The organism is Anaerovirgula multivorans (assembly GCF_900188145.1).
GTDB lineage: Bacteria > Bacillota > Clostridia > Peptostreptococcales > Natronincolaceae > Anaerovirgula > Anaerovirgula multivorans.
This window is the reverse complement of record NZ_FZOJ01000003.1, coordinates 57,672-115,342: the sequence shown is the minus strand read 5'-3', so window position 1 is coordinate 115,342 and position 57,671 is coordinate 57,672. Positions and strand designations below refer to the sequence as shown.

The following is a 57,671-nucleotide window of genomic DNA, read 5'->3' as shown; positions in this document are numbered from 1 at the left end:
GCGGCTACTACCCTAGTAGGACAAAATTTAGGGGATAAAAATATAGAAGATGCCAATGAGAGCGCGAAAAAATCTACCCTCTTTGCATCTATTCTGATGGGGTTGGTAGCCATAGTCTTCTTTAGTATACCCTACTCTATTATGAGGCTGTTTAGTACAAATCAAGAGACGGTATCTATAGCTGCTGTCTGTTTAAGGGTAGGAGCTTTTGAACAAATCCCCATTGCCATAGCCATCGTTTTATCAGGGGCTCTAAAGGGAGCAGGAGATACAAAGGGACCCTTCAAAATTTCTCTTGTGACCAATCTCCTTGTGAGAATGCCTTTGATTTATTTAATCGTATTTGTACTTCAATTACATGTCGCTTATGTGTGGGCAGCCACAGCCCTGCAGTTTATGGTGGAGGCTTTATTGATGTTAGTTCGTTATAAGCGGGGCAGATGGAAGACTGTTGAGGTTCAATGGGAAGGATAACAAAGTTATTGACGATAATTTCCGTATGTTATATTATAATAAGAGAAAATAGTATAGAAAGTAATAGGTGCCTCTTTTTGAGGAGAATAGGGAATGAAGTGTAAATCTTCAGCGGACCCGCCACTGTGAGGGGGAGCTTCACTGCGAATACCACTAGATATTTTGTCTGGGAAGGTGCAGGGGAGCGAAGAACCTTAGTCAGGAGACCTGCCTAGATACTTTATGAAACGTGGATGATGGAAAAGTCTACAGTTTATTGGTAATCACTAATAAACTGTAGACTTTTATTTTTTTCAATAATATGATAAGGAGAGGATAGTGTGAAACTATTACAGAAAACCATTGATATGATTAGCGGGCTAGACAATGAGGTGATGGAAAAAGCTAGGGTGAGGGTGGACAACCTGATAAAGCCACCAAAGAGCTTAGGACGATTGGAGGATATAGCTGTACAATTAGCGGGAATCACTAGAAATATTCACCCTGTGGTGGATAACAAAGCCATCATTGTCATGGCAGCAGATCATGGGGTCTATGAAGAGGGGGTAGCTGGTAATCCTCAAGCGGTGACAGTTATGCAAACCATGAATTTTCCAAGGGGAGTTACAGGGGTATGCACCTTAGCAAAGGCTTCAGGAGCTAAGATTGTTACTGTAGATATAGGAGTAAAGGCAGACTTAGAGGCTGGTTGTGGCGTACTTATGAGAAAGATTAAATATGGAACTGATAATATGGCAAAGGGACCTGCCATGACAAGAGAAGAAGCTATAAAAGCCCTAGAAGTAGGAATTGAAGTGGCTACAGATGAAATTAAAAAGGGCGTTAACTTACTGGGAACAGGTGAAATGGGAATAGGAAATACCACAGCTAGCACAGCAATTATAGCAGTTTTAGGGGGTTTTGATCCTAAGGAGATAACTGGCAGAGGCGCAGGACTTTCTCCAGAAGAGATTCAGCACAAGGCCAAGGTAATAGAAAAGGCTATCATTGCGAATATGCCTAACGCTTCTGATGCTATTGATGTACTGTCTAAGGTTGGTGGTCTTGAGATAGGTGGAATGGCAGGCGTGATGCTGGCAGCAGCTGCTAATAGAATACCCGTTGTAGTGGACGGCTATATTTCTACAGCTGCTGCATTAATAGCTGTAGAAATCGCCCCAAATGTGAAAAACTATTTAATACCTTCCCATGCATCAGCAGAAGTAGGAGGTAAAAAAGCATCGGAATTATTAGGTGTCCAGCCTATGATTTATATGGATTTATGTCTTGGAGAGGGCTCTGGAGCAGCTTTAGTATTCCCAATCATTGAAGCTGCATGTCACATGATCAATAGTATGATTACATTTGAAGAGGCAGGTATCTCTATTTAACTTCTTAACTCCGAAATTGAATTCGGAGTTCTCTTTCCATTTCACCAGTTTTGTGTCCTCATGTCTACGTAGCAGATTTAATGTGGAGTCTTTTCTATTATTCGTATATAATAGTATGTAGAGTCACAAGATGAAATAGGGGTTGAAAAAAATGAAGATATTAGAATTTCAAGATGTTGAATATGGATACAAAACGAATAAAGTAATAGAAGCCATAAGTTTTACTTTAGGAAAAGGAGAAATTGTGGGATTGTTAGGGCCAAACGGTGCAGGGAAGTCTACAATACTTTCTATCGCTGCTACGCTTCTAAAACCTACAAAAGGATCTGTGCTTTATTATGAGAAAAGGCTTCAAGAACACAAGGAGATAAGAAGATTGATGGGCTTTGTACCTCAGGAGATTGCCCTTTACGGCAATATGACTGCAAAAGAAAATCTATATTTTTTCGGAGAGCTGTATGGATTAAAGGGAGAAGAACTAAGAATAAAAAGTGAAGAAGCAGGAGAAATGGTGGCTATATCCTTAAAAGAAACCCAAAAAATCAAAGAATTATCAGGGGGTATGAAGAGACGAATCAATATAGCGGTGGCTTTATTAAATAGTCCTGAGATTTTGGTTATGGATGAACCAACTGTAGGAATAGACTTACAGTCAAAGCAATATATATTAAAGGCCATGGAGGATTTAAAAAACAAAGGTACCTCGATCTTATATGCTTCTCATCATACGGATGAAATACTTAATCTTTGTACCCGAATTCTTCTTTTAAATGAGGGAAAAATCATAGCTGATCAATCGATAAAGGAATTAAAAAAATACGGACTTGATACTGTTAAAACTTTTGAAGAGGAAGTTATGAAATTTTTCTTTCAACAGAAAACTACTGTATAGACAAGAATATAAGGATATGTTAATATAGGCTAGAGTCAAAAAATAGAGGGGGTAGAAGTATGATTAAGAGAAAACGGGGACTGATATTTTTACTGATTGCAATAATGATGATAACAATGCTTACAGCCTGCAGCAAACCAAAGACAGCTAGGGAAGCATTGTCAGAGGCGATATTGAATGAAGAAGAGATCAATACATCTCAATTTAAAATGGCACTTTCCTTAAATGTAAACACATCAAATATTTATGATCCAGAATTAGCTATGTATGCCAACATGTTGAATAATGCTAAACTCATTATAGAAGGAAAAACCGATCTTAATGAAGAAAAAACAGCAGCAGAGCTTAAACTAGATTTAGGAGGTATGTCATTTAGTGCCAGCTTATATCAATATGACAACACAATTGCTATACATATGCCTTTCCTAGCTCAGCTTTTCGGAGATCCAAGTTTTGCTGATAAATACATAGTGATGGATCTAGATGCATTGATGGAGGAATTTGCGCCCGAACAACAGGATTTGAAAGACTTTGATGAAGAAGAATTAATGGCATTATATAGAAAAATAGCAGCTTCTAGTATAGATGCCTTAAGTGAAAGTGCGTTAGTAGATAAGGGAGAACAAAGTGTTACTGCTGGAACTGAAAATGTTAAGGCAAGAGAGATAGAGATCATCATTAATGAAGAAGAGCTTATCAATATAGTAAAAAATCTTATAACTATGTTAAAGGATGAAGAGTTTAGAAATCAGATATTTAAGATTTTATCCTCTGTAGACCCATATTCATCTGAAGAGGACTTTAAACGTGATCTGGAAGAAATCTTAGAAGCTTCTGACGAAGATATAGATGCGTTGTTTGATGAAATCCGTCAGAATGTGAACTTTGAGAATTTCAAGATACAAAATAATGTGTTTATTGATAATAAATCAAATGTTGTAAAAGCCATTACCGAAGCAACCATTAGTTTTAAGGAGGATGACCAGTCCATAGGGCTTGCTGTAAAGGCTGAGGCGGATACTTGGGATATTAACAAACAAATAGCTATTGAAATACCTGATATTCATGCTGAAAATAGTATAGACTTTTACGAACTATTATTTATGACAATGTTTGCTCCATTTTATTAAGAAAACTTAGGGCTGGTATATACACCAGTCCTTTTCCCTTACAATGGATTATCTTGAAAAGATAGGGGGTGGCTGCTTGAGAAGCATATTTATAATCCTCCTTCGAGAAATAGCAGTAATCTTGAAGGATTATAAACGAATTTTTATTATGATGTTATTGCCAGTAATTATAATTTCTTTCATGTCGATAGGGTTTAAATATCTATTTCAGCAGGGTGTATATATAGATAAATTTAATATTGTTGTTGTTAATGAAGATCAACATCCATTGGCTAGTTTTTTAATGCAACAGATTCAAGAGGATAAAAACTTAGAAGCATTATTAGATATTGAAATAATGCAGGATGCGATTCAAGCTGAGAATCAGGTTAGGAATAATCTAGCTGTTGCAGCAGTTGTCATTCCAGAAGGATTTGTCCATAGCTTAGAGACGGGTACCAATCACTCTGTAAAGCTAATTACCAATCGAGCGCATCCTCTGAAATCTCATATGATTCAATCTATAATGAATAGCTATATGAAAAGCGTTTCCGGGGGTCAAAGTGCAGTGAATGCAGTATGGGACTATTATAAAAATACAGATATGACCTACGAAGAAAGAAGTAAGAAGATAGATTGGGTGATTAACGATATTACCTTGAGTGTTTATTTTGCCCGCAATAATGTATTTGAAAAAAATACGATTAAAGGCGTAAATAGTTTATCTTCCTTTGAGTTTTATTTAGCGTCAGGTATTATCATTTTTATCATGTTCTCTTCCCTTTCAGGAGCGAAGACTTTACTAGAAGAAAAAGACTCTAAAATTATACATAGAATAAAGATGACAGGAATCAGCGGATTTGACTATATAGTTGGGAAATTTGCAGCTATTTATATCATTGGAATGATGCAGTCGTTTTTGATTTTTACGATAGGAGCTTATTTTCTGTTAGGAGGGTTGCAAAGGGAGTATTTCTATATTCTACTACTATATTTAACAATTATTTTTTCAATCTCCTCTTTAAGCCTGTTGACTGCAGTCATGATAAAATCCAGAGAAAGGCTAGAATCGATAGGCAGTATAACGGTGTTGCTTATGACTTTTATAGGAGGCGGGATTATTCCCTACATTTATTTACCTAACTTCCTTCAAATCTTATCAAAGCTCACTATTAACTATTGGTCTTTAAAGGGGTTATTAGGATTTTTAGAAGGCGTACCTATAAAAGGGATCACCTCCATTCTATTGCTAGCAGCAGTAGGCACCATTTCTCTTCTATTGACATGCCATATCTTTAATAAGAGAGAAGGGTGGGGGAATCAGTGAAAACAATAACGATTGCAAAAGTAAAGATAAAAGAGCTATTATCTTCTAAAGGTTTTATAATCATCATGGTTATTTTACCAATCATTTTTGTCTATGCTATTGGTTCTATTTATAGCCCAGACTATTTAGCAGAGGGCATCCCCATAGCTATAGTGGATGAAGATAATAGTGAATATTCTAGGTTTTTAATAGATTTACTTAAAGAAGAAGAGATCGTAAAGATTATTGAAGTAGATGAAAAGAGGGCTTATGAGATGGTTGCTAATAATGAGGTGGAGGGAGCTTACCTTATAAAAAGCGACTTTGAAATGCTCATCAAAAACAACGATTATCCTAAAATAGAGGTTATGAAATCCTCTGCCTCCTATGGAGCAGAGGCTATTAGCGAAATCATTTCCAGTAGTGTTGTTCGGCTTATTAGTAATGCAAGGGCAGCCAATACGGTAGTAGGTGAATACAAAAATAGAGGGTTAATAGCTGAAGAGGATAAAGAGAAATTGTGGCAAGCAGTTTTTGATACATCAGAGTCCTACTGGTATCCACAGCAATTGATGCAGTTAGACTATACTTCTGTATATTATGGTACAGAGTCAGAAAGCAGAGGTATGATAGCGGGTTTTACAGAGGGACCTATAGGGATTCTCATGACTTTTTTAGCACTGTTTCTAGGATATGGTTTAATCTCTATTGTAAAGGAACGGGAAGAAGGAACATTAAGACGTTTATATATTATTTCCTCGTCTTCTACGGCGATTATTATGGGGAATGCTATTGCGATGTTTCTTGTAGCTATTTTTCATATAGTAATTTTATTAAGCATTTTTTACTATGTACTTAATATACCCTTTGATATATCTTTAAGTCAAATTACATATATGCTTGCTATCTATAGTCTACTATGGATCAGCGTGATCATCTATTTGGCAACTATGATGAATTATAGTGGTGGTATTCAGAGCATATATGCTATAGGTATTATGATTACCTCTATAATAGGCGGATGTTTTTGGTCATTAGATCTGTTGCCAAAGCCAATGCGGGCTTTAGCCATGTTGACGCCTCAAGGAATAACTATGGCCTCCATGAGGTTGATTGAATTTGGGGAAGTTACTAAGGTGTTGAAATATACAAGTATGATGATTTTAGCTTCCCTTTTGTTTTTAATCTTAGCCCGAAGGAGATTGAAGCATCACATATAGTACTTATACTTCTATTTATTTTCATGGTATAATATGAATACAATAATATATTATATTGACCTAGGAAGGAAGGATCTGTATGTTTGTAAGCTCTGTAAAAGAAGGTGTAAAAAAAGGTATGGAAACAACCTGGATGCTGGCCAAGGTTATTATTCCAGTATACTTCGTTGTAACCTTTCTACAGTACACACCAGCAATTGACTGGATTGCTGAAATCTTTAAACCAGTAATGGCAATCTTTAATTTACCAGGAGAAGCTGCCATTATTTTAGTTATAGGTAATTTCTTGAACTTGTTTGCGGCGATTGCAGCTATTAAGGCCATTGCCCTTACACCGGCAGAAATCACCATTATCTCAGTGATGCTTTCTTTTTCTCATGCACTTTTGGTAGAAACAGCAGTAACTAAAAAGCTAGGAATGAGTGTATCGAAGGTAATTGCTATTAGAGTTGGGTTGGCAATAATAGCAGGATTTGTTTTAGGAAGGGTAGGTGCAATCCTATGATAGAAATAGTAAAGGAGGCCACTTTTGGCAGTTTAAAATCTATTTATTCTATAGCAATCATTGTAATACCTATCATGATTACTTTACAGCTTTTAAAGAATTATAAAATATTAGATAAGATTACTAAACCCTTTGGATTCTTCTCAAGGTTATTTAATACTTCTAATGAATCTGTGCTGCCTCTCCTCGTAGGACTGATCTTTGGCCTTGCCTATGGGGCAGGAGTAATTATTCAGACAGCTAAGGAAGGAAATCTTTCTAAAAGAGACCTGTTTCTAATTACGGCTTTTCTAGCTGCTTGTCATGCTGTTTTTGAAGATACATTGATCTTTGTAGCGGTAGGGGCTAATGGTTTCATAGTACTAGGATTTAGAATAGTGGCAGCCTTTATATTAACCTACATATTATCAAAAAAGATTTCAATAAGTGAGATTGATAGTTTGAAAAGTGTTGATTTGGAGAAAATTTCGTAGCTTTTGCATGCTAATGATGGGGGTTATAAAGATGCGTAATAAAGATATATTTCGTAGTCTGCACCAACGAATCACACAGGATATGGGAAATAGAGGTATAAGTAAAATTGCAGATGAAAAAGATTTTCAAGAGGCAGTTGTCACATTGTACGGCGCTTCAACAGTAATGATTGTCACTGGTTTCTGTATAAAGGACACCATGACAGGGGAAACCGATGGTCCGATGGGGGCAGTTGCTTTAGCAGCTGGATTGCAAAAACTAGGCAAAGAAGTTGTTTTGATATCAGATCAGTATTCAGAAGAATTATTAATGGGGTGTTGCAAAGTACTAGAAACAAAAGTACCTATAGAAATCGTACCTTATGATGGTGCTGAGGCGTTTTGTGTACAATTGTTAAATCAATATAAGCCTTCTCATGTGGTTGCGTTAGAACGTCCCGGTAGAGCAGCAGATGGCGGCTGTTATTCCATGAGGGGAGAAGATTTAGGAACTATTATTCCAGATACGGATATATTATTGAAAGAATCTAAACATAGAGGCATAACAACAGTAGCAGTAGGAGATGGTGGAAACGAAATGGGCATGGGAAAGGTAAAGTCCGTGATTGCTCAATTAGTTCCTGAAGGAGAGCGGATCACAGCTGTTACCGAAGCGGATTATTTGATTATTGCCGATATATCCAACTGGGGAGGGTATGCTATCGTGGCGGGCTTATCCATATTGACATTCCAACAATTACTTCATAATGAGGAATCCGAAAAAAATATGCTGAAAGCTATTATTGATGTAGGCGGCGTTGACGGCTGTACAAAAATGAGAGAATTAACGGTAGATGGATTGAGTTTAGAGGTGAACCTAAATATATTGAAGGGTTTACAAGAGATAGTTCAAGAACACCTTGGAAATAAAGAAGAAATAATAAGGCTAAAAACCCTGCAATATAGCTAATCCTATTAGCTCTGCTAAATTAGAACCTAACCAAGCCTACGGCACCTTAGCATCAGGAGCCCATCTATTAAAAGAAAAAGGACAATCTAAGAAAGCCAATAGCTTATTGCAAAAAGCCAATGGAACTTGATCCTGCTAATAGTATGATATATATAAGTTTAATGGATTAACAAGCATATAAATGAACCTCTACTGGGATCAAACGGGGGAGATTGACACCAGTAGAGGTTCTTATTATTATAAAAGATGCACTTAATTAAACATGAATATATTTATTTGCCAGCTGCGTGCTTCCCAGCTCTCTTACCAAATACGATGTTTTCTGTTGTATTGTTACCAGCTACACGACCTGAACCATATAATCCACCAACAATTTCTCCAGCTGCATATAATCCTTCTATTGCTTCACCATTTTCATCAGTCACTTGAGTATCAGCATTGATGGTGATACCAGCCATTGTGTAGTGAGAAGATGGTGCTACTTGTACTCCATAGAAAGGAGCCTTTGTTACTTTACCCATTGTTTCTCTACCAAACTCATCTTGACCTTCATTGTATGCTGCTACTGTAGCCCCTACAGCCTCAGCATTTAAACCTAGTGCTTCTGCTAATTCTTCAATGGTATCTGTTTGGATCATTTTACCTTTACCTACTGCCGCAGTACCATTCTTAGTTTCAAATACATCAGCATCAAAGATTACATAACCTACTCTATCTTTTTGTGCAAGTATTTCTGGTACTAAATCTAATGGTTTTAAAGTTTCATTAGCAAATCTAGCACCATCTTTGTTTACAAGGATACCACCAATACCTTCTTCACTGATTACTGATTCTCTGATCCAGTATCCAGGAGTTGCTAATGGTCTCATCTGATGGAATTCCATATCTCTCATTCCTGCTCCAACTTCAACTGCCATTCTAAAGCCATCTCCAGTTGGACCTGCTGTACTCATTATACTGTGAGCTCCTGCATAGTTTGGATTGTATTCTCCAATTAAGTCTCCTGCGTTACCGAATCCACCAGTTGCTAGGATGACAGCATTTGCTTTAATGTCTAACTCCTTACCATCCTTGTCAACTACTTTTGCACCTACAACTTTTCCATCTTCTGTAACCAATTCAGTTGCTTTTGTCTCTAATCGAACATCTACCCCTTGTTTCGTTGCTTCTGAAACATAGGCATTTACTAATTGAGATCCATAGTGACCTTCTGTTGGGATAATCCACCATGGTTCTTCTTCATTTAACTTGTAGCTTAAACCTAAAGAAACTAACCATTCATAAGCGGTGTTACTTTCTTCAGCTAAGATTGTTACTAGTTCTAAATCCGGTAAATCTTTACCCATATCCATTGTTCTTGCGATATGATCTTCAACAGTAAAAGGAATGCCTGCTTCTTCATGCAATGCAGTGTCAGAAGCTGTTAATCCAGTTGCTGAAATAATTGTATTTCCACCTAACATTGGCATTTTCTCTACTAAAATAACGTTTGCACCATTTTCAGCTGCAGTTATAGCTGATACTAAACCTGCTCCACCGCCACCGATTACTAGTACATCAGTAACGATATCATTTGACTCATTTCCTACCTCTTTTTGTGGTTCTACTGCTTGCTTAGCGCAACCAACAAAGATTGATGCTATAAGTATAATTGCTAAAACTAATGCGATTCTTTTCTTCATGATTAATTTTCCTCCCCTATACTGATTTTTTAACAAAAAACCTTAAATAAAGCTTGTTATGAAAGTAACATACTTGTTACATTATTATCATACACTGAAATGAGGTTGTAGAATATTTGTCAAATGTCCCTTTAAAAGGACAAAAGTCCCTTATCTAAGGGACTTTTGTCTAGACCAATATATGGCGGCTTCTGTACGATTGTTCACATTTATTTTTCGAAGAATCTTGCTTACATTATTTCTCACTGTTTTTTCAGAGATAAAGAGTTCTTGTCCTATTTCTTTATTGGTTTTTCCTTGACTAATGAGTTCAAGAATATTCCTTTCCTGTGGAGTTAATGAATCATCTACTGGATGCTTACCCTTTACTACGTCTAACACTTTACTAATAATAGAAGCATCTAATGCAGGTTTGCCTGCTGCCACATCTCGAATAGCGGTAATAATACTTTTACTGTCGATGTTCTTTAGCAAATATCCTTCAGCCCCTGCCTGCACAGCCTCTAGGACGATAGCATCTTCTGCGAAGGCAGTTAGAATAATTACCTTTGTCTCAGGAGATATCTTTTTGATTTCTCTACAGCCTGCTGCTCCATCCCCATCAGGTAATTTGATATCCAATAGAACGATATCGGGCTTCCACTCTGACACCTGATGATAAGCCTCCTGGAGATTTTCAGCTTCTCCGCAGACTTCTAATCCAGAATTGCGTTCTATTAATGATCGTATACCACATCGTACTATGGCATGGTCATCTACCAGCAAAACACTAATATTTTTCTTAGACATTTTCAGATTCCTCCCATGGAATAGTAACTGATATCATAGTTCCTTTTTCATTACTTTCAATACCCAGCAATCCGTTTATTCTTGATGCTCGCTCCTTCATAGAAATTAATCCATAATGATTACGATTAGGCACTTTTTCTTCATTAAATCCTGTGCCATTGTCCTTAACTACTGCAACCACTGTGTTAAGAGTTGTTCTAATATCAACAGTTATTTGATTAGCATTTGCATGTTTAATAGCATTAGATAAGGCCTCTTGAATGATATAGTACATTTCTGTTATCTTTTCATGAGACAATGAGCCTAAGGTGATTTCGGGCACATTATAACGGAGTTCAATGGGAATGTTACAAGTGTTCTCGAAGTTATTAATCAACTTTGTAAGTTTGAGCTTTAAATCTTCAATTTCAACTGCATGACTTGATACTTTACCAATGAATTGGCGAATTTGCGTAATCGCTTCATTTAGGTTAGTTTTTATATAATCCAAATTTTCACGATGTTCAGGCCTTGTTTCTATTTCAATCAGATTTTCCACATGTAACCCGGTTGCAAAAAGGTTTTGGATAATCACATCATGAAGCTCTTGGCCTAGCTTTCTACGCTCTTGACTGACAATTTGCTGTTTGCTTAATCTCTCAATCTTTTTATCAATTTCCCATTTGAATATTTTAATGACTCCAACAAACAAGATCGTTATGCCTACTGCAGCAAATGCACGGCCTAATTCTACAGGAAAACCAAAGGTTCTTAAAAAGAAGATTTTATTCAGAATAGTAGATGGAAAAAAGCTTTTATTATCAACGATAGCTCCAGCAAAAAAAGCATACAGGCCAAAGAGGAAGGCCATGCCGTTCAATTTCATAGCTACGCTATTAAGGTTTAAATTTTCCATGGCTTTAGCATTTTTATTGAGGGCAAAGGCAGAAATAAGGGCTGCAGGAAGTCCGATAAAATATCTACTCATAATGTCTTCTACAAAAATCCAGTGGAGGGAGGTTGTTTGATAGATAGAATAGGAAACAAAAAAACCAACAAACCACATTCCAAAGAGAAACCATGGCAATCCTTTTATTAATATCTTTACTTTTCCCTTTTTCTGAAGTAGCTTTGCACCAAAAATCCATAGGAAGACGAAGGAAAGGCCGTTAGTAAAGGTGCCTAGCACTAATAGATTATTATTATACTGAGAATAAATTCTAGTAAATCTAACCATAATAATCCATTCAGTGATACCATGGATAATTCCAAAATACCCCAGGTAATGGATTGATTTCAAAAGGGGAAAACTACTTTCCTCCGATGTGTTTTGAAGAAGGGCAGCAATCCCCATAGAGAAAAAAGCTAGTCCATAGACAAAGAATAGAAGAATATACTGATTTTGAGTATACAAGGGATCATCACCGTTCCTTAATCAATAATTAGGACTATTATATCATAAAAAAGTATTTATTATTTTAAAACTATGTTGAAAGGTAGGTTCCAACTATTTCATGTAAAATATCATTTAACATATCAACTATTAATATAAAAGAAAACATAGTAATTAAGCTATAAATATTGAGTAGCTTCCATGACAAAAACTTCTAAAGGATTTACATCAAGGAATAGCAAAAAAGCTTCCATTGCATATAATATAATAAGTATACATTGAAGGGGTGAGGGGTCATGTTAGATATAGAAAAAAGCACTATAATAGGTTATGACAATAAAGGAAAACCAGTTAGTGAAGGGACAGAAGAAATAATGACAATGTGCTGTGTGATGTGCAAAAAATGTGGAAAGATGTTGGATGTAAAAGGTGGACCTCGAGATATAATATGTAAAGAATGCATGTCTAAAGAAGAGAAAGCAATTTAGGTTTGTTAGTATAATAAAAAAACTATACTTTCTAGTATATTTACTTAGTAACACTACCACAATTATTATAGGTAGTGTTTCTTTAGCGTAAAAATACCCAAAATATTTATTAAAACATCTTAATTTCGTTGAAAGATTAAGAAAATTCAATTAATTAACATTACTGAAGAAAAAATTTCTCAACCTACTGTACATGTAGTTGAGGGAAGAACTATGAGTAATTATATTTACTAAAGTACAGTAGACTAGATCATTTTCTAGTCAATTACTAGTTTATTACTTGGTACTATCCTGACTGTATTTTACTAATAATTGATCTAGCTGTTTACTTAATTTTATTACTTCGCTATGAAGTAAATTATCTTGCTTTTCCTGGATCAGCTTTAATAATCTAAATCTAGTGTCTTCAATTTCTAATTTTAAGCTTTGCTTATAATGATTTATAATCTTCACCTCCTTTCTGAAAAAATCTCGTATATCATCGTACCAGATGACCTAGCCTACTGTACCATTCAATTTTAACAGCTTTCGAAGAAGATTGAAAAAAATAGTATTATGGCATATTATAGGGGAAAACAATAATAATTTGGAGAAATGACTGGCAATTTGATGACATTTAGTATTTTTGTAATGTTAGTAATAGAAGAAAAAAGTATTGAAAATAAAGTTTTGCATATAATAATAACTGAAGGATGAATCTAAAATAAGAGGTGAATCGCTTTGGCTAGAAAGCAACCATTGGACCCTAATGCATCAAAGGCGTTAATTGAAATGAAAGAAGAGATATCACGTGAATTAGGTGTAACAAATAATATTACTAATGATAAAAACCATACTCTAGTGAATGAAAAAGTTGAAATTGGTGGTAGAGTTGGCGGTAATATGACAAAGAAATTAGTTGAAATGGGAGAAAAAGATCTAATTGAAAAAGAGTAGCAAGGTAGTACTTGCTACTCTTTTTCATTTTTCCATACAAAAGTTATCTAAATATGTAACACTATGACAAAACGCAAAGGAAATTTGTTTTATATGTAGAAGTATATGTAGAAGTATATGTATAGCTAAAAGAGAATGGAAAACACAGGTATCTATTTGAGTAATAATCAAATTATGTTGAAAATATTTAGAAACTATTATCGGAGTATAAAATCATCTATTAGCTTTATTAATAGGGATAGTATCAGCGTGAAATTACAAAGGACTAAGGGGGTAATTATGAGGAAAAATTACATGAGTTTTCTTGTTATTAGTACCTTTACAATAATGATTACTATACAACATATGATGCAAACTAAGGATATTATCTTCCAATATAGAGAAGGATTTTTTGCGTTATATTAACTTATGTTTATTTTACAAAAATTCAAATTGAGGAGTCTTATGGATTTTAGCAAATGAATCGATCTAGTTTTTAGCGGACAACTTAGTTCGGAAGCCTTGGCATTATGTTCAATAATTGGTTCTAAAAGATAGAACTTTTATATAAGATGTCACTTTCCATTACTGAAATCTATTAAGTAAGTTATTTTCTGTATTACTAAATTCTATAAAGATAAGATAGTAGATAGAAAATTTAAAACAGTTAACCTGTTGAAAATTTTTCCTGATATGTATATAATTAATCCATAGTTATTTGTTACAAGTAAATATAATCCAAATGAGAATAACGAGAGATATCTTTTGATAGATAGCCGAAGAAGCAATATAAAAAGAGGCATCTTTTTATAGAAACTTTCAGGCAAAAGGATCGTTATTTAATGGAACTCTGGAGAGTCCGAGGAATCGGCGCCGTAGGAGAAATACATGATTTGTGTAGAAACTCTCAGGCTAAAAAAACAGAGGAGTGTAATGGCATATTCTACTGATATGTCATTATGCTCCTCTTTTTATATAAAAAATATAGAGAATACTTTCAATAATAAGGAGGGAGAAGGGACGAATGGATAGTCTTAAAAGAACAGCACTATTTGAACTGCATAAGAAACAAGGGGGTAAAATCATTGATTATGCCGGCTGGGCATTGCCAGTAGAATTTTCGGGAATAACAGCAGAGCATACGGCAGTTAGAAGTGCTGGAGGTATATTTGATGTATCCCATATGGGGGAAGTTGAAGTAAAAGGAAATCAAGCATTGGAATATATTCAAAACTTGATTACCAATGATGTATCGGTACTGGTGGAAGATCAGATTCTGTATACCCCTATGTGTTACCTTCATGGTGGAATCGTAGATGATCTGCTGGTTTATAAGTTTAGCAATCATCACTTTCTACTTGTTATTAATGCTAGTAATACTGAGAAAGATCTGCAATGGATGAAGGGAAATGCAATAAACTATGATGTTGAAATAACAAATATTTCTCAAAATGTAGCACAGATTGCTGTGCAAGGACCAAAGGCTGAGGAGGTATTACAGGAGCTGACGGAAACCAAGCTTTCGGCTATAGACTTTTTCTACTGTAAGAGGGATGTAAATATAGCTGGTACAAACTGTTTGATTTCTAGGACTGGGTATACGGGTGAGGATGGTTTTGAAATCTATTTAGATCCTAGGGATGCAGAGTTTTTCTGGGAGGAAGTGATTGAGCTAGGTAAAGAAAAGGGCATAAAGCCTATAGGTTTGGGAGCTAGGGACACCTTGAGATTTGAAGCAGCTTTGCCTCTCTATGGCAATGAGCTTTGCGAATATATCACTCCACTGGAGGCGGGGCTAGATATGTTTGTAAAATTCAATAAACCACATTTTATTGGAAAACAAGCCCTTTTAAAGCAAAAAGAAGAGGGTCTAAAAAGAAAAATTGTAGGATTTGTTATGGAGGAAAATGGTATACCTAGACATGGATATAGAGTGATAGTGGAGGAGCGGGATATTGGTTTTGTAACTACTGGTTATCACGCTCCTACACTAAAGAAAAATATTGGTTTAGCAATGGTTGACATAGCATATACAGTCATAGGAACACCCATTAAAATTCAGATTAGAAAAAAGGTTTTAGAAGCCACAGTTGTTTCGAAAAAATTTTACCGTAGGGGGAATCAACATGCATAGATATATACCTACTACAAAAGATGATATAAAGCTGATGTTGGATAGGATTGGAGTAAAGAAAATTGAAGATTTATTTAAAGATATACCTAAAGAAATTTGCTTAGAAAGAGAACTAAATTTAGGAGAACCTCTTTCTGAAATAGAGCTTGCTAAACATATGAAGGACCTCAGTAATAGAAATACAGGTGTAGAGAATTTGACTTGTTTTTTAGGGGCAGGGGCCTATGATCATTACATTCCTTCTGTTATAAAGCATTTGGCAATGCGACAGGAATTTTATACCGCTTATACCCCCTATCAGGCTGAAATTAGCCAGGGTACCCTACAGGCAATTTTTGAGTATCAAACTATGATTTCTAATCTAACAGGTATGGAGGTAACAAATGCTTCTATGTATGATGGTGCTACTGCCTGTGTTGAAGCTGCCATGATGGCGGTTGAAAATAAAAAAAGAAAGTCCTTACTCGTTTCGAAAACTGTTCATCCAGAGGTAAGAAAAGTTCTCCAGACCTATATGAAATTTAGAAAGATTCAAGTTGTAGAAATTAATATGACGGAAGGTGTTACTGATATTGACCACTTAAAATCTATCATGGATACAGATGTAGCTGGGATCATCCTACAAAATCCAAACTTTTTTGGTGTTATAGAAGAACTAACAGACATTGAAAAGATTGTCCATGAAAACAAAGCACTCCTTATCAATTATGTAGATCCTATTTCCTTAGGAATACTAAAAAACCCTGGAGAGCTAGGTGCTGATATTGTGGTAGGGGAAGGTCAATCCTTGGGAATTCCTTTGAACTTTGGAGGACCTTATCTAGGTTTCTTAGCCACAACCTTAAAATTGGTAAGAAAAATGCCAGGAAGAATCGTAGGTCAATCTGAAGATGTGGAGGGAAAAAGGGCCTTTGTCCTCACCCTACAGGCAAGAGAACAGCATATCCGTAGATTTAAAGCCACCTCAAATATTTGCTCAAATCAAGGATTAAATGCCTTGATGGCCACCATTTACTTAGCCACTATGGGTAAAAAGGGACTTAAAGAAGTAGCTATGCAAAGCACACAAAAATCCCACTATGCATTAGAGAATATAATAAAAAGCGGCAAGTATAAACCTGTGTTTAACAAGCCCTTCTTCAAAGAGTTTGTAATCAGTAGGGATATAAAGACTAGGCAAATCAACCAAGAGCTTATGAATCATAGGATTCTTGGAGGATATGAGCTTGAAGGAGATTATCCTGAAATACAAAATGGATTATTGTTCTGTGTAACTGAGAAAAGAAGCAAAAAACAAATAGACAAATTAGTTGAAATAATGGAGGGGATATAATGCAGGGGTATAATAAACTAATCTTTGAGATTTCAAAGAAAAATAGAGTTGCTTACAATCTCCCAAAATGTGATGTTGATGAGATGGAATTGGAGGAAATGATTCCTTCAGAATTTTTAAGGGAGAAAGACGTTGATTTGCCAGAAGTAAGTGAATTAGATGTGGTAAGGCATTTTACACAATTATCCACTAAGAATTATGGAGTAGATACAGGTTTTTATCCCTTGGGTTCTTGTACTATGAAGTATAACCCTAAAATCAATGAAGATATGGCTGCCCACAGCGGATTTGCTGGAATTCACCCCTATCAACCACAAGAAACAGTTCAGGGAGCCCTTGCTATAATGTATGATTTGGATAGAATGCTATGTGAGATATCCGGTATGGACAAAGTTACATTACAGCCAGCAGCTGGTGCTCATGGGGAACTCACTGGGTTGATGATGATCAAAGCTTATCATGAAGATAGGGGAGATAGCAAAAGAAAAATCATGATCGTTCCTGATTCAGCCCATGGAACAAACCCCGCCACCACAGCTACAGCAGGCTTTGAAATTCTTGAGATTAAGTCAGACCAAAATGGTGCAGTTGATATCCAGGAGCTAAAATTAGTATTAAATGATGAAATTGCAGGCTTAATGCTAACCAACCCTAGTACCCTTGGACTTTTTGAAGAGAATATAAGAGAGATTTCGAATTTAGTTCATGAAGCCGGTGGATTACTCTATTATGATGGCGCCAATATGAACGCTATTATGGGAATTACACGACCTGGAGATATGGGCTTTGATGTGATGCATTTTAATTTACACAAAACCTTTGCTACACCTCACGGAGGTGGTGGTCCAGGAAGTGGTCCTGTGGGTGTGAAGGATAAACTGATCAAGTATCTTCCAGTACCTGTGGTAGAGAAAAAAGAGGATACTTATATACTAGATTATAATCGGTCTCATACCATTGGTAAGATGAAGAGCTTCTATGGGCATTTTGGAGTTGTGATTAAAGCCTATGCCTATATACTAACGATGGGGGCAGCTGGCTTGAGGGAGGTCAGTGAAAAGGCTGTTCTTAATGCAAACTATATGATGAATAAACTTAAAAATCATTATTATTTACCTATAGATCGAGTATGTAAGCACGAGTTTGTTTTAGGAGGCATTACCAAGTATAAAGGTGAGATATCAACCATGGATATAGCAAAACGCCTGTTGGACTATGGATATCATCCTCCCACAATTTATTTCCCCTTGATTATAAAAGAAGCTATCATGATAGAACCTACAGAGACCGAAGGTTTAGAAACCATAGATCGGTTTATAGATGCAATGATTAGAATTGCTGAAGAGGCAGAAGAAAATCCTGAAGTATTGAAAAATGCACCTTATACTACACATGTAAGAAGAGTTGATGAGGCTAAGGCGGTTAAGAATCTTACATTGAAATGGGAAAAAAATAAAGAGCAGTAAAGGAATCAATAATAAGTGTCTTAGATTGTGATATAATATGGATAAGAAAAAAAGACATGAGACAAAGATGAAGGATTCTTAAGGATGCGGAATATAAAAAGCTTTGGTTCTTCTGAGAAGTGAAGATACGGAAAGATCAAATAGAATTAATAAAGTGACTTTGAGGGGATACACTGTAAAGTTGTTACTTCTTAAAATATTTAACAAAGGGGAGAGAGCAGTATGTTAAAGGAAAAGGTAGAAAAGTACTATAATTCTGGATACGATTTAAACTGTGCAGAAAGCATTTTATATGCGGCTAATGAAGCTTACGATTTGCATCTTACAAAGGATACCTTAAAGACGATGGCAGGCTTTGGGGGCGGTATGGCGATAGAAGAAACCTGTGGTGCTGTCACTGGAGCTATTGCGGCACTGAGTATTATGTTTGTAGAGGATAGAGCTCATGAGGGAGAAAAAATCAAAAACCTCGTAGTAAAGCTATTCGATAGGGTTGAAAAAAGGCTAGGAACCAACAACTGCAAACTGTTAAAAGAAAAGTATCGTCATAATGAAGAGGAAAAATGCAAATCCATTGTTCTGGCAGTAGCACAAGTGCTGGGAGAAATAATTGAGGATGAGGCCTAAAAAATTACATAAGACTTGCATCTACGAAAGAGATGGAAAAAAGTGTTGCTTTTGTGGAAAGTCATTGGACTTTCATCAAATCAGCTTACGCTGCTTTAATCTTTTCCTCTAAAGATTTTACTTGGAACTGGATTAGTTGAGGACAACCTATGAAATTTAACATTAAATGAGGTCAAATCACAATGTTTATGTAGGAGTTGATGGATTAAACATGAAAAAGGATATACTATTTGTTTCACCTTTTGAAGATCTTTATAAAACTGCTAAGCATTTAATTAAAATCCATGGATTTGAAGAAATTGACGTAGAGATGGGTGACCTTGAAGAAGGTGTGGAAAAGGCAAGATTAGCTGTAGATAATGGAACCAGAGTGTTGATTTCTAGGGGTGGAACATATAATCTTATACTAAAGGAAGTGGATGTTCCTGTTGTAGAAGTTGGATTAACAGCCTTTGATATATTAAAAAGTTTCAAACTGACTCGTCAAATTAAAGAGCCTTTAGCCATTATTGGATATCGAAATGTAATTAAAGGATATGATATTATTGAAGAACTTTTTTCTGATATGGATGTTATTAAGATAACTCTAGACAATACTGATTCCGTAGAGGCACGGATCAGGGAATGTGTAGAACAAGGGGTCAAGGTTGTAGTTGGTGACACCGTTGTTAATCGTATTGCTCCAAAGTGTGGGTGTAAGAGTTTACTTATAGAATCTGGAGAAGAAGCTGTTCTTAGTGCTATGAAGGAGGCTATTCGTGTACTAAAAGCAGCCCAGGCAGAAAGTGATCGTATGCAGCGGTTTATGGCAGTAATTGACTATACTAGCGATGGAGTTATCGCCACGGACAAGGATGGACGTATTACTGTGTTTAATCGAAATGCAGAAAATATGTTGGGGAAAACAAAGGAAAAGGCTAAAGGGCAGCTGATCTCTCAAGTCATTAAGGATAATGAAATAAGTAAATTAGTAGGTTCTCGTTCTATTAAGGTAGATTCAATATATGATCTAGGTAATACTAAACTAGCTCTAAACCATGTACCTATATTTGTAGATGGTGATGATACCGGGAGTATTATAACCTTTCAGGATATAACAAAGATTCAGAGTTTGGAGAAAAAAATTCGTTTGGAATTAAGTAAAAAGGGGTTTGTAGCTAAATATACCTTTCAAGATATTATTCATAAAAGTAGTATTATGCAAAGATGCATAAAAAGAGCCCGTACTTATGGTGAGTATGATTCTTCGGTGCTTATAAGTGGACCCAGTGGAGTTGGGAAAGAAATTTTTGCACAGTCTATTCATAATACAAGCAAAAGGAGGACAGGTCCCTTTGTGCCTATAAACTGTGCTGCACTACCTGTTAATTTAATTGAGAGTGAATTATTTGGATATGTAGAGGGAGCATTTACTGGTGCAAAAAAAGGTGGAAAGCCAGGTATATTTGAAATGGCTCATAAGGGAACCATTTTTTTAGACGAAATCAGTGAGTTACCCCTTGATCTACAGGCCAGACTTCTTCGTGTTATACAGGAAAGAGAGGTAATGCGTGTAGGGGATGATAAAGTAATTCCAGTAGATGTAAGAATAATATGCGCTACCAACAGAGACTTAAAGACAATGGTATTGGATGGAGGGTTTAGACGAGATCTTTTGTTTAGAATCAATATATTATCCTTGAATATTCCCTCATTGAATGAACGTAAAGAAGATATTAAAGTACTAACCAGTTATTTCATTGATTTATATTGTGGTGAATATGGAAAGGATACAATTGGCATTTCATCTGATGCTCTAGAATATTTAGAATGTTTTAATTATGAAGGCAATGTTAGGGAGCTTCAAGGTATGATTGAGAGAGCGGTTATAACCTGTGATGGAAATGAGATGAGATTGGAGAACATTTTAGAATCTGATTCAGAGGGTGCAGACATACTAACTGCAAATAGAAGCAACATATTTGACGAGGAACACACTTTAAAAGAGCTGGAAAGCAAATATATCGATTATATTTCAAGTAAATATAACAATTCAAAACAAGAAATCTGTAATGTTTTAGGGATTGATCGAACTACTTTATGGAGGAAAAAGAAAAAAACGTGATGCATATTGCAACTTTGTTTTAATTTGCATTACAAATTTGCAACATTGAAATTTGATTTTGTATTACACCATTTAATATTTTATGAAAAGTCTGTAAAAGTGTAAAAATTTTATGAACTTGGTTTCATTAAAAAACCTCAATAATCGTACTTTTATGAGGTTTTTTATTTTTTTTTTGCAAAAAATCAAAAAGTTGGAACGGTTATTGCTTTTATAATAGACATCAAAAGATGATAAAAATTATAACACAAAAGGAGTTTGAAAAATGATCTACATTATATCGGATGATTTAACTGGTGCTAGCGACACTGGTATTCAATATACTAAACAAGGCTTTCGAACTTTGGTTACTGTAAGGACCGATGTAGAATTTTTAGAGACAGCAGCGAAAAACTATGATGTGATCTCAATAAATGCAGATACTCGTGCTAAACTTCCTGATGATGCATACCAAACAGTTTATGATCTAGTAAAAAAGTTCCAAAATACCAAGGTTAATTATATTTATAAAAAAATTGATTCCATTGTACGAGGAAATCCTGGCGTTGAGTTAGATGCAGTGATGGATGCAAGGAAAGCTAAAATAGCTTTAGTAGCCACAAGCTTTCCTGAGGTTGGACGAAAGCTTATAAATGGAAAGCTTGAGATTCTTGATTGGGAAGGAAATAAAACATTAATTGATGTAGTACAGCTATTTGCAAACGATATGAAGCGTAAGGTAAGCAGCATAAAACTTTCTACAGTAAAAGAAGGGGTAAAGAGTATTGTTAAAGCAGTTGAACGGGGAGATGGGGAAGAAATTGAAGTTTTTGTAATTGATGCTGAGAATGATGAAGATCTTGATGCTATCAAAAAAGCAGCAGTAACCCTTAAAACGCCTCCAGTCTTATGTGGATCTGCGGGATTAGCCAAACAGTTGAGTTTAAGCGGTAGAGAGGTATTTAATAAGAAAAACAAAGAAGATGCCTTCGAAGAAGATAAAACCACGCTAATTTTAATAGGATCACGAAATAATATTACATCACAGCAGATGAAAGTACTAGAGAAAGAAACAGGAATACCTATAGTGACTGTATTGACAGGAGAAATACTTAATGGGAACAGAGAGAAGGTAATTGAAAATACCATGTCTCAGGTGAACGGTCTAATAGATAGCGGATGCAGGCTTGTGGCCATAGTAGTAGACACACTCTTTGATGGATTTACAGTACAATTAAAGGACTCTGAAGAAGCTTTAATTGAATCTAATCATGTAGCTCATGCTATTGGAGATTTAGCAAAGCGAATATATGAAAACAAACCTGTAGATACCATGATTTCTTCTGGGGGAGATACATCCCAAAAAATTCTTGACGCATTAGGCGCAAAGGCAATACACTTAGAAAGTGAAATTCTTTCTGGGATTCCCGTAGGGCACATTATCGATGGAATTGCAGATGGAATGACTATTGTAACTAAGTCTGGTGGGTTTGGTGATAAGAATTCTCTGATTAAAGTTGTTGAGTATCTTGAAAATCGCAAGAAAAAGCTAGTCTATACATCATAAAACTACAGGGACTAGCTAATAAAATAAAGTAATAAATAATTTGAGGATTGAGGTGTTAATATCATGATGAAACAGTATCAATTAACGATGCCAAGATTTGTCTACTCTGGCGAGAACAGTTTAGAAAAGCTTACTGATATTATTGCACGGGAAAGAGCTAAAAAGATCATTGTTTTTACTGACAAAGGTATACTGGAAACCGGCATTTGTCAAAAGATATTTGGAATCATTGGAAATTCAGGCGTTAGCTATGATATTATAAGTGATCTTCATCCTGAGCCTGGAACAGCTGACGTAGAAAGGGTAGTCAAACAGGTGAAGGAATCAAATGGAGAACTGGTAGTGGCAGTTGGTGGTGGTAGCGTCATGGATATGGCAAAGCTATGTGCATCAATGAAAGAAGCATCCTACACGATTCATGATCTATTAGAGGACAATAGTCTTTTGGAAGCTGGCCTTCCTACTGTTATGGTCCCAACCACATGTGGTACAGGAAGTGAATCTACATTTAACTCAATTGTCGCAGTGGAAGAAAAACAGCTTAAGGTAGGTATTGTTAATATAAATATGTTGGCAGACTATGTAATTTTAGATAGTTCAATGATTGCTGGATTACCAAAATCAATTATTGCTTCTACTGGGGTAGATGCATTGGCTCATGCTGTAGAATGCTTTACTTCTAACAAGGCGAATTGTTTCAGTGACTTAGTTGCAAAGGAGTCAGCAAAGCTTATTTTTGAAAACCTTGTCAAAGCCTATAATGAGCCATCTAATATGGAAGCAAAGACGAATATGCTAATGGCAGCTTTTCTAGCTGGAGTGGCAATTGCTTCCTCTGGAACAACTGCTGTACATGCTCTTTCCTATCCATTAGGCGGGCAATATCACATTCCCCATGGCATATCCAATGCTATATTGTTGGCACCTGTAATGCGCTACAATATGACTGCATGTCAAGAAAGGCTGGCAACGTTAGCGGATATAGTAAACCCAGAGGGGATAAGAAGGTCAAACAGAGAAAAAGCGGAGGAAATCGTTAAGCGGATCGAAGATATAGTAAAGGAAACAAATATTCCTACAAGCTTAAGTCAATATAATGTTGGCAAGAAAGATTTAGACCTACTTGTGGAGTCTGCCTTCCAAGTAAAAAGATTATTAGATAATAACAGAAAAGAGCTTACTAAAGAAGATATTAAGAATATTTATCTTGAAATACTATAGGAGGTGAGGCAATGAATAAACTTCCAATTTTAGGAATAACCATGGGTGACCCTTGTGGAATAGGCCCTGAGATAACTGTAAAGGCTCTATCGCATGAAAAAATTTATGATGCATGTCACCCTCTAGTGATAGGGAGTGCTAAAGTAGTAAAAGAAGCTATAGCTATTTGTGAAAAAAAGTTAGAAATTAATGCTATTACAAGTGTAAAAGATGCAAAATTTATATTTGGCATCATAGATGTATTAGATCAAGATAATGTAGATATATTATCCCTTGTTAGGGGAGAGGTAAGCAAAACAGGCGGTCAGGCTGCATACGAAGCAATAGCAAAAGCAATTGATCTTGCAATGAAAGAGGAAATAGATGGAACGATTACTGGTCCCTTAAATAAAGAAGCACTAAATTTAGCAGGATATCATTATAGTGGACATACAGAAATTTATGCCAAGCTGACAAATACAAAAGATTACTCTATGATGCTTGCAGATGGTAATCTTAGGGTTGTACATGTAAGCACCCATGTTTCCTTAAGGGAAGCCTGTGATCGTTGTACTAAGGAGAGAATTGGCAGTGTTATAAAGCTAGCAGAAGAGGCTTGTAAAAGTTTAGGAATTAATAATCCGAAGATAGCCGTTGCTGGCCTTAATCCCCATTCAGGTGAAAATGGATTATTTGGTAGAGAAGAAATTGACGAGATCATACCTGCAATTGAAAAAGCCCAGTTAGAGGGAGTTAATGTGGAGGGCCCAATACCACCTGATACACTGTTTTCAAAAGCATTAGGAGGTCAATATGATATTGTTGTGGCAATGTATCATGACCAAGGGCATATCCCAGTAAAGGTGGTGGGCTTTCAATATAACCATGAATTAAAACAGTGGAATGCTGTAAGTGGTGTTAATATTACATTAGGTCTTCCAATCATTCGCAGCTCAGTAGACCATGGAACAGCATTTGATCAAGCTGGAAAGGGTACAGCTAATGAAGAAAGTCTTGTTAATGCTATAGATTATGGAGCACGTCTAGCCATTACAAGATTACAAAATAAATAAAATTATAGAATCTAAGGGGGAAAAATTATGAACAAAAAATATTTTGGAGTTGTTCCACCAATCATTACACCAGTAGATGAGAAAGAGAATGTTGACAAAGAAGGATTTTGTAAAATTTTGGATCATTGTATTGATGGGGGTCTTCATGGTATTTTTGTTGCAGGAAGTAATGGAGAAACCATGGCACTTACCCAGAATGAACGTGATAATGCTATTAAGATTGCAATTGATCACGTAAATGCTAGAGTTCCTGTTATGTCTGGGGTATTGGACTCGAGTACAAGAAGAGTGATTGACAATATCAAGAAGCTCGAGCAACTGGGAGGAACTTGTGCTGTAATTACATCAATTTTTTATGCTAGACATACATCTCAGAATGAAACAATTCGACATTTTGAGCAAATTGCTAAGGAAACAGATATTGATTTAATGATTTACAATATTCCAATGTTTACTGGTATCAAACTTAATGCAGAAACAGTTATGAAAATTGCCGAAATAGACAATGTTGTAGGCTACAAAGACAGTTCAGGTTCATTCCCTGAGTTTATGAGATGCTTAACACATTTTGAGAATACAGATTTTTCATTACTACAGGGTACAACAGCATTTCAACTACCAAGTATGCTTCTTGGAGCAGATGGATTTGTACCTTCAATAGCGCCACTATTTCCAGAGCTGTTTGTAAAAGCATATGAAGCCGGTGTAAGAAAGGATATAGAGTTAGCTACAAAGTACGATATCTTAATTAGAGAGACATCAAAGATTCTTGGCATGAGTAAGAATGCTACTGCAGCGAACAAATTTGCTCTATCTCAAATAGGATATACTCACAAACGTATTATAGAGCCACAGGATCAAATTCTTCCTGAAGAAGAGCAAAAAATAATCGCAAAAATAGCAGAAATAAATGAACAATATGAACAATTAAAGGCTAGTCTATAATTTCAGAGGAGGAAACTTACATGGATAAGATTATCTTATCACATCCATTATATAAGCCAGGAATGGATGCTTTGGAAGGAAAGGCGGATGTAGTAGTAACCAGCAATGGTGATAGTGATGATATTATGAATGAACTTTCGGTTGCAGATGGATTTATTCTGCGGATTGGAAAAATAGACAGAAAGGCAATAGAAGCTTGTCCAAACCTAAAGGTAATTACTCGCCCAGGGGTAGGAGTAGATAACGTAGATGTGGCTGCAGCCACAGAAAAAGGTATTCCAGTTGTAATTTGTCCTTCTGCGAACTCCAGAGCAGTTGCAGAGCATGCATTAGCCCTAATATTTTCCATAAGTAAAAGTATTGTTGATTATGATAACGAAACCCGCAAAGGTAATTTTGCAATTCGTAATAAATATACTGCTGTTGAATTACAAAACAAAACTGTTTCAATATTAGGATTTGGAAACATTGGAAAAGAGCTTGCAAAAATGTGTTCAGGTATTGGTATGAAGGTATGTGTATATGATCCCTATGTTGACAAATCCACTATAGCGGGAATGGGATATGGATATGCCGCTGATCAAATGGAGGCCATTTCACAGGGAGACTTTGTTTCATTGCATATGCCATCTCTTCCCACTACTAGGGGTATGTTCGGTAAGGCACAATTTGAAGCTATGAAGGAAACAGCATTCTTAATAAATTGTGCAAGGGGAGATGTCATTAATGAAGAGGAAATGATAGTGGCTCTTTCAAATAATGTAATTGCAGGAGCCGGCTTAGATGTACTTGTTGAGGAGCCTATGAGAGCTGATAGTCCCCTGATGAAGCTATCTAATGCAATTATAACTCCCCACTCTGCTGCTCAGACCCAAGAAACCACAGCCAAAACTGTACTAATGGCGGTAGAAGGAACATTAGCTGTGCTAAGGGGAGAAAAATGGCAGAATGTATGTAATCCTGAAGTATATGAGCATCCGATATGGAAGGATAGGTGATTAAATGAATTTGAAAGGTATTGTGAAATATAAAGAATTGTTAATAGGCATGGTGGTTGGGCTGTGTGCCATCGCTTATCTAATAGGTTCAATGTTTATAAGAAGGACTACTATTGTGGCTCTTGGGGCAGAATTTATGCCACAGGTTTATGGATTTATTTTACTAGGTCTTTCAGCTTTGCAGGTTATAGTTGGGATTAATGCTGCAAAAAAATATGAACCTAAGAAAGAGCCTACTGATTCAACAGAAAAACCAGATAACAAGAGTGTATTTATTACATTTGGGTTAATTCTTTTATATGTTGCTTCAATGAAAATTTTAGGATACACTATTTCTTCGATATTATTTTTATTCTCGCTTACTTATGTTCTTACACCAGTAGGCAAGAAGAAAAACTATAGAACAATGATAATTTTTTCAGTAGTATTACCTCTAATTACTAGCTATTTATTTAGAAATGTTATGCATCTTGGATTACCAATTGGTTTCTTAGGAATATAGGAAAGGTGGGAAATTATGTTAGAATCTTTTATAATTGGTGCTCAAGCAGTAATAACTCCAATGGGCATTGGCATGATTATTTTTGGAGTTACCCTAGGTATTATATTTGGTTCGATCCCAGGACTTAGTGCTACTATGGCTTTAGCTTTGTTTCTTCCCATAACCTACTCGATGAATCCTATAGCTGGTATAACTCTCCTTGTATCACTATATATTGGAGGTATTTCTGGGGGGTTAATCTCTGCTATTCTAACTAGAATACCTGGAACTCCCTCATCGATTGCCACATGCTTTGACGGTTATCCTATGACCGAAAAGGGGGAGGGTGCTAAAGCATTAGGTGTGGGTATTGTGTTTTCTTTTATAGGAACATTACTTTCAACAATTGCATTGATATTTATTTCTCCATGGTTAGCTAATATTGCGATTCAGTTTGGGTCTTATGAATACTTTGCTGTAGCTATATTCTCTATGACTATGATGGCTGGGCTATCGGGTAAGTCAATAGTGAAAGGCTTAATGTCAGGTATGTTTGGCGCTATGTTTGCTACAGTTGGGATGGACAGCATTGGCAGTGTTAGACGATATACTTTTGGTAGTTCAGAAATGATGTCAGGCTTCAGTATTTTACCTGTTCTTATTGGATTGTTTGCCATAGCTGAAATTCTTATCACAGCTGAACGTGCTAAACATTTAAAGGACGTAAAGCCTATAGAGGTAGATATTAAAAATATTAAAGGCTTTGGTTTTTCTTTGAAAGAGTTCTTTGAGCAAAAATGGAACTGTCTTATTTCTACCTTTGTTGGACTAGGCATCGGCATTTTACCTGGAATTGGTGGAGGTGTAGCAAACGTTCTCAACTATGGTGTTATAAAAAATAAATCTAAGCATCCAGAAAAATTTGGTACTGGTATTATAGATGGACTTGTTGCTTCTGAGGCATCTAACAATGCAGCTATCGGAGGGGCATTGGTTCCCCTGCTAGCTTTAGGAATACCAGGAGATACAGTAACTGCTATGCTACTAGGTGGACTTACCATTCAAGGTATTTCGCCAGGACCCCTAATGTTTATTCAAAATGTTGATGTTGTGTACTCAATCTTCATTACAATGATATTAGGATCGATAGCAATGCTACTAATAGAATTCTATGGACTTCGTGGCTTTGTAGCATTACTGAAAATACCTAAGTACTATTTACTTCCTGCAATATTTGTGTTCTGTGTAATTGGTGCTTTTGGTATCAATAACCGTATTTTTGATGTATGGACTGTACTCTTGTTTGGTACAATGGGGTATTTCTTTAATAAAATGGAAATACCCGCTTCCCCCTTTATCCTTGGCTTCATAATTGGGCCTATGGCAGAGATAAATTTAAGGAGAGGTCTTATGTTCTCTCAAGGAAGCTTTATGCCTTTTATTACATCTCCTGTAGCCGTTTTTTTCTTAGTTGGAGCTGTAATATCCTTAACCTTTAGTATAGTTTCTCAATATAAACGCAATAAAAGGGAAGAATTAAGCTGTAGTAATTAGTTTTTACATTGTAAAATTTAGGTTTAATAAGTTTTACAATATAAAATAAATAATTAAAAAGGGGAATGATTATGAAAAAGAGAAATCAAATTAAGAAGTTTATGTCATTAATTCTTTTGGTTGCTATGATAACAGCAATATTTGTTGGTTGTTCAAGTGATCAAGGTGTACAGGAAACAAGTGAAAATGACGATACTTCGTCTGCAAATGGCAGTGAATGGCCTACTAAACCAATTCAATTAATAGTTCCGTTTAATGCTGGTGGAGACACTGATTTCCATGCAAGAACCTATGCAAAGTATCTTGAACCAATTCTTGGTCAACCTGTAGTTGTTATGAATGTAGCTGGTGCAAATGGGAGTGCTGGTACTATTCAGGTAAGAGATTCTAAAGCCGATGGATATACTGCTCTATTTTTCCATGATTCAATGCTTATGAATAAGGTAGTAGGAGTAACTGATTTTGCCCATGAAGCCTTAGATGTTGCAGCAGCTGGTATAATGGATAACTCTTATATTTTAGCAGTTAACGCAAGTAGTCCATATCACACATTAGACGATTTAATAGAAGCTGCAAAAGAGAATCCAGGCCAACTTAAATACGCCTCCTCTATTGGTGGGTATACCTACTATGTTGGTGCTTTATTAGAAGAAATAGCTGGAGTATCCTTTAATAAAGTAGATGCAGGTGGGGGTTCGGATAGAAATGCTGCCCTATTAGCTAATCAAATTGACACAAATGTAAACCCATATGGAGTAATGAAGCCTTACATCGATTCAGGGGATTTCCGAGTGTTAGCATTATTTTCTGCAAACCGTAGTGGATTATTCCCAGATGTTCCTACTGCAATTGAGCAAGGATATAATTTAGTTGCTAGACGTGCTTATTTCCTTTCATTCCCTAAGGGAATTGATCCAAGCATAATTGAAAAAATGAGCAATGCTATGGAAGAGGTTTCTCAAATGTCTGAATATGCTGACGATGTATCTACTGCCTATGGATTAGAGCCAGATTTCTTGAACACTGAAGAAGTGAATGAATACCTTGATAATGCTATGGAAGAATTTATGGCAGATCAAGAGCTAATTTTAGGGAACTAATATAGACATACGCTTTTAAAACTAAATTTTAATATACACGGGCTACGGTTTCGCCCAAAACCGTGGGCTGCAAATGTAGCCCTTAGTATATTAAAATTTAGAGGCGTATGTCTATAGAATGTATAAGGTTAGTTAAAGATAGATATTGATATTTTAGGAGAATAAAGGAATGGATATATTGCTGATATTTCTAGCATATATAACCATTCCTTTGAACCTCTTCCTTACCAAAACAGGTATTTTGCCAGTTTTGGCTATTTTCCAACGTTTTATATTGTTTTATAGTTTTTAGACAAATGTTAATATTTCAACGTTTCAAAGTGTTTTTTGTTTCTTAACATTTTACACCGTTTTTTAGTTTCGTTAGAAGAATGTTAGAAGTGATTTTTCTAAAAATCCACTAATCCTTCCATGCGATCTGCAGCTGATTTTTGCATTGATGGTATCAAATGAGAGTATGTGTCGAGAATTATTTTTATACTAGAATGACCTAATCGCTCCTGGACTACTTTAGGGTTCTCCCCAGCAAGTAAAAGCATAGACGCATGTGTATGACGGTTATGTAGAGCTCTACATAACCGTCATAGTTTTGCAACGGATTTACTTAGAAGTGGAGATTTTTCAATTAGGGAAGTGCAGGAGCTTCTAGGGCATAGCGATATATCAACCACGCAGATCTACACCCATGTGACAATAGATGAAATGGCGAAAAAGTTTAAGAATAGGGGTAGTATAAGAAAATAGAGTTTATCTTTCTCAAAATAACAAGGGAAAGGTTTATGTAGTAATTCAGAGATGGGATAAAACTGGGTTAATCTCCATCTTTTTTGTTTTTTTGGAGGATTTACCATTATATTGTAGAAATAGATAGAAGATGTTTAATAGAATAGTTGATGCTTAGGTTAAATTAATAAAAAAGCCTAGAGCACTTAAATAGAATATCTGCATATTAAAGATAAAAGGAGGAAAAAAATTGTTAAGCCTAGAAAGTATAAACAAAAAAGTACAAAGAGCCCAAGCAGCAGTACCTAAAGTAGTAAATGCAAGAACAAACCAAGCCAAACAAATCACCCTAATAGCAGTAGCATCCACCCCTAAAGTTATAAACCCTAGCGGTGTAAGCTCTGCAAAGAAAGCTGTGAACAAAAGGGAAAATGCAGTAAAAGGTAAAGGGAAACAAGCAAAACAAATCATAGATAAAAAAGTAAAAGATGGGAAAGAGAAAAAAGCGAAAAAAGAAAGGATACTAGACAAACTAAAAAAAGAAAGAGAAGATACTTGTACAACAGTAAAAAGAGGGACAGTAACAACAGGGGCAGTTACAGCAGTAGGAGTTGCAGATGCAGGTAGAAACTGGTCAGAGTTTCAAGACAAGCTTTTAGGTAGAGGAAAGTATGCTAAAGCTGATGCAACTACTAAAACAGCGAGAGGTAAAGTGAATATTAAACCTGGAGTGTCGAATGAAGTAATTGGCAAAGTGGGGGATGATAAGGGTACGGGTAATGATAATCAACTATCCACAAAAGATATTAAGGCAATAGTTGCTTCCAGTGTTCAAAGAATAAACAACGAAGCATTAGTTACCACTTGGGAGTTTGGAGTAGGTCTAGGGGGAGCTATTAAGGTTAAATCAGCTGCTGAAGTAAATCTTACTGGTAAGTTTATTACTTTTAATGGAGATTTTCAAGGTGGAGAAAATTATGCTGTATTGGGTGAAGGTAACGCATATGGCAAACTTTCAATACCTGGAACTGATGTAGGATTACAAACGGGGGGATATATTAAAAATAAATTACCAAATCATGTAAGTGATGGTAAGATTGATGGAGGCTTTGACATAATTAAAATAACTGCATTTGAGAAAAGTGGATTTTCTGCCGACTTAGTATCTTCTCTTACAGATTTAGAACAGGATATATTAGCCTCTGTATTAGAAGAATTGGAACTTGGAATGGGTTTCGAGTTGTATTTAGCTGTTGGGGGGGGAATATCTGCTGAACTGCAGCCAGTTAAGGTGTTGCAAATAATTAAGGAAGAAACCCAAAAACATATAAATAAATAATGGGAGGGTTCAAGTTGAGTAGTAATAAAATACAAAGAATTATAAAGCGTTTCATAGCAATGTCTATAGATATGATGCTTGCTTCTATATTATGTATAGCCTTCTTTTTTGCATTACTTAGATTCGGATATAATTATGAGATAGTGTTAAATTTTATTACTATGTCAGATAGAGGTTTAAGTTATTTCTACTTATTTTTCATAGTATTCTATTATACTGTTCTAGAAGCTATATTAGGGACAACTATAGGAAAAAAAATATTTGGCTTAATTATAGTAACCTCCTGTATGAGTAAGCCTAAAGTACATCAAATAATTATTAGAAATTTATTCAGAATATCTGACCAAATATTATGGTTAGGTAGTTTAACAGTTATTTTCGATAAGCAAGGTAGGAGATTAGGAGATATTATTGCGAAGACAATGGTTATAAGTAAAAAGGAAGCAAAAGAACGGCAGAATGTGTGACAATATCTTTGAGGTAGCGTATGAAATATCAAAGAGTGTGTCAAAGGGATAGAGTTGTTGACAATCTCTGAACAGAAACAATTAAGCGACAGTGAATACGGTAAATGCGAATAATAATATTAATAGATTTGTTTAAACCATAGCAAAATAATTGTCGGAATTTTTGTAAAGGAATTTTCTCTTCAATGGCTAATATTTATTTAAAACCAATGAGGGGGAGACCATGAAAGTTAAAAATAAGTTTTTAGAAATTCGGTTGCAGATGGGATATAAATTTCAAAAAGATTTTGCAGAATTTTTAGGATTAAGCCAGTATCAATACAACCGCTATGAGAGGAATGAAAGACAACCATCCCTAGAAGTAACATTAGATATTTGCGGAACTAATAAATTAAATATGGATCCAAGGGACATATTTTACCTAGATTAATTTCTAGGTATTTTTTATAATTATTTTTATAGAACAGGCAATATTTAAACCATTTCGGCATATATTGTATTAAGAAAAGGAGATGGTCACATGTGTAAAATATTTGAGTATCCTACAAAAGAAGATAAAATCTATATTCATAGCTTGATACAATACTTTGCTAAAGGGCAGATATCTAGACAAACGTACATGGACCTAGTGGCAAACGTCCTTGAAAAATACAACGTGAAAAAAATTCATATGAATGGCTACCGAATTAAACTTGAGAAATACGAAGGAATAAATATTATAATCCTGGAGGGAAATGAGATATACGACTACTGCCCCAGCTGCAGGTCTACTTTGTATCGGTATATGATACCTTCGGGTACAAAACTTTAGAAAACCTGAAAGGAGGGATATAGGATGAAATTTATCGAGGATAAGTGTAGAGAATCAAATTTATTTTCTTGGCTAGTGGCCATAGCAGGTTGCGGGTTGATGATTTGGATATATTTTTTATAAACTGGATTTAAATCCAGTTTTTTTCTTGTTTTCAAATGGTAAAATATGGTTTATTAGAAAAACGTTAGAAGTTTTCCAAAAAATGTAAAAACCCACCCCTCGAACCAATTCAAGAAGTGAGTAATTTCAATAAGTAAATGGAGCTGATGAGCGGACTCGAACCGCCGAACCTCTTCCTTACCAAGGAAGTGCTCTACCTGCTGAGCTACATCAGCATATTTAAGTTTAAAGGGCTTGTTTAACCCTGCGAAGAATATTATATAATATAATTTCCTTCATGTAAAGGGGGAAATGCATAAAAACTTGCATTTATTTTTTACCAATTATATTGGTTCAATGCTATATTTAGATTGATATTTTCAAACAAGCTAAAAGACTAGAAAAAATCGCAAATACCTACTTATGATACAAGAAACCACTTTAAACGTAATAACGTTAGCGTGGTTTCTTGTATATACATATATCTATTACCATTTTAACTAAGCAACATCAGGCGCTAACCCGGTAAACTGAGCCTTATAAAGCCTTTTATATATTCCATTCTTCTTTAATAAATCCTCATGGTTCCCTTCTTCAACGATTCCTTCATCCGTCAACACCATAATTCTATCAGCATTTTTGATAGTGGCCAAACGATGAGCAATAATTAAGGTGGTTCTATTTTCAGAAAGCTGTTGTAAGGATTCTTGGATTACCTTTTCAGTCTCATTATCTAAGGCAGAGGTGGCTTCGTCTAGGATGAGTATAGGAGGGTTCTTTAAAAAGATCCTTGCGATAGATAATCGTTGCTTTTGTCCTCCTGACAGCTTTACGCCCCTCTCTCCAATATAGGTGTCATAGCCTTTTTCTAGGTTCGTAATAAATTCATGAGCATTGGCTCTTCTGGCTGCCGCTATGATTTCTTCATCAGTAGCATCTATTTTTCCGTAAGTAATATTCTCCTTTACGGTGCCAGAAAACAAGAAAACATCCTGTTGAACAATCCCGATATTTTGACGTAGCGATTTTTGAGTAAAGGATCTAATACTTCTGCCATCAATATTGATAGCGCCCTTTTCAATTTCATAAAACCTCGGAATCAAATTACATAGAGTTGTTTTACCTCCACCAGAGGGACCTACAATAGCAACAGTTTCACCAGGTTCAATGGCAAAACTAATATTTTTCAAAACATTTTCCTTATTATTATAGCTGAAGGTAACATCTTGGAAGGTAATTCTACCATCAACAGTAGGGATATCTTCTGCGTCTGGTTCATCGAGAATCTCAGGCTGTAATTCAAGTGTTTCAAGGAAACGATGAAAGCCTGCCATACCTTTTTGATAGTTTTCTACTAAGATAGTTAGCTTTCTCAAAGGTTGTAAAAACATGGATACATAAAGTAGAAAGCCCATCAACTCTCCAGTTTTCATATTTCCCTGATAGATAAAGTATCCACCTACAATCAGCACCAATAGATGGATGAAGTTTGAAAAGAAAGTAACGCCTGAAAAAAATTCTGCCATAACCTTAAAGGCACTTTCTTTTGACTTTTTAAAATCTTCATTTCCAGTTTCAAACTTTTCTTCTTCATATACCTCGTTAGTAAAGGATTTAACCACTCTCACTCCAGAGATACTATCCTCCACTTGAGCATTGATATCCCCCAGCTTCACTCGCATATTCCTAAAGGCATCCTGCATCCGCCTATTTTTCATAATTGTAAATATCAATACAATAGGAATCAGAGAAAAAGTGATTAAGGTCAGTTGCCAGTGCATAGACAGCATGATGATAAAGGAGCCGGAGAGGGTAACAAATGCTATAAATAAATCCTCTGGCCCATGATGAGCAAGCTCTGATATTTCATTTAAATCATTCACCAATCTAGACATTACTTGGCCAGTTTTGGTGTTATCATAATAGTTAAAGGATAGCTTATGGAGATGCTGGAATAAATCCTTACGCATTTGGTACTCCATCCTAACACCTAAAACATGTCCCCAGTAATCTACAATGTATTGTAAAATACTTCGTAGGATGTAGAGCAGCAGCATACCTGCACCTACCCATAGAATCGTCTGAAGGTTTCTAGTATCAAAAACATCATCAATCATTCTCACAACCACATAAGGAAATACCAAGTCCATAATTGCCATAATAAAAGCACAGGTAAAGTCCAAAGTAAACAATGGTAGATGAGACTTATAATAACGGACAAATTTTTGTAGCATAACATAACACCTTTCTTTTCTATATAGAATCTTCATTAAAGCAATAACATTTCCTTCAAATATTATACCATAATACAAGCATGAGAAAAAAATAGAATGACTTAAAAATAATAATAAAGTTTCCCAGAAATAGGTTCAAAAGACTTTTATTGCTTAGCAACTACATGGATGCTATAATTAATTAACGATTAAGACAAGTTTGGAGGTGCTTTCACATGACAGATGTTACCTTTATATTATGGCTACAGCAGTTTGCTAATGGCTTTTTAGACTGGTTTTTCACAACGATTACCAAGATAGGAAATCCGGAGTATTATATAATTGTGATTCCTTTGTTTTATTGGTGCGGAAGAAAAAAAGATGCTTTTCGTCTTGCTCTGTTCTTTTTAATATCATCCTATGTAAACTCTGCTATTAAGGGTTTAACTGATATGACAAGGCCATCGGCAGATCAGGTGAGGATTCTGTATCAGGAATCGACCCTAGGTTCTTCCTCCTTTCCAAGCGCGCATACGCAAGGAGCAGCAGCGTTTTGGGGCTATATTGCTTGGTATTTTAGGAAAAAGTCAGTAATGGCTTTCTGCATAATCATTATTTTTTTAGTGGGTTTATCAAGGCTTTATTTAGGGTTGCATTACCCTATTGATATTTTAGTTGGATTAGTTTTGGGAATATTTATACTCTTATGCTATAATGGTCTATTAAATAGAACGGCAGGACAAATTGCTGATTTTCCCTTGGTAATTAGACTGCTTGTGTCTATAATCATACCAATATTTTTATTGATGATTCCCGGACATGATATAGGTATGCTAGTGGGTTTTGCCATCGGATTATTGACAGGATATCAATTGGAAGCTGAATATTTAAACTTTAATGAATCTGGATCTACAATAAAGCAAGTAATTAAATTCCTAATTGGAATGAGTGGACTCTTTGGTATCAGAATTCTTCTAAAGGATTTATTTATCCTAATAGCCTTTAATGGATGGAATGTTATTACTGCTGATGTTGTTCGTTATGGAATCATAGGATTTTGGGCAACTTATCTAGCTCCTTGGCTATTTATTAAGTTAGGTTTATCAAGAAAAAAGAGCAAGTTCTTTGGCAACGCAGTTAAATATTTTTAAAATAAATACATATAGGCATACGCCCCTAAATTTTAATATACTAAGGGCGAAACCGTAGACCGTGTATATTAAAATTTAAGTCTAAAGGCGTATATCTATAAGAATATGAAAAGCTAAAAAGAGGTTTTCTCAAAATAGAAAATAATTTCTATAGGTGGAACCTCTTTTTTTGCAAAAAGATAAAAGATAAACTCCTAAGAATCTATCTTTTAATTATAATGTAATCATTAAAGCAACATTGATTTTAGCTCTTAGGAAGGAAATTTTTCGATATAGCAGGTATTTCTGGTGGTGGAGAAGGTGGACCGGCTAGTGGATGTCTAGGTGCATGCACTACTGTGATACTAGATAAGATAACTTCTCTTTCCACTAAATTTTTATCTGAATCATATTTTTCGCGAATCTCAGCACGAGGAATCACAACGGTTACCTCATGAGGGATTTCTGGGTCTGTTATTCTCGACATCTTTATTGTCAATCCATTAAGCTTGACATCAATATAATCAGTTTGAGGTTTCTTATTAGGGATTATTTTTTCAACCAACTTTTTAATTAACATAACACTCCCTCCTGTACTACAAAATATTCAGTAATACGATGAAGGGTGAGGGAGACTTTTGCTTGTAAACGCAATCTTTCTATAGCAGGAGTATGCTTCTTTTCCTATTTAACTTTTAAATATCTATATCTATTTAAAGCAGCTGCAACTTCTTGTTTTCTGGGTAAAACTAGATTGCCAGGATGTCCCGTATAAGGTGAAATTGCCTCTAATCCTTCCTGAGAGATAATATTGTATAATATATCAAGTGTTTCGCTTAGACTAGTTCTATCATCTACTAGGTTTTCCATGATGTATCTTAACATAAAGGCGATACTATTGGTTTGATTCACGTCCACCAACTGTTCCAGGTAATCTAAATTTCCCTATACTTAATAATCCGCTTTTACTGGAACCTCCGATTTTTTTGTAGTATAGATCAGTGTTATTAACAAAGAGTCTAGTTAAAAAATCAATAACAGTTATTTTTTTATGAGGTTCATCAAACAGATTACAAGGAAATTGAGCTTTTTCTTGAGATAGGATTACTCTTACCCTAGAGGGTGGAGCAAAGGGATCTGATTGTACATAGTCAACGGATAATACATAATCATGATAAAGATATTCTCCAGTAATATCTTTATAGGCTTTATAGCCTCTGCCATCTATTCTTTGTAATTCTTTCTCTAAATCCTTATTATTTTTCATGATCTTTCCTCCAATAACACTGTAAAGTCTGTTAACCCTATTGTACCCATTTTTTGCTTGAATTTCAAAAAACAAAAAAAGAAAGAGTCTATTCCTTCCTTTTGTAAGCCAGCTATAATAAAAGGTTCTATCTCAACCAAGGATAGAACCTTTCCAGTTTCTGGAGCTGGGAAAGGGACTCGAACCCTCGACCTGCGCATTACGAATGCGCTGCTCTACCAGCTGAGCTATTCCAGCATAGATGATTATGTAATTATTATAGTGGAAAAAGAACTTATTGGCAAGGCGAAAAAATAAGTACTAATAAAAATGTTAAAGCTTAGAAAAAACAATTGCTTTCTTAGAAAAAATGTGTTATTTTATTAACAAGGAACAAATAACAAATACATATTATAATGAAAAGAAAACCACGAAGGTTTTAAAAGACAGAAGTCTTATACCTCGGTGGTTTATTTTTTGTAAAGGGAGGAATTATCATGCAAACAAGAAAAATGGTTACAGCAGGATTTTTCATAGCTTTAGGTGTTATATTCCCTATATTATTTCATATGGTAAATATGGGAGGAGCAGTGTTTTTACCTATGCATATCCCTGTACTGTTGGCAGGGTTTATATTAGGAGGAAAATATGGTTTTATTGTAGGATTACTAACGCCTGCACTTAGTTCTCTATTAACAGGTATGCCACCTCTTATGCCAATATTACCTATAATGACGATAGAGCTTTCACTCTATGGCTTAGTGGCAGGCATCTTATCTGAAAAGACTAATATTAATAATATATTTAGTTTGTTAGCAGCTATGATTTGCGGTAGAGTTGGAGGCCTTATTACCGTATATTGTATGGCCAATTTACTGGATATTGTAAAGCTACAACCAATGATCTGGATAAAAGGTGCAATAACAACAGGGTTGCCAGGGATGGTTATTCAAATCATATTCATACCGGGGTTATTGCATATGTTGAAGCATGCCATGAAGCGGGATATATCCTATAGCTTTAAATAATAGAGAGTATGGAGGTATATATGAGTTCACAAGTAAACTTTTTTAATTCAGTGGCGCATAAATGGGATAGTATGATTGTTGTAAATGAAGAAAAGATTAATTATGCTTTAGATAGAACAGGTTTAAGCGAAGAAAGCAGCATATTAGATGTAGGGACAGGAACAGGAGTGATGATACCCTTTCTATTAAATCGAATAGGTCTAAAGGGTAAAATAACAGCTGTTGATATAGCTGAAAACATGCTTGATGTAGCAAAAGAAAAATTTCAAGGAGAAGATAGAATAGAGTTTCTAAATATAAACATAGAAGAGGAAAAAGTAGAAGAAACCTTTGATTTAATTATTTGTTACAGTGTATTTCCTCATTTTACAAATAAAACGGAAAGTATTAAGAAGCTAATAGATAATAATTTGAAGAAGGATGGAAAACTGTTAATATTTCATTCTCAAAGCAAGGAAAAAATTAATAGTATTCATCAAAAAACAGATGCTGTTGTAGCTGAAGACAAATTGATTGATCTTGATAGACAAAGAAAGTTATTTGAAAATGAAGGTATGAAGGTCTCTATGGGAATAGATAATGAGGAGATGTACTTAATTATTATTGAAAAATAGTTTACTCATCAGAAAGATAGTAAAAGCTCTAAGGTGAAGAATAACGTACCTTTAGAGCTTTTTATTATAGTAATATCCAGTCAGCTTTGTAACGGGATAAAAAAGGAGAAATATCAAGGTGTGTCGAAGTTACAACAATTAATAAAGGATTGAATGCTGAATTTATACTTTAGAATAGAGGAACGAAGATGAAAAAACTTGAAAAGATTAAAACATGGATAGGATTATTCGTGAATCGACCCTATATTCCGGAAAAACTGCAAAAAGCGAAGGGACCTCTTCTCCTACACATAAGTGATACTCCACAAGAAATATATAGCTATATTCTTCTACTAGTCAAGGCTGTAAATCCTTCTTACATTATTCATACAGGGGATTTAGTAGATAATATTAAGCTGGAAATATGTCCTCAGGAAATAGAAGGATACAGAAGCTCCTTGAAGCGGTTTGTTTCACAATTGGAGGGGTGTAGTAAGGCTAGCATCTATTATGTCATGGGAAATCATGATAAGGCTGAAATAGTACAAGGAGTAAGTGAAAGAGGCATAGTAATGTTGGAAGGGCATATAATGATTGAGGGAATTCAATTTTATGTCAGTCACTATCATTTAGAGGAGGAGGTTAAAAGTCAATACTATTTATTTGGTCATAGCTTTAAGCCTAGCAGCTATAAAATCCATCAGCAGATTGGTTTAAATGGAGTAGAAGGGATAAATGTAATCGATTTAGGAACACAACAGATACACAGGTTACCCTATCCTTTTGGAACCAATCAATTTAGGAAGATGGAGCAAAGGAAAATAGGCCTATAGAGGAGGAGAAAAAAATGCTGTTTTTAAGAATGGGTCCACGCCTCTTATTTATCAGAACCAATGCAATCCTAGAAGTGAGTGATTATTTTATGAAATCATTAGAGGGGAAAGAGGTAGATTTCTTTCCTGGTATGGAAGAAGCGACAGAAGATAGTAGTCTCATTTTCATCACAGATGTGCATCCTGTGAAAACAGAGATTAAGGATGCAAAGGCAATTATGATTGTCAATGAACCGGCTTCCATCTGTCTCTCCGCCATGATCAATAGTCACGTATCTCATTTAATAGAGCGGGTAGATATGGGACCATCTTCTATGGTGATGAGAATCGCAGGAAATGAAAAAATTGTTGAGGAGCAAATGTTGGAATTATATGGTGGAAAAGCATTATCAATTGAAGAGGCGGTTAATGAAGGGGAAAAGGGAGATACGATTTTATTTTTAACGCATCAACAGCTTTCAAGATCTTTATCAAGGGAAGATTTAGTGGATACGCCATTATTATTGCCTCATCCTGGATCACAGATTTTTAAGAAGTTGAGAAATGAAGGAATTTTATTTATTACCCGTAGCCTAGAGGATAGAAAATGGTATGAGCTAAGAATCAATATTTACGATGTACAAGGGAAATATCAAGAGCATTATGATCGGTTAAATTTTGTGCTGAATCAGCTGGAACTAGGAATGGTATTGGAGGAGGGATGGACCAAGGATCATGCTTTGACGCTTTTTACTGTCTTAGCTTACCAAATACGACTCTTCACCTTTTATAAACCAGAGGAAATAAAACGAATCCTATTAGGGCTTGAATATGATGGAGACGGAAATCGATGGGTGGATTTAGATTTATATTACCGAAATAGAAAAATTTCCTGGGTGGATATTGATAAAAAAAAGGGAAAACGCATAAAAACACAAGAATGTTTACAGCATAGGGAAGCAATTTTCAAAAAAATATCTGAGGATAGCAAAAAAATTTTACTAGAGGCAGAAAGTAAAATTTCTGTGTAATGAAAAAATAAAAAAAAGTATGGAAGCGAAGGAACTTTTATCCATGCCTTTCGTCTATATAGGTAAAGAAATTTATATAGCATGAATAAAAAAGGAGGTTAGTAAGATGAAAAGGTTTATTAGTATGTTAATCATCATCATATTGATTTTTTCTGTCATGAATAGTGTAGCTTTGGCAGAGACAACATCATCCATTTATTCCAACGATGAGATAGAAGCCTTGGTTCGGACGAAGCTAAGCATAGACAATGAAATAAAGCTAAACTATTCCAATCTCTATACCCAGGATACAAGAGAAAAGAAGCTTTGGAACTTAGAATTTGCTGGTGAAAAAGCAAATATGCATGTGACGGTTGATGCTGAAACTGGAGAAGTTATTAACTTTAACAGCTGGGGAAATCATTTGTATGGAAAACCAGTAGCGATCCTTTCAGATGCAGCAAAGGAAAATGCCGTAAAATTTATTCAATCCTTAGAACCAGAAAAGTTTAAAGAAACTGAGGCAGTAACAGTAGAGGCACCTTCTATGATTCTTTTCCAGTTAAAAATAGACTACTATGAACCTGATAATTATCATTTCTTATTTGTACGAAAAATGAAGGGAGAGTATTTTCCTAACAACTATTTCAAGGTACAGGTATCTGGAACAACAGGAAATATTGTTCAATATGAGATGAGATGGGATGAGGCTGCCTATGATAACGACAAAGCGCTGATATCTGAAGAACAGGCAAGAAAAATTTTCGAAAAAGAAGATCGTCTTCAATTAAAATATGTACGTTTATATAACAATAACAAGGATGAAACAACAAAGGCAGTACTAACACCAGTATATGTGTATGCTCCAAAGGAATCTGATAAAATTAATGCTATTGATGGAAGATTATATAAAATGGAGGACGTGTATTATCAATGGCCTGATTATAGGCCCATGTATGGTACAAGTATGGATAGGGAAGAAGCTAAGGAAGCCATGGCTTCTGGCGGAGGAGAAGTGATTCCAGAAAAAGGCGTGATCTCTAAGGAAAAAGCAGAAAGGATCGTAATAGATACACTGGGAAAAGAACTAGATCTTACGGGCTTAAAGGTACAGAACAGTCAATACACCAATTACTATTTTGGACTTGAAGGTAAATACTGGAATATCTATTGGTGGGATGAGGAAAATGGAAAATACTTGCATGCTGGAGTAGATGCTGAAAGTGGAGATATTATTTCAGCTAGCTTCAGTAAGTCACTAGAGCATGAAGAGCCTGTAGCCATAGAAAGAATAAGTCTAATAAAGCAAGATGTTGCAGCAGAACCTATAGCTATGGAGGTTGATGAAGAGGAATTGGAGGGGACCTATAGAAAACCTGAAATAAGTAATAAAGATGATATTGACGAAACCAAGATAAAAAGCGAAATTCTTGATAAAATGAGAGCAATTTTTCCACATATTAAAGAAGGAGAAATAGATTTTGAGGCCCATTCAAATATAGCAGAAGAGTCACAGATTTATGTAGTTTCACCAAGGTTGATTGACGGTATCCCCTATGATGAAAATTACTTGAATGTAACCTATCAATATACTACTGGGGAAATAGTAAAGTTCGATTACCAGTGGAACAAAGTAGAAGCTCAACCAGCTTCTAAAGTGATAGATAAAAAGGTTATCGAAAAGCAGTTTTATGATACAGTAGGGTTTGAAAAGTATTTGATTCAATTAAAGAACCAGACCGCTGCTACGAAAGAGGGAAAAAATATACCTTTAAAGCAGTTAGTTCCCGTATACGCATTAAAAACCTTTAACTTTAGTTTTATTGACGCTACTAGCGGCAAATTCTTAAATCATGATGGCAAAGAATATGTAGAGGAATCATTAATCAGCGGATTTAAGGATGTTAACAATCACCCCTATGAAAAGGAAATATTGTTAATGGACAAAATGGGGGTACTAAAAGAAGACAGCCAATCTTTTCGACCCGATGAATCGCTGGCTCGAAAGGATGCTATGAAATGGATTGTAGAAATGGGCTGGAAGGGCAGGTTCTATTCTCTAGATGGGTATTATGACTATTATCAAAAGGCGATGGAGTTGCCATTTAAAGACATAGATAGAAACGACCCTTACTATGTATATGTCGTAGCAGCTGTAGAAAATGGTATTATTGATGGAAAAGAAGATTACTTCAATCCTGAGGAAAAGATGACGAAGATGGAGGTAACAAAGTGGCTTTTAAATGCTATGAAGCAGAAACAGCTGGCACAGTTTACAGAAATTTTTCAGGTCTCCTATACAGACAAGGATAAAATTCAAAGTGAAGATATAGGTTATGTAGCATTAGCTAAATACTATAATATTTACGGTGATAAAGAGGGGGAAGAGGCCTTCAAACCAGAACAAGTATTTACAAGAGGAGAATTCATCAAAGCCCTATATAATATGTTAAACAATCAATAACAAAAAGCTTGAGCATACCATCTATAAAAATGGTATGCTCAAGCTTTTTTAATCCTTAGATACCTACATATTAATTTTAATTCTCTAGACTATGCTAGATGAAAAATATCCTATGCAGGGGGAGATGGTATCTAAGTTTACGAAGGAAGGAATTTTATTAATTTAAGGTTAATCTTCAGAGCTCATAATTACTTTAACGATAGCATTGTTATCTAAAGCCAATTGTACTAGATGACTATCAATAATCGTATCACTATTGAAGGCTTTACCAGCAACAGTGATGTTTTCTAATAATTTTTTCCCTAATAAATAGCTATATCGAGGATCTACGTCACTATCTCTATTTATATCATGATTGGATATAGATTCCTTTTCTATTACTTCTTCTTTTGTTGCTTCATCTTCAGATACTTCTTCTACTTCTACTATTTCCATTACGCTTTCTTCAGTTTCTAGGATATCTGAAGAATTCTCTATACTCGGTTCATCTACAGCTAAGGAGAGATCGGTGTTAATAAAGGCCAACTCACTATTTTCCTGTAGAATAGCATTAGATATTTTGGGAGCGATTTCTTTCTCTATATTTATAACTTCGTTAGTTGTGTTTTCTAAAGGCTGTACAATGATAATATGATCCATGTATACGATATCACTTTTCTTTATCCATTGATCGGTCGCCTTGATAGCAGTGATTTGAAAGCTTGCATCAAATTCTATTGTAGAGAGTTCACCTATTTTTTCTCCCTCAAGAGTATAAACTTCTGGTTTTAATGAAGCTGAAAGCAGTGTTTCATTATAGTTACTCTTCAACATCACCGCATCTTGTCCTAAAACAACTTGGTCTATTGGAATATATACATACTTCTCCTGATGTTTACAGTAGAGAAAGGTTAATTTGCTTTGGTGAAATACAAAACCCTTTAAAATGCCGAAGGTTTTTCCGCTTTTCATATAAAAAATTGGTTTTTCAGATATATTCATTAACAAATTGAACACCTACCTTCTAGAGGTTACTAGCTACATCTTTGTAAATTCTATAGAACATACTACCTATGACATTTTGATATTCGCCGGTATCGTTTTTGATACAAGTAAAGTCACTACTAAGATAATGGTTCAAATAAGGGAAAAGGATTTCGCTGCCGCCACCGCAGAAAAGAGCTACATCACAGTTTCCCATGAATTTTGTCTTTACAAATTCTCTAAAGTCCTTACTGAGTTCATAGGCAAAACTATCAAAAACATTTTCTACAATATCGGTAGTGTCAATACCTTCACCTTTTTTTACTTTAAGCACTTTATTATGATAACGAATCATATTATCGATATCATAGGTATACGGCTTTCTATCAAGTTTTTCTCGAAAATTGTTATAGATAATCATAGAGATTTTTTCATAACAATCCATCATGCCCTTCTCAAAAGTATTTACACCCACAGTTCTTAGGCCATCAAAGGCAGCAATATTAATTTGTCCGGAGCCAATATCAAAGACAACTGTCTTTTTGTCTTGGGTATAATCCTCTTTAACAGCGCCATTTTCATTAACTGCATAATGAAAAAATGGTGCGATACCTTCTGGACAAAGGCTAACACTTTCAATATCATAGACTACTTCCTTAATAACCTCGGAGGTATTGGAGGTGTTGTAGTATAGCACCTTTACATTGCCTTTTAGTTTATTTCCATTTAGGTTTGAGGAGATCTTCTGATTAGCAACATATTCTACTAAGGGCTGATTGATAGTAATATCGATAGCCTGTTGATCTTTTTCATACTTAACCAAGTTAGAAGCAATTCCAGTCAACATGCAAAACATAATGACTTCATCATTGAATTTTTTGGCATATCTATTTCTATCTCTTATTAAGACACCTTTGTTTTCAGCAGCCTTTCCCACAAGTTTTTTTCCTAAGGATTCTCCATCTTTAATAACTTCTACTAACATATTCTCAAAATCAACTTTTGTTGAAGATGGCTGTAGTTCAAAGAAATCAAAGCTCGTCCCGTAATCCAGCTCTATCCCAGGCTCTGAGATAATGGTTGGAAAGTTAAAGGGTTTCTTTGCTTCCTCCATAATTTTTGTCAGTCTATTGCCTCCATCGACATACATTCTAATCCTATTTTTCATGAACACGCCTCCTTTATATCATTCATATATTCAAGTGTCATAGTTTTCTTATGTAAAATATATCTTATATAACTATAATTATCCTATAGGACTATAGTAACAAATTTCAACAATTTATTGAATTTTTCTCCAATAGGTGATATTTTCAAATATATAGATGTAGTTTGCATATAACAAGGGGGATCAGTATGGAGAATGCTGTCGAGAAGAATACTGGTAGTTTGAAGCGATGCATTATTACTACAGGTGTATCTTCATTAAATTATTATAATAATTATATGCAACAATTTAACAAGGACAATGAAGCATTATATAACTGTATGGGGAAAAGCAGTATGAATAACATAGACAAGGCAGACTACTATAATATCATTATAGATCTATCAGATCATCATATTAAAACCATTGTCTTTGAAGTTTTCAACCATCTTTTACCTTTACATGCATATCTATATGTAAAGCTCATTAAAGACGACTCTTTAATCCTTGGTGATGCTTATCAATGTACAGAGCTACTGGAAAAACTACATAAAAACAAACTAATAGAATTGGAGATTATTAATAAAATTTCTCAGGCTCCTAAAGAGGAAGAACCCAGCTCTTGGCTAAAAAGATTTAAGAATCTGTTCTTTTTTATAGGTCCTGGAAATACTGGAAAAACCTCTATTATTTCAGCACTAACAGAATTATGCAATGAAAAGAATAAAAGCATAGGATTGATAGACTTAACAGAAGATTGTAAGCTGATGAATTATTTTCCTAATGTACGCTCTCTAGGGGATATTACCTTAAAAGATCAACAGCTTCAAAAGAAACTAAAAAATAAACATACGGGGTTAGTAGATGTATACAGGTGTTCCAGTAAATATTTTAAAGGAAATAAGGATTTACAAAGCTTTACTAAACTATTAAAGGAATTAACTGCTGGGTATGATTATGTATTTGTAAATGCTGATGTTAACGTTCTAGATGTGTGCAGCGATTTGTTTAGGTTAGGAGATAAAATTTTTATCATTCACGACATTATCCCTACTAAAATCAATATTACCAAACATATATTATTAACTTTTGCTGCTACAGGAATCAATACAAACCCTAATATAGCACTAATTTATAATAAAATAATAAGATGCTCCTTTAGCTTGAAAGCTATTGAGGAAAAAATGATTTTTAAGAAGTTGAATAATCGAAAATTAGTACCTATAGTAGATCTAAATAGTAAAACTTTTGAAATACCCTATAGCAAGAAGACAATGGAAGCGATTATTAATAATATATCAACCAGAAACAGTATTATTCATAATGCCGCCTATAGCTATAGAAGAAATATCGAATATATATACAATCATATAAATGATATACCTTATGTTGAGCTGGATGATATGAGTATTACTGATTATCTTAAGTACTGTTTTAAAAGAATATTTCAACATTATTATGTCCAGAATACCTATAAAGTGGTAGGAAGATATACTTCAATTCTAAAAAACAATTTGCAATCTTATACTTTGATGGCTAGATCAAGATTTATTGAAAAACATTTAAAAAGACAAACTGGATAAAAGTACTAACCCAGTTTGTCTTTTTCTATTTATTCTTTAACTTTACAGCAGTGCCATAGACCATGATTTCTGCTGCTCCCTGCATGACTGCGGAGGTGGAGAACCTTATGTTTACTATAGCATCAGCACCCAACTGTCTTGCCTCCTGCATCATTAGCTGTAGTGCTGCTTCCCTAGCTTCATCAAGCATCTGGGTGTATTCTTTTAATTCACCACCAACAATTTGACGTAATCCTGCCAAAATGTCCTTTCCGATATGTTTTGCCCGGATGGTATTACCCTTCACAAGACCAAGAATTTCTACGATTTCTTTTCCAGGAACATCAGGTGTATTACAAATAATCATCTTATCACTCCTTTTAGATTAGATTACCCAAGATTAAAGTATTCTATCAACTAAAAAGAGGTTAATACAAACCTATACCGAATTTTCCTACCCCCATACTAACATCAAAATGCAGCTTTGAAGCGGCCTCCTGATAATTAGGAGAGTAGTAATAGTCTCCAGTTTTTTGCCAGCCTAAAACCTCTACATTGCCTTTACTCACTAGACCATCCAGCTTTAGCTTTACTCCAGAGGTTTTAGAAAGAATAATATCAATATTAGAGGCACCTGCATCGATATCAATTTCTGAAACATCATGATAAGTATCACCAAATTTTAGATTCAGGTTGCTGGCACCTACATCTAAATCCAATTTTTTAACCTGGATAGAGGAAAAATCCATATCGCCAGATGAAGCGCCCATATCGGCATCAATATGCCAAATGACATCATCATTTAGTGAAAATTGGTAATGGTCAGAGATAGAGCTTATATTTTTCTCTGCTAATTTTATATGATCAAATTGAATGACTGCTTCTTTTTGATTATTCCTATACTTGACATTACTTTTGATCCGTTGAGGATTGATAGAAGCATAAATTAAGTGACCAGTTTTAGAGTCAAGACTGACTTTAGCAGCGCCAATATTTAGATCCAATTTTGCCTCTGTGGTTTCCTCTTGCCTCACAATAGTAAAGGTTTCATTAGTGGCAGTAATGCCTGCTTCAAATTTTTCATGGAAGACAAAACCATAGGTAATGATGGCTGCAAAAAATAGAAGCCAAGTAATAATAACAACAATATATCTATTCTTTAGAATGAGATTGATGCCTACCACGATTAAAATAAGCGGCCAAAGTTGCAGAAGGACATGAAAGATAGACCAATGGATCATCCCTAAATTACTTAAAAGAAAGAGGATGCCTATTCCAATTAAGATAATACCATTGGTTAATTTTTCAATATTCATCTTGATCACTTCCTTCCATTGATAATTGTAATTACTCCAAGTACAATTAAAATAGCAGGCCAAAAGTTTCTAAATAAATGTCTAAATTGAATCCAATGCCAAGGGAAGCCCGGGAAGAAATTTTTTGTAAAGAAGGTAACACCTAAAGCAATTAATATTAATCCAATCAACAATCTATTTTTATCATTAGTTTTTTCAGAAGTTTCATGGTTATTTCTTTCCACATATTCAGTGCTATTCTCCTGCGGAGAAGTGCTATAATAGGTTCTGTTTGGCATAATCACTGCCGCAATAATATAGGCAGGTATACCAGCGCCTCCAAATAAAGCAAATAGCACCCAACCTAGTCTAACAATGGTAGAATCCAAGTCAAAGTACTCTGCAATGCCTCCGCATACGCCAGCAATTTTTTTGTCCCTATCGGACAAATAGATTTTCTTTTCCATAAGTCTTTTTATTTCCTCCTTCTTTTTTCCTACATATCAGATCTGTGGGGCATAATCATAGCAGCGATAATATACCCGATGACACCTGATCCTCCTGCTAGACAAAATAGAATCCATCCTAATCTTACTAAAGTAGAATCCAGATCGAAATACTCTGCAATGCCTCCACATACCCCTGAAATTTTTTTATCCGTTGATGAAAGATACAATTTTTTAGCCATGATAAATCTCCCTTTCTGATATAGTATCTATATGTTTTATGATAACATAAAACAGCGGATTTTACATTATATATTAGGCTAAATCGATTACTTTGTTTCCAAAATTTCTAAATTAAATTCTGAATTTTTTAACTGTTGACAAAATTATCCATATGAATTAAACTTAAAATTAGATAAAAATTAAACAATATAATGTCTCCGAGTCTATCATTCCTAAAAAGGTATTTAACCTATGGAATTTAGACCGAAGGGTATAATTGGAAACCGTTATGCCTCCCATTGTGGAAAGGAGTCCGCTGATACAATAGTAAGCTATTGCAGCCGAACACCTTCTTAGGTGTTTTTTATTTTTAAAAACAACTCCTTTTTGCTAGACAAAAGGAGCTGTTTTTGTTTAATTTAAGACTGTTATAGTAATCGAAGGAGTAAAGGAGGAGTATAATAAATGTTATTTAAGTCTAAAAAGCAGTTGCTTATCATGGTTTTCACCTTGATTTTCATCTTTTCAGGTTGTTCTGGGTCTGAAGTTCCCAGTAGTGATGTTTCTCAAGAAGGAAGCAGTAGTCTAGAGGAGTACATCATAATGAAGGGATTAGGGGAAGAGGAAATTTCTATATCAGTTGAAGAAATAAAAGGACTTCAAGCTATTTCAAAGGAAGTTACCTCCATTAGTTCTACTGGTGAGGAGAATACCTTTCAAGCTACTGGTGCATTGTTGGAGGATGTATTAAAACAGCGGAGTTTTAACCAGAAGGATTTGATGGGATTAAGAATTGTGGCAGGAGATGGTTATTCTATAGAGGTACCGAAGGAAATAGTGGGAAACCGTGACATTATATTGGCCTATGAGATGAATGGTGCTCCACTAGATGAACAAAGCCGGCCTTTAAGAGTAGTGATTCCAGATGAAAGAGCTATGTATTGGGTAGGAAATTTGGAGACCATTGAAATTCTTGAAAAGATTGAGAAATCAGAGATACACAAACTTCTATTTATAGAAGCATTAGGAGAAATCGCTGACGTAGAGGATTATATTTATTATGATAGTATAGATAAAGCCATAAAAATCCAGGATTTATTAAAATCTTTTGGGGAAGAAAGCACATCAAAAACCGTGTATATTAAAGCAGTCGATGGTCTAGAAAAAAATGAAACATTACCTATTTTTCAAGAAGGTTACATTAAAGTAACTGGTGCTGACGTGCCAGCCTTTCTATCACCAAATATGCCAAAGGGCATGTATGTCAAACACATTTTATATTTTTCCTATGATACGACGGCTTGGGTTGCCTATGAGAAGGCACAGGAAAAGCTAGGAACCTTGAATTTAGAGGATAGAGAAGGTATTTCTGTAGAAGAACTATTAAAAGAAATAGGACTTCATGAAGGTGAAGCCTATATTTTTACAGCAATTGATGGATATGCAGTAGAAGTAGATGCCAGTGATTTAGGTGAAGGTATTATTTACTTGGATGAAAAAGGCAGGTTAAATACATATTTTAAAGGATTACCCAAGAATACCAGTATAAAAGATTTATTATCTGTGGAAGTGAAAAAGTAAAGTATAAAATTCAGGGGAAATCAGGGAATATGTGGATAAAAAATGTTGCCAAAATTAAGGTAATTCAATAAATGGAGGCAAAACTATGGTGAAGAAAAGATGGTTAAAAAATTTTTCAGTATTTGATTTAGTAATGATGGCCATGATGGCTTCTCTAGGAATTGCCATCAAACCAGTGGTTGTACCTTTGGCTCATATTATTACTGGCCCTCTTTATATACCTGGTGGTGTAGTGGCTGGAGGATTTTATATGCTGTGGTTGGTATTAGGGGCAGGACTGGTGGGTAAAAGGGGAACAGCTGCCCTCATTTCTCTAGTGCAGGCTATTATGGTGATATCTATAGGCATATTTGGAACCCATGGTATTGTAAGCTTTGCTACCTATTTATTGCCAGGAATTGCTGTAGATATGGTACTATTGCTTACAGGTCATCGAGGCTGTTGTTTAGGTTGTTGCTTTTTAGCTGGAATCGCTGCAAATATTAGCGGCACTTTTCTGGTGAATGTAGTGTTTTTTCAGCTACCGATGTTACCTTTAATATTAAGTCTAAGTGCTGCCGCTTTATCCGGTGGATTGGGAGGCATTATTGCTTATGCCATCTTAAAACAGCTTCAAAGGGCGAATATATTGAATCATGAGGGATAAGGGAGGGGTTAGATGAAGGCAAGTCTTAATAGATCTATAGGAATCATGATGAGCTTATTTATTACAGGAGTTTTTCTGATGGGATGCAGTACAACAATAGAGAATACAAAGTCCTACGGATATATTCCCTCCTTTAAAATCATTGGGGATGTGGAGGATGTTTTGATGATTACTGACATGAAGGATTTCACTACTGTGGAAATAGAGGATGGAAGAGAAAAAAGGTTATTTTTAATCCTTCAAGAGCTTCTAAGTCATGCAAACCCAATTTCAAAGAAATATGAATTGCTATTGGTGGGACAGGATGGATTAATGGCAAAAATTGATGGTGAAGGAATAGAAGAATGCTACATAGGCTTTTCTAAAGAGAACGCTTGGGAATTTGTTAACCCTACACACCCTATTAGTAGTAACATAAAAAAAGTAAAAGAAATAGTAGTAATTTCTAAGGAAGAGAATTGGGATCAGGGTGTAAATATTATCAGCAATAAAGAAAATATTATGAATATCACACCAGGGAATCTATATAGGATGCCCAGCAGGATTTTCCCCTACTTTGAAGGGACTTCCTCTATTCAACATCAGGAGACTACTCATGAAACAAGTATTTATACTGAACAAAAAATAGTAAAGATCAAAGATTTGCTCTCCTTGTCAGAAAATGAAAAGCTTTTAGCTATGGGAGCATTGGGAGAGTATGAAGGGATTGATGGAGATAGCTATCTAAAAGTGTCAGGCAACAAAATAGATTTAATAGAAAAGGAGGGGAAGAGTAAAATTCCTGATGTAAAGGGAATAATGGTCGATCCTCCTATTACTAGCATTATGGATACCTATTATGATGTCAGCCATTATTTAGAGAAGGATGAGAAGGTGATGATTTTATTTCTAGATGGATTTGGTTATCACCAATACCTCTATGCCATAGAAAATGGATATGGGACTTTTTTAAAAAATATTGAAGCTGCCAAAGCAGCTACAACTGTATATCAATCGGTAACAAATGCTGGATTTGCAGCGATGATTACAGGGAAACCACCCTATGAAAATGGTGTATACTCCAGAAAGCAAAGGGACTTAGAGGCTCCCAGCATATTTGCTGTAGCAAAAGCTTTAGATAAGAAAAGTATGTTAGTTGAAGCAGATATGAAAATTCTAAACACAGAAATCGAACCTCTATTAAATATTGACAGAAATAATAATGGCATCACCTGCGATGAAGTTTTTCAAGCTTCATTAGAGCAGATAGATAAGGATTATGATTTGCTCATGATACATTTTCATGGCATCGATGATATTGGCCACAGCTATGGAAATTTACATGAAAAAACCATGGAAATGATAAGCATGACAGACGCTTATATAGAGGAACTAGTGAGTAAATGGACTGGCAGAGTAATTATTACCTCCGATCATGGGATGCATAGTAGCCTTGAGGGAGGGGATCATGGTTCTTTTCGATACCAAGATATGGTGGTACCTTATGTGATTACTGAAGGGGGAGGAAGAAAGTGAAGAAGATTATTGCCATAATTTTATTGTTGTTGATAACTACTGTTGGGGTTACAGCCTATCTCAATAGAGGATACATAAAAGATAAACAAGCCATGGTAGAAAACTCCTCTATTTTGATAAAGGATGAAGGGGGGGAGGTGGGAGTGATAGATTTAGGGCTGATAAAAGATTTAGAGCCTATAGAATTTGAGGTCAATCTAAAAAGCAGCGGAAAGGATCCAGAGGAACATACCTATAAAGGAGTAACTTTAAAAAAGCTACTAGCATTCAAAGACCAGTCCCTAGAAAGCAAAAAACAAGTAGTGATTCGTTCCATAGACGGTTATACGATAGCTCTGTCGGCAGAGGAAGTATCAGAAGAGGATAATGTTTACGTTGTCTATGAAAGAGATGGCGAACCCTTAGGGAAAAAAGAAGAGGGAGGCAGTGGTCCTTACCAAATTATTTTACGAAAGGACCCCTTTAGTCAGCGATGGGCAAAGTTTGTGGTAGAGGTTGAATTACAATGACATTTCCTATAGAAGTGAAGAACCTTTCTTATCAATATTCTGGTAGGAAAGAAAAAGTATTAAGAGAGATAGATCTACAAGTCAATAGGGGAGAGGTCTTGGGAATTGTAGGGTTAAGTGGTAATGGAAAAAGTACCCTTTGTTATTGCATCTGCGGTATTATACCTCATATCTTTAAAGGAAGACTAGAAGGGGAAGTATTATTATTTGGCAAACCTGTAAAAACTATGGACTTAACCACTGTAGCTACTCAAGTAGGAATTGTTTTTCAAGATCCAGATACCCAGCTTTTTTCTCCAACGGTTGAAGATGAAATAGCTTTTGGGCCAGAAAATTTATGTCTAGATAGAGAAGAAATAGGAGAACGGATTTTTGACGCTATAAAAGTAGTAGGTATGGAGAAACATCGACATGATAACCCACACTACTTGTCTGGAGGACAAAAACAGTTAATTGCCTTAGCTAGCATATTGAGCCTGAAGCCACAGATACTTATTTTTGATGAGACAATGGCACAGATTGACTTAGCGGGAAAGAAATTGATAAAAGAGAAAATTCGACAACTAAAAAAGGATGGGAAAACCATTATTATGATTGAACATGATTTTGAAAATTTAGATGTAGCTGATAGAATAATGGTTTTAAAGGATGGAAGGTTAGGATCATTTCAAGGTAGACTGTAACAAAGGAGGGGGGAAACACTACTGAGCTATATAGTGATAGATCATGTTAGCTTTGCCTATAAAAAACAGCATCCAATTATAAATAATATGTCTATAGAATTGTTTTCAGAGGATTTCACAGCTATCGTAGGAGCTAATGGCACTGGAAAAACTACTTTAGGAAAATTGATGACAGGTATTCTAAAGCCTGAAAAAGGAAGTGTCATAATAGATGGCCTAGATAGCAGCAAAATTTCCTTAGGCGCTATAGGGAAAAAGGCAGGATATTTATTTCAAAATCCAGAAAGACAGATTTTTGCACCCAATGTCTATGAAGAATTATCCTTTCCCCTAGAAGTAAAGGGCATGAAAAAAGAAGAAATTGAGAGAAAGGTAAACGAATCTTTAACAATCTTTCAGTTAACTCACTTATCCAAGGTTTTTCCCTTCACCTTAAGTCAAGGGGAAAAACAGCGTTTAGCTTTAGCAGCTATATTAATTAACGAACCTAAGTTTTTAATCTTAGATGAGCCTACTACAGGGTTAGATATCGAGAGAAAAAACACCCTTTCAACTATCCTGGGAAGATTGAAGGAGAAGGGAATTGGGATAGTGATGATAAGCCATGATGGAGCTTTTATAGGGAAACATGCCACGCGAATAATAGAATTGGCTGGAGGTGAAGTCATTGGAGACAATAAAAAATGTCTTGGATCCAAGAGTAAAACTGATCATTGTGCTTAGTCTATCTACCACAGCTGTATTTATAAAAGATGTCTATTACTTGGGGGGTATACTGCTGATTTCTATAATGATCTCCATTCTTTTCAATAGTCCTTTACTTTCTTTAATAAACAAATTTAAAAGAATGCTATGGCTTATTGTATCTCTTATCTTTATCCAAAGTATTTTTATAGCTGATGGAACAAGTATCATAGCCTTGGGGGACATTACATTTCTTACGATACAAGGGATAATAAAGGGACTCCAGCTGGTGTTGAGGATGTTGATCATTATCATCTCTGCTTCCATCATGGGCACCAATACTTCGCGAGAGATTGTCCAAGGTTTAGTGCAGTGGAGGATACCCTATGAGATAGCTTTTATGGTATCTATCGCCATAAGATTTTTGCCTATGCTGACGGATGAGATTAGAGATGTTGTGATTGCCATTCAATTAAGAGGTATTGAATTAGAAAAAATTCCATTGAGGAAACGGATAAAAATTTATTCTTATGTACTTATGCCCATAGTGGCTAATACAATGGTTAAGGCCAGAAAATTATCAACAGCTATGGAAATGAGAGGATTCGGAGTTAATGAAAATAGAACAAGCTACCATACACTTCAAATGAGAAGAATTGATTATGCTGTTATTGTTATTACGATACTGGGACTAACGACAATATTAGGACAGTATTATTTGCAAGGAGGATGAAAATGAGAATTTTTGCTGTTCATGGGATTACACAGTCAGGGAAGACAACTACCATTGAAAATATTATAAAGCAACTTAAAAAAAGAAGATATAGTGTGGCCAGTATAAAGGATATACATTATGAAAAATTTGCAATTGATCAAGAAGGCACAAATACCCATCGACATCGTATGGCAGGTTCGGAATTAGTAACTGCTAGAGGTTACTATGAAACGGACATACTGTTTCCTAAAAGACTCTCAGTTGAATCAATACTGAGATTTTATACGCAGGATTATGTAGTGATGGAGGGGGTAATAGACACAAATGCTCCCAAAATCATTACAGCCCATGGAACTGAGGAAATTGATGAAAAACTAGACGATACAGTTTTTGCAATATCTGGAAGGATATCAAATGAACTAAAGCAGTACAAAGGCATTCCAGTGATTAATCCCATAACAGATATAGAAAGATTGGTGGACCTGATCGAGGAAAAGGTCTATGAAAAATTGCCAGAGTTCCCAAAGGAATGTTGTGACGTCTGTGGCTATAACTGTAGAGAGCTAGGCATAGAAATATTAAAGGGAAAAGCCAAAAGGGAAGATTGCATGATTGGTCATGAGAATCAAAATATTAAGTTGTTTATTAATAATCAAGAAATTCCTATGGTGCCCTTTGTTCAAAAAATCCTCTATAATGCAGTAATAGGGGTTGTAACAGAGCTAGATGGTTATCAAAAAGGAGGAAATCTAATGGTTAAGGTTGGGGAGAGATGATGATTTTCGATAATGGATTTTTGGAGGTATTGGGAACGGAAGACTACCTTTTAGAAGAAAAATTCCATAGCAAGAAAAATGATGTATATAAAGTGAGATGTCTAAAGGTACTAGAAGGGCAAAAGGTAGCTGTTATAAAGAAATATCTTCAACCCTCAATAAATATAAAAAGGGAAATTGATCTACTCCTTCACCTAAGAGAAAAAGGTCTTTCTGTGCCAGAAATATATTTCAAAGAAAATGAATATATCATCATGGAGTATATTGAAGGAAAAACCCTACTGGAGGTCATGGAGGAAAGAGAGAGAAACAATCTATTTAGAAAGGGCTATCCTTATCAATCAAACGAACATCTAATATGTACATTAATAGAATGGTTGGAGAGATTTTATCATCATACAAATGGAAAACTTATTCTAACGGATATAAACTTAAGAAACTTTATAATAAACAATAATGGTGTGGTATATGGCTTTGATTTTGAGGATTGTGATGCAGGAAGAATTGAAGAGGATGCAGCAAAGCTCTGCGCTTATATACTTACTTATGATCCCTCCTTTTCATCTTGGAAACTACAATTTACTAGAGAGGTTTTCTATCTACTACTAAAAAAATTTCACCTTAATGATGAGGTTTTACTTAAAGAAGTGGAGAAAGAAATCACTAACATCAATAGAAAAAGGAGGAAATGCTTTGCAATAGAGCTATTTAGTAACACTATAAAATAATTTCTCCTTCCACAAACTTTCTTGTTATTTGATTTTTAGAGGAAAAAATGACATCCTCTGTTTTACCGTACTCTATTACATTCCCCTGGTGCATAAAAGCCACATCAGTACAAAGTCTTTTTGCCTGTTGTAAATTATGGGTTACTATAATAATTG

General features: G+C 35.2%; 60 protein-coding genes, 2 tRNA genes, 2 pseudogenes and 4 riboswitches (2 of these 68 cut by a window edge). Of the genes and pseudogenes, 46 read left to right on the top strand and 18 right to left on the bottom strand.

The genetic code is table 11. The annotated features are described in order from the left end of the window. From CHB72_RS04250 to CHB72_RS04210, 9 genes are all read left to right on the top strand, one after another. Positions 1-474, top strand: the final stretch of a protein-coding gene (locus CHB72_RS04250) for an MATE family efflux transporter (RefSeq protein ID WP_207652496.1). 873 nt of this gene lie to the left of the window's left edge; 474 of the gene's 1,347 nt are visible here — the last part of the coding sequence; the start codon falls outside the window, past its left edge; it ends in the stop codon at positions 472-474. A gap of 48 nt (positions 475-522) precedes the next feature. Further along, positions 523-703, top strand: a riboswitch (cobalamin riboswitch). A gap of 91 nt (positions 704-794) precedes the next feature. Then, positions 795-1,844, top strand: a complete 1,050-nt coding sequence (gene cobT / locus CHB72_RS04245) for a nicotinate-nucleotide--dimethylbenzimidazole phosphoribosyltransferase (RefSeq protein WP_089281623.1) — start codon at positions 795-797, stop codon at positions 1,842-1,844. A 151-nt stretch (positions 1,845-1,995) separates the two neighbouring features. Next, a complete protein-coding gene (locus tag CHB72_RS04240) occupies positions 1,996-2,736 on the top strand; it encodes an ABC transporter ATP-binding protein (RefSeq protein WP_089281622.1) in 741 nt (246 codons plus the stop codon). Between the two features lie 59 nt (positions 2,737-2,795). Then, a complete protein-coding gene (locus CHB72_RS04235) occupies positions 2,796-3,866 on the top strand; it encodes a hypothetical protein (protein WP_089281621.1) in 1,071 nt (356 codons plus the stop codon). 76 nt (positions 3,867-3,942) lie between these two features. Further along, positions 3,943-5,172: an ABC transporter permease gene (locus CHB72_RS04230; RefSeq protein WP_176431190.1), complete on the top strand. Its 1,230-nt coding sequence runs from the start codon at positions 3,943-3,945 to the stop codon at positions 5,170-5,172. Next, a complete protein-coding gene (locus tag CHB72_RS04225) occupies positions 5,169-6,371 on the top strand; it encodes an ABC transporter permease (protein WP_089281619.1) in 1,203 nt (400 codons plus the stop codon). The genes CHB72_RS04230 and CHB72_RS04225 overlap by 4 nt, the downstream gene beginning before the upstream one ends. Positions 6,372-6,450: 79 nt before the next feature. Then, positions 6,451-6,876, top strand: a complete 426-nt coding sequence (locus CHB72_RS04220; protein ID WP_089281618.1) for a nucleoside recognition domain-containing protein — start codon at positions 6,451-6,453, stop codon at positions 6,874-6,876. Continuing rightward, positions 6,873-7,349 carry a nucleoside recognition domain-containing protein gene (locus tag CHB72_RS04215; RefSeq protein ID WP_176431189.1) on the top strand — a complete coding sequence of 159 codons (477 nt, stop codon included), beginning with the start codon at positions 6,873-6,875 and terminating at the stop codon, positions 7,347-7,349. Before CHB72_RS04220 ends, CHB72_RS04215 begins: the two co-directional genes overlap by 4 nt. A 31-nt stretch (positions 7,350-7,380) precedes the next feature. Beyond that, positions 7,381-8,298: a DUF4392 domain-containing protein gene (locus CHB72_RS04210; protein WP_176431188.1), complete on the top strand. Its 918-nt coding sequence runs from the start codon at positions 7,381-7,383 to the stop codon at positions 8,296-8,298. Between the two features lie 272 nt (positions 8,299-8,570). Here the strand turns inward: CHB72_RS04210 and CHB72_RS04205 are convergent, their stop codons facing one another. From CHB72_RS04205 to CHB72_RS04195, 3 genes are all read right to left on the bottom strand, one after another. Continuing rightward, complete coding sequence (locus CHB72_RS04205) at positions 8,571-9,980, bottom strand: FAD-dependent oxidoreductase (RefSeq protein WP_089281616.1); 1,410 nt, start codon at positions 9,978-9,980, stop codon at positions 8,571-8,573. 150 nt (positions 9,981-10,130) lie between these two features. Further along, positions 10,131-10,769 carry a response regulator gene (locus CHB72_RS04200; protein ID WP_089281615.1) on the bottom strand — a complete coding sequence of 213 codons (639 nt, stop codon included), beginning with the start codon at positions 10,767-10,769 and terminating at the stop codon, positions 10,131-10,133. After that, on the bottom strand, positions 10,762-12,162 hold the full coding sequence (locus tag CHB72_RS04195; RefSeq protein ID WP_089281614.1) for a sensor histidine kinase: 1,401 nt from the start codon (positions 12,160-12,162) through the stop codon (positions 10,762-10,764). Before CHB72_RS04195 ends, CHB72_RS04200 begins: the two co-directional genes overlap by 8 nt. A gap of 275 nt (positions 12,163-12,437) precedes the next feature. On the opposite strand from CHB72_RS04195, the gene CHB72_RS04190 reads away from it, so the two are divergent. Then, on the top strand, positions 12,438-12,629 hold the full coding sequence (locus tag CHB72_RS04190; RefSeq protein ID WP_089281613.1) for a hypothetical protein: 192 nt from the start codon (positions 12,438-12,440) through the stop codon (positions 12,627-12,629). Between the two features lie 276 nt (positions 12,630-12,905). Here the strand turns inward: CHB72_RS04190 and CHB72_RS28200 are convergent, their stop codons facing one another. Further along, positions 12,906-13,082, bottom strand: a complete 177-nt coding sequence (locus tag CHB72_RS28200; RefSeq protein WP_176431187.1) for an aspartyl-phosphate phosphatase Spo0E family protein — start codon at positions 13,080-13,082, stop codon at positions 12,906-12,908. 267 nt (positions 13,083-13,349) lie between these two features. Here CHB72_RS28200 and CHB72_RS04180 point away from each other — a divergent pair, with 267 nt between their 5' ends. From CHB72_RS04180 to CHB72_RS04115, 15 genes are all read left to right on the top strand, one after another. Further along, positions 13,350-13,565 (top strand): alpha/beta-type small acid-soluble spore protein, encoded by a 216-nt coding sequence (locus CHB72_RS04180; protein WP_089281611.1) that lies wholly within the window; start codon positions 13,350-13,352, stop codon positions 13,563-13,565. A gap of 279 nt (positions 13,566-13,844) precedes the next feature. Next, positions 13,845-13,970 (top strand): hypothetical protein, encoded by a 126-nt coding sequence (locus CHB72_RS27690; protein WP_278277809.1) that lies wholly within the window; start codon positions 13,845-13,847, stop codon positions 13,968-13,970. A gap of 316 nt (positions 13,971-14,286) precedes the next feature. Further along, positions 14,287-14,389: riboswitch (glycine riboswitch) on the top strand. Positions 14,390-14,392: 3 nt separating this feature from the next. Beyond that, positions 14,393-14,470, top strand: a riboswitch (glycine riboswitch). A 98-nt stretch (positions 14,471-14,568) separates the two neighbouring features. Continuing rightward, complete coding sequence (gene gcvT / locus CHB72_RS04175) at positions 14,569-15,678, top strand: glycine cleavage system aminomethyltransferase GcvT (protein WP_089281610.1); 1,110 nt, start codon at positions 14,569-14,571, stop codon at positions 15,676-15,678. Then, positions 15,671-17,011 carry an aminomethyl-transferring glycine dehydrogenase subunit GcvPA gene (gene gcvPA, locus CHB72_RS04170; RefSeq protein WP_089281609.1) on the top strand — a complete coding sequence of 447 codons (1,341 nt, stop codon included), beginning with the start codon at positions 15,671-15,673 and terminating at the stop codon, positions 17,009-17,011. The genes gcvT and gcvPA overlap by 8 nt, the downstream gene beginning before the upstream one ends. Further along, a complete protein-coding gene (gcvPB, locus tag CHB72_RS04165; RefSeq protein ID WP_089281608.1) occupies positions 17,011-18,477 on the top strand; it encodes an aminomethyl-transferring glycine dehydrogenase subunit GcvPB in 1,467 nt (488 codons plus the stop codon). The genes gcvPA and gcvPB overlap by 1 nt, the downstream gene beginning before the upstream one ends. Positions 18,478-18,699: 222 nt before the next feature. Beyond that, the gene (locus tag CHB72_RS04160; protein ID WP_089281607.1) at positions 18,700-19,104 is read left to right on the top strand and encodes a C-GCAxxG-C-C family (seleno)protein; all 405 of its coding nucleotides are present in this window, start codon (positions 18,700-18,702) and stop codon (positions 19,102-19,104) included. 211 nt (positions 19,105-19,315) lie between these two features. Then, positions 19,316-21,208: a sigma-54-dependent Fis family transcriptional regulator gene (locus CHB72_RS04155; protein WP_207652495.1), complete on the top strand. Its 1,893-nt coding sequence runs from the start codon at positions 19,316-19,318 to the stop codon at positions 21,206-21,208. Positions 21,209-21,473: 265 nt separating this feature from the next. Continuing rightward, positions 21,474-22,754 carry a four-carbon acid sugar kinase family protein gene (locus tag CHB72_RS04150; protein WP_089281605.1) on the top strand — a complete coding sequence of 427 codons (1,281 nt, stop codon included), beginning with the start codon at positions 21,474-21,476 and terminating at the stop codon, positions 22,752-22,754. 63 nt (positions 22,755-22,817) lie between these two features. Further along, on the top strand, positions 22,818-23,975 hold the full coding sequence (locus CHB72_RS04145; RefSeq protein WP_207652494.1) for an iron-containing alcohol dehydrogenase: 1,158 nt from the start codon (positions 22,818-22,820) through the stop codon (positions 23,973-23,975). A gap of 11 nt (positions 23,976-23,986) precedes the next feature. Beyond that, positions 23,987-25,027: a 4-hydroxythreonine-4-phosphate dehydrogenase PdxA gene (pdxA, locus tag CHB72_RS04140; protein WP_176431186.1), complete on the top strand. Its 1,041-nt coding sequence runs from the start codon at positions 23,987-23,989 to the stop codon at positions 25,025-25,027. Between the two features lie 27 nt (positions 25,028-25,054). Next, the gene (locus CHB72_RS04135; RefSeq protein ID WP_089281604.1) at positions 25,055-25,972 is read left to right on the top strand and encodes a dihydrodipicolinate synthase family protein; all 918 of its coding nucleotides are present in this window, start codon (positions 25,055-25,057) and stop codon (positions 25,970-25,972) included. A gap of 20 nt (positions 25,973-25,992) precedes the next feature. After that, positions 25,993-26,970, top strand: a complete 978-nt coding sequence (locus CHB72_RS04130; RefSeq protein ID WP_089281603.1) for a hydroxyacid dehydrogenase — start codon at positions 25,993-25,995, stop codon at positions 26,968-26,970. Positions 26,971-26,974: 4 nt separating this feature from the next. After that, on the top strand, positions 26,975-27,472 hold the full coding sequence (locus CHB72_RS04125; RefSeq protein WP_089281602.1) for a tripartite tricarboxylate transporter TctB family protein: 498 nt from the start codon (positions 26,975-26,977) through the stop codon (positions 27,470-27,472). 15 nt (positions 27,473-27,487) lie between these two features. Further along, positions 27,488-29,005 carry a tripartite tricarboxylate transporter permease gene (locus CHB72_RS04120; RefSeq protein WP_089281601.1) on the top strand — a complete coding sequence of 506 codons (1,518 nt, stop codon included), beginning with the start codon at positions 27,488-27,490 and terminating at the stop codon, positions 29,003-29,005. A gap of 71 nt (positions 29,006-29,076) precedes the next feature. After that, positions 29,077-30,105, top strand: a complete 1,029-nt coding sequence (locus CHB72_RS04115; RefSeq protein ID WP_207652493.1) for a tripartite tricarboxylate transporter substrate binding protein — start codon at positions 29,077-29,079, stop codon at positions 30,103-30,105. Between the two features lie 389 nt (positions 30,106-30,494). Here CHB72_RS04115 and CHB72_RS28195 read toward each other — a convergent pair. Next, a pseudogene (locus CHB72_RS28195) lies at positions 30,495-30,650 on the bottom strand (hypothetical protein); the annotation flags it as partial. A 46-nt stretch (positions 30,651-30,696) separates the two neighbouring features. Here CHB72_RS28195 and CHB72_RS04105 point away from each other — a divergent pair. The 5 genes and pseudogenes from CHB72_RS04105 to CHB72_RS04085 all read left to right on the top strand — a co-directional run. Further along, positions 30,697-30,849: pseudogene (locus tag CHB72_RS04105) on the top strand (tyrosine-type recombinase/integrase); the annotation flags it as partial. Between the two features lie 229 nt (positions 30,850-31,078). Next, positions 31,079-32,167: a hypothetical protein gene (locus tag CHB72_RS04100; RefSeq protein WP_089281599.1), complete on the top strand. Its 1,089-nt coding sequence runs from the start codon at positions 31,079-31,081 to the stop codon at positions 32,165-32,167. A 14-nt stretch (positions 32,168-32,181) separates the two neighbouring features. After that, complete coding sequence (locus CHB72_RS04095; protein WP_176431185.1) at positions 32,182-32,634, top strand: RDD family protein; 453 nt, start codon at positions 32,182-32,184, stop codon at positions 32,632-32,634. A gap of 223 nt (positions 32,635-32,857) precedes the next feature. Beyond that, complete coding sequence (locus tag CHB72_RS04090) at positions 32,858-33,064, top strand: helix-turn-helix transcriptional regulator (RefSeq protein ID WP_089281597.1); 207 nt, start codon at positions 32,858-32,860, stop codon at positions 33,062-33,064. Positions 33,065-33,154: 90 nt separating this feature from the next. Continuing rightward, complete coding sequence (locus CHB72_RS04085) at positions 33,155-33,445, top strand: hypothetical protein (protein ID WP_089281596.1); 291 nt, start codon at positions 33,155-33,157, stop codon at positions 33,443-33,445. A 261-nt stretch (positions 33,446-33,706) separates the two neighbouring features. Here the strand turns inward: CHB72_RS04085 and CHB72_RS04080 are convergent. Both CHB72_RS04080 and CHB72_RS04075 read right to left on the bottom strand, forming a co-directional pair. Continuing rightward, a tRNA-Thr gene (locus tag CHB72_RS04080) sits at positions 33,707-33,783 on the bottom strand. A gap of 264 nt (positions 33,784-34,047) precedes the next feature. After that, on the bottom strand, positions 34,048-35,781 hold the full coding sequence (locus tag CHB72_RS04075) for an ABC transporter ATP-binding protein (protein WP_089281595.1): 1,734 nt from the start codon (positions 35,779-35,781) through the stop codon (positions 34,048-34,050). A 215-nt stretch (positions 35,782-35,996) separates the two neighbouring features. Between CHB72_RS04075 and CHB72_RS04070 the strand changes: the two genes are divergently transcribed. Further along, the gene (locus CHB72_RS04070) at positions 35,997-36,911 is read left to right on the top strand and encodes a phosphatase PAP2 family protein (protein WP_089281594.1); all 915 of its coding nucleotides are present in this window, start codon (positions 35,997-35,999) and stop codon (positions 36,909-36,911) included. Positions 36,912-37,155: 244 nt separating this feature from the next. On the opposite strand, the gene CHB72_RS04065 is transcribed toward CHB72_RS04070, so the two are convergent. The 4 genes from CHB72_RS04065 to CHB72_RS04050 all read right to left on the bottom strand — a co-directional run bounded on the left by CHB72_RS04065 (position 37,156) and on the right by CHB72_RS04050 (position 38,394). Beyond that, positions 37,156-37,470 (bottom strand): hypothetical protein, encoded by a 315-nt coding sequence (locus tag CHB72_RS04065; protein ID WP_089281593.1) that lies wholly within the window; start codon positions 37,468-37,470, stop codon positions 37,156-37,158. 104 nt (positions 37,471-37,574) lie between these two features. Then, positions 37,575-37,802: a hypothetical protein gene (locus CHB72_RS04060; RefSeq protein ID WP_089281592.1), complete on the bottom strand. Its 228-nt coding sequence runs from the start codon at positions 37,800-37,802 to the stop codon at positions 37,575-37,577. Beyond that, entirely contained in the window at positions 37,786-38,157 is a 372-nt protein-coding gene (locus tag CHB72_RS04055) for an ABC-ATPase domain-containing protein (RefSeq protein WP_089281591.1), read from the bottom strand. Before CHB72_RS04055 ends, CHB72_RS04060 begins: the two co-directional genes overlap by 17 nt. Before the next feature lie 161 nt (positions 38,158-38,318). After that, positions 38,319-38,394: transfer RNA gene (locus CHB72_RS04050), tRNA-Thr, on the bottom strand. Between the two features lie 239 nt (positions 38,395-38,633). Here CHB72_RS04050 and CHB72_RS04045 point away from each other — a divergent pair. The 5 genes from CHB72_RS04045 to CHB72_RS04025 all read left to right on the top strand — a co-directional run bounded on the left by CHB72_RS04045 (position 38,634) and on the right by CHB72_RS04025 (position 44,043). Next, entirely contained in the window at positions 38,634-39,164 is a 531-nt protein-coding gene (locus tag CHB72_RS04045) for an ECF transporter S component (RefSeq protein WP_089281590.1), read from the top strand. A 20-nt stretch (positions 39,165-39,184) separates the two neighbouring features. Beyond that, positions 39,185-39,778, top strand: a complete 594-nt coding sequence (locus CHB72_RS04040; RefSeq protein WP_176431184.1) for a class I SAM-dependent methyltransferase — start codon at positions 39,185-39,187, stop codon at positions 39,776-39,778. 188 nt (positions 39,779-39,966) lie between these two features. Next, positions 39,967-40,590, top strand: a complete 624-nt coding sequence (locus CHB72_RS04035; RefSeq protein WP_089281588.1) for a metallophosphoesterase — start codon at positions 39,967-39,969, stop codon at positions 40,588-40,590. 14 nt (positions 40,591-40,604) lie between these two features. Further along, on the top strand, positions 40,605-41,600 hold the full coding sequence (locus CHB72_RS04030) for a hypothetical protein (protein WP_089281587.1): 996 nt from the start codon (positions 40,605-40,607) through the stop codon (positions 41,598-41,600). Between the two features lie 106 nt (positions 41,601-41,706). Further along, entirely contained in the window at positions 41,707-44,043 is a 2,337-nt protein-coding gene (locus CHB72_RS04025) for an S-layer homology domain-containing protein (RefSeq protein ID WP_089281586.1), read from the top strand. 168 nt (positions 44,044-44,211) lie between these two features. On the opposite strand, the gene CHB72_RS04020 is transcribed toward CHB72_RS04025, so the two are convergent. Together CHB72_RS04020 and CHB72_RS04015 are read right to left on the bottom strand one after the other, a co-directional pair. Next, on the bottom strand, positions 44,212-45,024 hold the full coding sequence (locus tag CHB72_RS04020) for a hypothetical protein (protein ID WP_089281585.1): 813 nt from the start codon (positions 45,022-45,024) through the stop codon (positions 44,212-44,214). Positions 45,025-45,046: 22 nt separating this feature from the next. Continuing rightward, the gene (locus CHB72_RS04015) at positions 45,047-46,174 is read right to left on the bottom strand and encodes a ParM/StbA family protein (RefSeq protein ID WP_089281584.1); all 1,128 of its coding nucleotides are present in this window, start codon (positions 46,172-46,174) and stop codon (positions 45,047-45,049) included. 188 nt (positions 46,175-46,362) lie between these two features. Between CHB72_RS04015 and CHB72_RS04010 the strand changes: the two genes are divergently transcribed. Beyond that, on the top strand, positions 46,363-47,736 hold the full coding sequence (locus CHB72_RS04010; protein WP_089281583.1) for a hypothetical protein: 1,374 nt from the start codon (positions 46,363-46,365) through the stop codon (positions 47,734-47,736). 25 nt (positions 47,737-47,761) lie between these two features. On the opposite strand, the gene CHB72_RS04005 is transcribed toward CHB72_RS04010, so the two are convergent. From CHB72_RS04005 to CHB72_RS03990, 4 genes are all read right to left on the bottom strand, one after another. Then, positions 47,762-48,082, bottom strand: coding sequence for a YbjQ family protein (locus CHB72_RS04005; protein ID WP_089281582.1), 321 nt, complete (start codon positions 48,080-48,082; stop codon positions 47,762-47,764). A gap of 61 nt (positions 48,083-48,143) precedes the next feature. After that, positions 48,144-49,031, bottom strand: coding sequence for a LiaI-LiaF-like domain-containing protein (locus CHB72_RS04000; protein WP_089281581.1), 888 nt, complete (start codon positions 49,029-49,031; stop codon positions 48,144-48,146). A gap of 5 nt (positions 49,032-49,036) precedes the next feature. Further along, positions 49,037-49,477 (bottom strand): PspC domain-containing protein, encoded by a 441-nt coding sequence (locus CHB72_RS03995; RefSeq protein ID WP_089281580.1) that lies wholly within the window; start codon positions 49,475-49,477, stop codon positions 49,037-49,039. A gap of 29 nt (positions 49,478-49,506) precedes the next feature. Further along, positions 49,507-49,698, bottom strand: a complete 192-nt coding sequence (locus tag CHB72_RS03990) for a PspC domain-containing protein (RefSeq protein ID WP_089281579.1) — start codon at positions 49,696-49,698, stop codon at positions 49,507-49,509. A 184-nt stretch (positions 49,699-49,882) separates the two neighbouring features. Then, a riboswitch (molybdenum cofactor riboswitch) is annotated at positions 49,883-50,006 on the top strand. Between the two features lie 137 nt (positions 50,007-50,143). On the opposite strand from CHB72_RS03990, the gene CHB72_RS03985 reads away from it, so the two are divergent. The 9 genes from CHB72_RS03985 to CHB72_RS03945 all read left to right on the top strand — a co-directional run bounded on the left by CHB72_RS03985 (position 50,144) and on the right by CHB72_RS03945 (position 57,515). Then, positions 50,144-51,259, top strand: a complete 1,116-nt coding sequence (locus CHB72_RS03985; RefSeq protein WP_089281578.1) for a molybdopterin-dependent oxidoreductase — start codon at positions 50,144-50,146, stop codon at positions 51,257-51,259. Positions 51,260-51,344: 85 nt separating this feature from the next. Then, positions 51,345-51,905 carry an ECF transporter S component gene (locus tag CHB72_RS03980; protein ID WP_089281577.1) on the top strand — a complete coding sequence of 187 codons (561 nt, stop codon included), beginning with the start codon at positions 51,345-51,347 and terminating at the stop codon, positions 51,903-51,905. 12 nt (positions 51,906-51,917) lie between these two features. Continuing rightward, positions 51,918-53,420 (top strand): alkaline phosphatase family protein, encoded by a 1,503-nt coding sequence (locus tag CHB72_RS03975; protein ID WP_089281576.1) that lies wholly within the window; start codon positions 51,918-51,920, stop codon positions 53,418-53,420. Beyond that, positions 53,417-53,929, top strand: coding sequence for a molybdopterin-binding protein (locus tag CHB72_RS03970; RefSeq protein WP_089281575.1), 513 nt, complete (start codon positions 53,417-53,419; stop codon positions 53,927-53,929). Before CHB72_RS03975 ends, CHB72_RS03970 begins: the two co-directional genes overlap by 4 nt. Beyond that, positions 53,926-54,612, top strand: coding sequence for an energy-coupling factor ABC transporter ATP-binding protein (locus tag CHB72_RS03965; RefSeq protein WP_089281574.1), 687 nt, complete (start codon positions 53,926-53,928; stop codon positions 54,610-54,612). Before CHB72_RS03970 ends, CHB72_RS03965 begins: the two co-directional genes overlap by 4 nt. Before the next feature lie 33 nt (positions 54,613-54,645). Further along, on the top strand, positions 54,646-55,335 hold the full coding sequence (locus tag CHB72_RS03960) for an energy-coupling factor ABC transporter ATP-binding protein (RefSeq protein ID WP_207652492.1): 690 nt from the start codon (positions 54,646-54,648) through the stop codon (positions 55,333-55,335). After that, entirely contained in the window at positions 55,280-56,029 is a 750-nt protein-coding gene (locus tag CHB72_RS03955) for an energy-coupling factor transporter transmembrane component T family protein (protein ID WP_176431183.1), read from the top strand. The genes CHB72_RS03960 and CHB72_RS03955 overlap by 56 nt, the downstream gene beginning before the upstream one ends. 2 nt (positions 56,030-56,031) lie before the next feature. Continuing rightward, positions 56,032-56,787 (top strand): molybdopterin-guanine dinucleotide biosynthesis protein MobB, encoded by a 756-nt coding sequence (locus tag CHB72_RS03950; RefSeq protein ID WP_089281572.1) that lies wholly within the window; start codon positions 56,032-56,034, stop codon positions 56,785-56,787. Continuing rightward, complete coding sequence (locus CHB72_RS03945; RefSeq protein WP_089281571.1) at positions 56,784-57,515, top strand: RIO1 family regulatory kinase/ATPase domain-containing protein; 732 nt, start codon at positions 56,784-56,786, stop codon at positions 57,513-57,515. The genes CHB72_RS03950 and CHB72_RS03945 overlap by 4 nt, the downstream gene beginning before the upstream one ends. Here the strand turns inward: CHB72_RS03945 and CHB72_RS03940 are convergent. Continuing rightward, on the bottom strand, positions 57,505-57,671 hold the final stretch of the coding sequence (locus CHB72_RS03940) for an ABC transporter ATP-binding protein (protein WP_089281570.1). Its footprint extends 544 nt past the window's final position; 167 of the gene's 711 nt are visible here — the last part of the coding sequence; the start codon falls outside the window, past its right edge; it ends in the stop codon at positions 57,505-57,507. The two genes, CHB72_RS03945 and CHB72_RS03940, sit on opposite strands and share 11 nt — an antisense overlap.

What these genes read in the sequence shown, in the direction of transcription:
- CHB72_RS04240 (WP_089281622.1), top strand. Translation starts at nt 1,996, where the DNA reads ATGAAGATATTAGAATTTCAAGATGTTGAATATGGATACAAAACGAAT.
- CHB72_RS04235 (WP_089281621.1), top strand. Translation starts at nt 2,796, where the DNA reads ATGATTAAGAGAAAACGGGGACTGATATTTTTACTGATTGCAATAATG.
- CHB72_RS04220 (WP_089281618.1), top strand. Translation starts at nt 6,451, where the DNA reads ATGTTTGTAAGCTCTGTAAAAGAAGGTGTAAAAAAAGGTATGGAAACA.
- CHB72_RS04215 (WP_176431189.1), top strand. Translation starts at nt 6,873, where the DNA reads ATGATAGAAATAGTAAAGGAGGCCACTTTTGGCAGTTTAAAATCTATT.
- CHB72_RS04210 (WP_176431188.1), top strand. Translation starts at nt 7,381, where the DNA reads ATGCGTAATAAAGATATATTTCGTAGTCTGCACCAACGAATCACACAG.
- CHB72_RS04205 (WP_089281616.1), bottom strand. Translation starts at nt 9,980, where the DNA reads ATGAAGAAAAGAATCGCATTAGTTTTAGCAATTATACTTATAGCATCA.
- CHB72_RS04200 (WP_089281615.1), bottom strand. Translation starts at nt 10,769, where the DNA reads ATGTCTAAGAAAAATATTAGTGTTTTGCTGGTAGATGACCATGCCATA.
- CHB72_RS04190 (WP_089281613.1), top strand. Translation starts at nt 12,438, where the DNA reads ATGTTAGATATAGAAAAAAGCACTATAATAGGTTATGACAATAAAGGA.
- CHB72_RS27690 (WP_278277809.1), top strand. Translation starts at nt 13,845, where the DNA reads ATGAGGAAAAATTACATGAGTTTTCTTGTTATTAGTACCTTTACAATA.
- gcvT (WP_089281610.1), top strand. Translation starts at nt 14,569, where the DNA reads ATGGATAGTCTTAAAAGAACAGCACTATTTGAACTGCATAAGAAACAA.
- gcvPA (WP_089281609.1), top strand. Translation starts at nt 15,671, where the DNA reads ATGCATAGATATATACCTACTACAAAAGATGATATAAAGCTGATGTTG.
- gcvPB (WP_089281608.1), top strand. Translation starts at nt 17,011, where the DNA reads ATGCAGGGGTATAATAAACTAATCTTTGAGATTTCAAAGAAAAATAGA.
- CHB72_RS04160 (WP_089281607.1), top strand. Translation starts at nt 18,700, where the DNA reads ATGTTAAAGGAAAAGGTAGAAAAGTACTATAATTCTGGATACGATTTA.
- CHB72_RS04155 (WP_207652495.1), top strand. Translation starts at nt 19,316, where the DNA reads ATGAAAAAGGATATACTATTTGTTTCACCTTTTGAAGATCTTTATAAA.
- CHB72_RS04150 (WP_089281605.1), top strand. Translation starts at nt 21,474, where the DNA reads ATGATCTACATTATATCGGATGATTTAACTGGTGCTAGCGACACTGGT.
- CHB72_RS04145 (WP_207652494.1), top strand. Translation starts at nt 22,818, where the DNA reads ATGATGAAACAGTATCAATTAACGATGCCAAGATTTGTCTACTCTGGC.
- pdxA (WP_176431186.1), top strand. Translation starts at nt 23,987, where the DNA reads ATGAATAAACTTCCAATTTTAGGAATAACCATGGGTGACCCTTGTGGA.
- CHB72_RS04135 (WP_089281604.1), top strand. Translation starts at nt 25,055, where the DNA reads ATGAACAAAAAATATTTTGGAGTTGTTCCACCAATCATTACACCAGTA.
- CHB72_RS04130 (WP_089281603.1), top strand. Translation starts at nt 25,993, where the DNA reads ATGGATAAGATTATCTTATCACATCCATTATATAAGCCAGGAATGGAT.
- CHB72_RS04125 (WP_089281602.1), top strand. Translation starts at nt 26,975, where the DNA reads ATGAATTTGAAAGGTATTGTGAAATATAAAGAATTGTTAATAGGCATG.
- CHB72_RS04120 (WP_089281601.1), top strand. Translation starts at nt 27,488, where the DNA reads ATGTTAGAATCTTTTATAATTGGTGCTCAAGCAGTAATAACTCCAATG.
- CHB72_RS04115 (WP_207652493.1), top strand. Translation starts at nt 29,077, where the DNA reads ATGAAAAAGAGAAATCAAATTAAGAAGTTTATGTCATTAATTCTTTTG.
- CHB72_RS04090 (WP_089281597.1), top strand. Translation starts at nt 32,858, where the DNA reads ATGAAAGTTAAAAATAAGTTTTTAGAAATTCGGTTGCAGATGGGATAT.
- CHB72_RS04085 (WP_089281596.1), top strand. Translation starts at nt 33,155, where the DNA reads ATGTGTAAAATATTTGAGTATCCTACAAAAGAAGATAAAATCTATATT.
- CHB72_RS04075 (WP_089281595.1), bottom strand. Translation starts at nt 35,781, where the DNA reads ATGCTACAAAAATTTGTCCGTTATTATAAGTCTCATCTACCATTGTTT.
- CHB72_RS04070 (WP_089281594.1), top strand. Translation starts at nt 35,997, where the DNA reads ATGACAGATGTTACCTTTATATTATGGCTACAGCAGTTTGCTAATGGC.
- CHB72_RS04065 (WP_089281593.1), bottom strand. Translation starts at nt 37,470, where the DNA reads ATGTTAATTAAAAAGTTGGTTGAAAAAATAATCCCTAATAAGAAACCT.
- CHB72_RS04055 (WP_089281591.1), bottom strand. Translation starts at nt 38,157, where the DNA reads ATGAAAAATAATAAGGATTTAGAGAAAGAATTACAAAGAATAGATGGC.
- CHB72_RS04045 (WP_089281590.1), top strand. Translation starts at nt 38,634, where the DNA reads ATGCAAACAAGAAAAATGGTTACAGCAGGATTTTTCATAGCTTTAGGT.
- CHB72_RS04040 (WP_176431184.1), top strand. Translation starts at nt 39,185, where the DNA reads ATGAGTTCACAAGTAAACTTTTTTAATTCAGTGGCGCATAAATGGGAT.
- CHB72_RS04035 (WP_089281588.1), top strand. Translation starts at nt 39,967, where the DNA reads ATGAAAAAACTTGAAAAGATTAAAACATGGATAGGATTATTCGTGAAT.
- CHB72_RS04030 (WP_089281587.1), top strand. Translation starts at nt 40,605, where the DNA reads ATGCTGTTTTTAAGAATGGGTCCACGCCTCTTATTTATCAGAACCAAT.
- CHB72_RS04025 (WP_089281586.1), top strand. Translation starts at nt 41,707, where the DNA reads ATGAAAAGGTTTATTAGTATGTTAATCATCATCATATTGATTTTTTCT.
- CHB72_RS04020 (WP_089281585.1), bottom strand. Translation starts at nt 45,024, where the DNA reads ATGAATATATCTGAAAAACCAATTTTTTATATGAAAAGCGGAAAAACC.
- CHB72_RS04015 (WP_089281584.1), bottom strand. Translation starts at nt 46,174, where the DNA reads ATGAAAAATAGGATTAGAATGTATGTCGATGGAGGCAATAGACTGACA.
- CHB72_RS04010 (WP_089281583.1), top strand. Translation starts at nt 46,363, where the DNA reads ATGGAGAATGCTGTCGAGAAGAATACTGGTAGTTTGAAGCGATGCATT.
- CHB72_RS04005 (WP_089281582.1), bottom strand. Translation starts at nt 48,082, where the DNA reads ATGATTATTTGTAATACACCTGATGTTCCTGGAAAAGAAATCGTAGAA.
- CHB72_RS04000 (WP_089281581.1), bottom strand. Translation starts at nt 49,031, where the DNA reads ATGAATATTGAAAAATTAACCAATGGTATTATCTTAATTGGAATAGGC.
- CHB72_RS03995 (WP_089281580.1), bottom strand. Translation starts at nt 49,477, where the DNA reads ATGGAAAAGAAAATCTATTTGTCCGATAGGGACAAAAAAATTGCTGGC.
- CHB72_RS03990 (WP_089281579.1), bottom strand. Translation starts at nt 49,698, where the DNA reads ATGGCTAAAAAATTGTATCTTTCATCAACGGATAAAAAAATTTCAGGG.
- CHB72_RS03985 (WP_089281578.1), top strand. Translation starts at nt 50,144, where the DNA reads ATGTTATTTAAGTCTAAAAAGCAGTTGCTTATCATGGTTTTCACCTTG.
- CHB72_RS03980 (WP_089281577.1), top strand. Translation starts at nt 51,345, where the DNA reads ATGGTGAAGAAAAGATGGTTAAAAAATTTTTCAGTATTTGATTTAGTA.
- CHB72_RS03975 (WP_089281576.1), top strand. Translation starts at nt 51,918, where the DNA reads ATGAAGGCAAGTCTTAATAGATCTATAGGAATCATGATGAGCTTATTT.
- CHB72_RS03965 (WP_089281574.1), top strand. Translation starts at nt 53,926, where the DNA reads ATGACATTTCCTATAGAAGTGAAGAACCTTTCTTATCAATATTCTGGT.
- CHB72_RS03950 (WP_089281572.1), top strand. Translation starts at nt 56,032, where the DNA reads ATGAGAATTTTTGCTGTTCATGGGATTACACAGTCAGGGAAGACAACT.
- CHB72_RS03945 (WP_089281571.1), top strand. Translation starts at nt 56,784, where the DNA reads ATGATGATTTTCGATAATGGATTTTTGGAGGTATTGGGAACGGAAGAC.